The sequence below is a fragment of the Variovorax sp. E3 genome (assembly GCF_016082275.1).
Classification (GTDB): domain Bacteria; phylum Pseudomonadota; class Gammaproteobacteria; order Burkholderiales; family Burkholderiaceae_C; genus Variovorax.
In genome coordinates this window covers 1-56,109 of the sequence record NZ_MOWM01000017.1, presented here as the reverse complement: position 1 = coordinate 56,109, position 56,109 = coordinate 1, and the positions used below count along the sequence as shown (strand labels likewise).

Here is a 56,109-nt window from a genome sequence, read left to right as displayed (position 1 = left end):
GCCTGCACCTGCGTCGGATACGCCATGCCCGTGGTGTCGCACAGCGTCACGCCCTGCACGCCGAGCGCCGCGAAGCGCTCGATCCACCCCAGCACCGCCCCCAACTGCACCTCGCCCTCCATCGGGCAACCGAACACGCACGAGAGCGACACGTTCACCGGCACGCCCGCCTGCTTCGCCAGCGCGATCACCTCGGCCAGTTGCGCGAACGACTGTGCTCGCGTCATGCGCAGGTTGGCCAGGTTGTGCGTCTCGCTGGCCGACATGACGATGTTGAATTCGTCGATGCGGCTTTCCAGCGCGCGCTGCGCGCCGCGCACATTCGGCACCAGCGCGGTGTAGACCACGCCCGGCCGGCGCGCGATGCGGTGCATCACCTCCTCGCCGTCGCGCAGCGCCGGAATCGCCTTCGTCGACGTGAACGAAGTGACCTCGATCTTCGCGTAGCCCAGCCCGCTGAGCTGGTCGATCAGCGCGACCTTGTCGTCGGTGGGAATGAAGCGGCTTTCCATCTGGAAGCGTCGCGCGTGGCCACCTCGTTGATGTGCAGCCGTGCGGCGTTGCCGGTTTTCATGCGGCCTCGCTTTCGGTACGGCGCGAAGGCCAGCCGGCGCCTTGCAGATCGGCGGTGTGCTCGCCCAGCCGTGGCGCGGGATGCGCAATGCGCCCCGGCGTGGCACTGAGCTTGGGCACCACGCCCGGCACCTTCAGCGTGGTGCCGTCCGACGTGGTCGCATCGACGATCATCTGGCGCGCCAGGTACTGCGGGTCGCTCGCGATGTCGGCCACGTCGTAGATGCGCCCGACCGGCACGCCCACCGCGTCGAGCACGGCCAGCACCTCGTCGCGGCTGCGCAGCAGCGTCCACGCCTCGATGGCGGCGTCGATCTCTTCCACGCGCCGCACGCGGCCGTCGTTGTGCACCAGTTGCGCGTCGCTCTCCAGGTCGGCGCGGCCGATGGCGCGCATCAGCCGGCGGAAGATGCTGTCGCCGTTGCCCGCCACCAGCACGTAGTGCCCGTCGCTGCAGCGGTACGCATTGGTCGCGCGATGCCCGGCAGCGCACTGCCGGCGCGCTCGCGCACCGCGCCGAAGGCGCGTACTCCGGCAGCAGGCTTTCCATCACGTTGAACACCGACTCGTACAGCGCCACGTCGATGAACTGCCCTTCCCCGCCATGCGCCGTGCGGTGGTGCAGCGCGGTCAGCACGCCGATCACGCCGTGCAGCGCGGCCAGCGTGTCGCCCAGCGACACGCCCACGCGCACCGGCACCCGCCCCGGCTCGCCGCTCAGGTAGCGCAGCCCGCCCATCGATTCGCCGAGCACGCCGAAGCCGGGCTTGTCGCGGTAGGGCCCGGTCTGCCCGTAGCCCGAGATGCGCAGCATGATCAGCCGCGGGTTCAACGCGTGCAGTTGCTCCCACCCCAGGCCCCAGCCCTCGAGCGTGCCGGGCTTGAAGTTCTCGATCAGCACATCGGCCTCGCGCGCCAGTGCGCGCACCGCGTCCTGCCCCTCGACGCTGCGCAGGTCGAGGCACACCGAGCGCTTGTTGCGCGACTGCACCTCCCACCATGCCGAGCTGCCGTTGTCCCGCAGCAGCCGCCACTTGCGCAGCGGGTCGCCGACGCCTTCGGGCTCGACCTTGATCACGTCGCGCCGAACTCCGCCAGCGTCTTGCCGGCGAAGGGGCCGGCAATGAGCTGGCCGAGCTCCAGCACCTTCAGGCCTTCGAGTGCATTCATGTCCGCGTCTGTCTCCATGTGAGGGGTTGCCCCGACTCTAGGAACAGATCGCGCCGGGCGGAATTGCCGGTACGGCAGCAGCCCTTCGCAAAACGCGAAGGCCCTTGCGGGCCTTCGATGTTGTTGTTGGTGCTGCTCCTACTTCTTCTTGTTCGACAGCCCCGGCAGCGGTAAGGTCGCTGGCGCTTCGGGCGCCCGGACCCAGCCGCGCAACAGCACGCCCATGAAGAGCCCGGCGCCGAAGATCACCCAGTACACCCAGCCCGGCAGGTTCTCCACCCCGCTGTGCATGTTCATGCCGAAGGCCGCGCCGATGGCCATCAGCGGAAAGGTCAGCGCCGCGATGGTGTTGAGCTTGTGCTGCGCGCGGCTCACCTCCATGGCCGCGCGCGCCTGCTGCTCGGCCGCGTGCGCGAGCCGGTAGTCGAGCGACATGCGGGTGTCGGCCAGCAGCAGCTCGATGCCGCGCGAGACCTCGACCGCGCGGTCGCGCATGTCGGTGATCAGCACGTCCTCCGGCACCGCATCGCGCGCGGCCTGCAGCGTGACCTGCACGTTCGACGCGGCACGCGACAACGGGATCAGCGGCCCGAGGATCTGGAACAGCGCCTCGGACGTGTCGGCCGCCTCGTGCCGGATCTCGAAAGTGCTCAGCGCCGCCCGATAGCTTTCGATGAGCTTCGACAGCGCCTTCTCGCCCGGGTTGTTGCCCTTGTGCAGCCAGGCCCCGTCGGGCTTGCGCAGGAACACGGCCGCCTTGCGCTCCGCCCCCGTGCCGGCGGGCGGCTCGTGCAGGATCACCATCAGGTGGTCCTGCTCGTGAATGATGCGCTGCGCGCCGTAGCTGGAGCTGCCCAGCCGTTGCTGCAGCGCGGGCGGCAGCTCCCAGTCGTAGTCGATCCGTCTGCTCATCGCGAGGCCTGCAATTCTTTCCACAAGGTATCGAACTCGTCGGCGAAGCGCCGCACCAGCGTAGGGTCGTTGCTCAGCACCACGTTCTCTTCGTTGAACTCGCAGGCGCTGCGCGTCCAGTTGTAGCTGCCGTTGAGCAGCCGCGCACCGTCGAAGATCGCGAACTTGTGATGCATGTGCGCATCGGTCCGGTCCACCGCGACCGGAATGCCGGCCGCGCGCAGTTGGCCGATGTCGCTGCCACGGTCGAACTCCTTGTCGTTGTCGGAGATGAAGCGCAGCGACACGCCGCGCCGGTGCGCGGCCAGAATTTCCGCGGTGATGCGATCGTCGGACAGCGTGAACACGCACAGGTCGATCGAACGCCTGGCGGCCCGCAGTTGCTGGTTGATGGCCTGCAAGCAAGCGGTACCGGGGCTGAAGAAAGCCTGCGAGCGCACGGCCACGCTGTCGGGCGAGCGACCGGTGTCGATGGAGCGCACCACGCCTTCGAGCCACTTCAGCAAGGCCAACTGCTCGGGGTCGGCGGTACGCGCACGCACAAGGTCGAAGGCCCGGTTGCGCAGTTGACGCAAGCCGTCTTCTGGCGGGGACGCTTCGCGCAGCGTGTGAACCAGGACACGGCGCTCGTCGTCGCTCAGTCGGGAGTCGGCCAGGGTGGCGTCGAGTTGTGCAAGCAATTCCGGCAGTGCAGGCTGCGGTTCGTTTGTCACGGGCAGGGCGGACATTTCAGTTGTTCCTTGTCTCATCGGCACGCACGGTTGCGAGGTTGTTCGTGGTGTGTGCACAGGACACCGGGTACTCCCCTCCGCGAATGTCCCCCGGGGCTGCGCCCCTCCTCCTTTATTTCGCTGCGGGGAGCACCCGATGCCCTGTGCACTTGGGCACGCTGCTGGTGCTCGCCGATCAACGACCGCCTCTCACAACGCTCACGTCGGCGGTGTGCTCTGCGCAGCGAAATAAAGGAGGAGGCCGCAGGCCGGGGGACATTCGCGGAGCAGAGCACACCGTCGGCGTGAGCGCGCCCTGAACATCCCCTGCCTCGCCGGATCGAACGACAACGCTTCATCCCTGCTGCTCCTTGTCAGGTTTCGGCCCACGCTTCGGCACAACACGTGTGGCTTGCACATCGGCAGCCAACCGCTCCATGTCCTGCTTGATCGAACGGTCGAGTTCCAGCCTGCGTTCAGTGGCGGTCACCAGCGGCAGGATCAACTCGCGGTAGGTCACGGCGATCTGCAGCATGGCGTCGGCCAGGCGTTGGCTTTCACTGGGGCTTTCGGCGGCAAGCACGGGCTCGGGCTTGAGCGCATCGACCGCGCGCGCCACGTCGAGCATGCTGCTCGCTATGCGCTGGCTGCCGTCCACGTCGGCGCCGCCGAGCTTGCGCTGGCGCACGAACTCTTCGCAGATGCTCTTCCAGCGCGCGTCTTCTTCCGGCGTCGGGCTGCCCAGCAACTGGGCCAGCCGCAGCAGGTTTTCTTCTGCACCGGTGGTCAGCGTCTGGGCCTCACCGCGGTAGTGGTCGCGCAGCAGCGCATCGAGCTCGTCGTCGCGCATCAGCGCCGTGATCTTGCCCGCCAGCTTGGTCATGTTGCGGTAACTGCCCTGCAGCTTGAACGGCGGCGCCATGCGGTAGTTTTCCTGCTGCGCGGCCGACTCGATGTACGCCAGGTTCACCTTCAGCAGCAGGTCGCGGGCACGGAACAGGCGCTGCAGCAAGGCCTTGATCTCTTCCAGCTCGACCGCGCTGTACGCATGCGACAGCGCGCTGCTCGGCACCTCGTGGCCCTGCGCCATCTGCACCAGCAACTGCACGTCCTTCGGGTCGCGCGAGGCCAGCGGCATCAGCGTGGGGTTCGAGGTCAGGCTGTTCTCGATGTACGACAGCGCGAACGCCGCCTCGCGGCCCGACAGCACATCGCCCAGGTTGTAGATGTCGGCGCGGTTGGCCAGCATGTCCGGGATCTTGAACACGTCGCCCGACTCGGTGTACGGGTTGCCCGCCATCACGATCGCGAAGCGCTTGCCGCGCATGTCGTAGCTGCGCGGCTCGCCGTTCCACACGCCCTCGATGCGCCGCGTGCCGTCGGCCAGCGCAATGAACTTCTGCAGGAACTCCGGGCTCGTGTGCTGGATGTCGTCCAGGTACAGCATCACGTTGCTGCCCATGGCCAGGCCGAGGTTGAGCTTTTCCAGCTCCTGCCGCGCCGCGCTGTTGGGCGCGTTGGCCGGGTCGATGGCGGTCACGCCGTGGCCCAGCGCCGGGCAGTTGATGCGCACGAAGATCAGGCCCAGCCGGTCGGCCACGTACTCCATCAGCGTGGTCTTGCCGTAGCCGGGCGGCGAGATCAGCAGCAGCAGCCCCATGCGGTCGGTGCGGCTGCCCTCGCCCGCCGAACCGATCTGCTTGGCGAGGTTGTCGCCGATCAGCGGCAGGTACAGCTCGTCGATCAGCCGGTTGCGAACGAAGGTCGACAGCGGCTTGGCCTGGAACTGGCTGAGCTTCAGGCGCGCCTTCTCGCGTTCGAGCAGCTCGTGGCGCAGGCTCTGCAGCGCTTCGTAGCCCGGCACCGCGTGTGCGGTGTGGAACAGGAAGCGGCGCCAGAAGTCGTTGAGGTTCAGCGTCATGCGGCCCTCGGCCACGCGCGGGTGCTCGCCGCGCAGGCCGTCGACCGTGCGGTCGAGCGCCACGTTGACGCGCGTGCGCTGCAATGGCATGGCCAGCACACTGGCCGCGTCGTCCACCCAGTCGACCGACTGCGGCGCCTGGTGGACGGCGTAGGCGCCCACCCAATCGCGCGCCAGGCGCCAGCGCTCGGCGGGCGGCGCGGCGTCGAGGTCGGCCTGCCAGGCTTCGCGCCGGCCGCCGCGCTCCAGCTCGCGCAGCAGCGCGGCGGCCAGTCTTCGCCCGCGCCGGACACGGCCCAGGTCTCGCCATTGTGCGCCGCGAGTTCGCGCACCAGGTACGCGGCCGCCTGGTCGCACAGCGTGGCAATGCGGCCCTTGTGGGCGTCGCGCGCTTCTTCGTCGGCGGTGTCGGCCAGCGGCAGCAGGTCGGGCAGCACGTCGCGCGCGAAATGGTTCAGCGATCGCGCGGTGTCGGCTTCGAGCTGGTCGAGCGCGTCGCGCCGGCCGAACAGGTCGTGCATCTGCATCGCGGCACGCGCGCGCCGCAGCAGCGATTCGCGGTGCGCGATCAGGTGGCCGTGCTGCCAGTAGAGCAAGGCCAGCGCGCGCTCGGTCGGGCCCCAGGCCAGCAGGCCGGCCTGGTCCTGCATGGCGACCAGCGCGCCCAGCAGGCGCAGCGCGTCGTCGTCGTGAATGCCCTTCTGGTAGCCCTCCTGGTAGCGCGCGGCGGCAAAGCGGCGAACCATTTCCAGCAGTTGCGGATGTTGCGGGTCTTCGGCCAGCAGGGTGCGCACGTCGGCCCAACTGCGCTCGGCCTTGCCTTCGAGCAAGGCTTCGAGCAGGCGGCCGGCCAGGTACTCGGCGCGCGACAGCGCGGGCGCTTCAGACACCAGCGACTGGTTCCAGTAGCGCTGCAGGGGCTGCAGCCGCTCGTCGTCCACGGGGCTTTGGTAGTCGGTGCCCGTCACCTGGTAGGCCATGCCCTCTTCGCGCGCGACCAGCGTCAGGTCGACCGGCTGGCGGTGCACGGTGAAGGCGTGGCGGCCCAGGCGCAGCGTGTCGCCGCCCTCGCTCACCAGCTCGCGCTTGTCGCGCACGGCACGCAGGGCCTGGTCGCGCGCGGTCTTCAGGCGGGTGTCGAGTTCGTCGGCGGGCACGGCCGCGCCCAGCGTGCGCAAATCGGCGATCAGCGTGTGCAGCTTGCCGATCATCGGGTCGGCCGCGAAGTAGCTGTGTACCTGCGTCAGGTCGGCCAGTTGCGCGATGCGGCGCGGAATGCCGTCGAGGATGCGGCCGGCCGCATTCACCACGCCCTGCGCGCGGCGCTGGCGGGCTTCGACCAGGCTCTGGCGCCGTGCCGACAGCGCCTCGTACACGTTCTCTCGCTTTTCCGCGATGTCGGCCAGAAAGTCTTCCTGCTCGGCGAAGCGGCCTCGATTTCTTCCAGCTGGGCCAGCAGCCGCGTGAGCGCGTCGTCGCACTTCTCGGGCGTGTCGGCGAACTCCAGCGCGTTTTCCACCGCCTGGCTGAACAGCTTGAACTGCGCGCCGAACTCGGCCCGCGCCTCGGTCGCGCCCAGCGACTTGCGCCGCGTGCGCGCATCGGCGCGCATGCGGTTGATGTCGGCGTAGATGAGCGAGATGCGGTCGAGAATCGACGTGCGGATCACCGCGTCGCCGCCCGGCAGGCTGCCCAGTTGCTCGGTCAGCAGGTCGAGCCCCGCGGCCTGCTCGTCGAGCGTGGCCAGCAGTTGGCCCAGCGCCGGCGACGTGGCCAGGTTCGGCAGCTCCAGCGCCAGCTTGTCGAGCGACTGGCGCTGGCCCACGAACGCCGTGTCGGCGGCCAGGAACTGCATCGCGCGTTCGCCGATGCGCTGCTGCTCGGTCTCCAGCGCGGCGTCCATCGCGGCGATGCGCGGCAGGTCGGCGTAGCGCAGCTCCTTGAGCATCTGCAGCGCGCCGCGGCGCTCGCGCAGCCGCGCCAGCGCCTTCACGAAATCGTCGGGCGCGCGCCAGATGGTGCTGGCAATGTCGACCAGCAGCGCATGCTGCTCGTCTTCCGCGCGGGCCAATGCGCGCGCGGTTTCGCGGCGGATGGTGTCGACCTTCTCGAACTCGGCCAGCGTGCTGCGCGCCACCTCGGCAATGCTGCGCAGCTCGGCCATCAGGCCCGTGGCCTCCGGCGCGTCGAGCCAGAAGTAGGCATCGCTCACGCGGGTGCACTGGCGGATCAGGTCTTCGTAGGCGGCCTTGGTCGGCGCCTGTTCGCGCACCGCGCGGGCAATGCCCATGAGGTCGCTCACGCCGCGCACCAGCTCGGCATTGCCGATCTTGCCGAAGAAGCCGGTGGCGGGCGGCTGCGCGCTCACGTGCTCTTCGCTGGCGAACGGGGTCTGCCACAGCTGCATCGGATGCACGCGCGTCGGCTCGCCCTCGTTGTCGTGGAACACCAGGATGCGGCCGTCGGCAAAGCGTCCGTAGCCGTTGGCGATGATCGGCGTCGCGAGCTTCTTGTCGATCAGGTTGTAGTTGAAGAGCGCGTAGCGGCCCGGCTTCGGGTCGTAAAAAATGTAGGCCACGTCTTCGCCGTTGGGCGAGCGCAGCATGCGCTTGAAGCGCAGGTTCTCGACCATCTCGGCAGGCAGGTCGAAGCGCTTGTGCTCGCCCGACTGCAGGTAGTAGCCACCCGGAAAAATGATGCCGTGGTCTTCGGGCAGCTGCACGCACGAGCCGCCGATGGCGTCGATGCGCTCCACCTGCTGCGTGCGGATGTTGAACACCAGGTAGCGCGTGACCTGCTCGCGGTAGGGCTTCACGCGCAGCAATATGAGCATGCCGAGCTTGGCCCACGCAATCTCGGCGTCGGTCAGCGACTGGCTCTTGTCTTCCACCGGCTCGCTGTAGATGCCCAGGCCGGTCTCGGTGTTGTTCTCGATCTTGATCGTGAGGTCGCCGCCCAGCGTCTCGACGAACACCGTGTCGAGCACGTTCACGTGCGGGTGCTTGCCGCCCACGTGGTCTTCGCGGGTGGCCACGGTCCACTCGAAATCGTGGCTCGCGGGCAAGGCGATGTCGCGCTCGCCGCGGTTGTCGATGTAGGCAATGCGGCCATCGCGCTCGATGGCCCAGCGGAACACGCGCACGTCGGTGATCTGCTGGCCGATCTGGAAGGACGCGAGCAGCTTGTCCTGTGTCACCCGCAGCTGCAGCAGCGTGGCCTGCTTGTAGTAGGCGTACAGCTCGCGGAAGTCGGAGGCAAAGCGCGTGTCTTCGAGGAAGGTGCCGGCCAGCGGCACCGGCTGCAGCTCGTCGCTCTCCACGCCCGGGGCGGACTCGCCCGGCGACACCAGCCGGTACAGGCCGAACACGTCGCCGACCGCGGTCTCCTTGCGCAGGCCGATGAACACGTTGTAGCCGAACAGCAGCAGGTCGCCGATGCGCACGAGGTCGCGCGCCACGGCGTTGTTCTCGGTGCGCGCGCGCGTGCGCAGGATCAGCGTCTGGTCGGAGCGGCCGAATTCGGCCAGCCGCTGCTCGTTGAGCGCCTGCGTCTTCTTCAGCAGGCCCTCGCCCTGGGTTTCGAGCCGTTTCTTCAGCAGGTCGTAGCTGCCGCTGCCGGACACCAGGGCCTCGGTCTGGGCAGTCTGCGCGTCGGCGCCGGCCGGCGCTCCCGGTTCTTGCGTTGGTTGCATAGGTCGGCGCGGTCAGTCCGCGCGCAGCAGTGCGAGCAATTCGTCGCGGTGAGGCTGGGTGTCGAGCCAGGCGCGGATGCGGTCCAGCTCGTCGATGCAATCGTTGCCGTAGCGCCGGCGCAGCGCGGCCAGGCGCACTTCGCGCACCTCTTCGCTCTGCAGGCGACGCTGCCAGCCGTCGGACAGCAGCTCGTCGAGCCGGCCCGCCAGGCCCCGGCTCACGATGGCGCGCCACTCGCCCTTGTCGAACCACAGGTTCTGGCAGGCCACGCAACGGTCGATGCGAAAGTCGGGGCCCGCGCTCACGCGCAGGCGCTGCATGAGCCGGTCGCACGCGGGGCAGTGCCGCACCGACGCGGCGTCGAACACCTCGATGACCTCGTCGTCGACCGCGTGCGGCACGCGGTCTGCGTCGCCGCCCTTCCAGGCCCGCCAGTCGTCCATGGCCATGACCATGCCGCCGCAGTCGGCGCACTGCACCGCAAGAAGTGCCTCGGCCAACGCCACGGGTTGCATCGACGCATGCGCCGAGCAACTGCACTTCAGGTCAGGCCTCATCGCGCGTCTCCGTTCAGCGGGCGGAAGGTGGAGATCAGGTTCTGCAGGGCGTTCTTCTGGCTTTCGCTGCCGTCGCTGGCGATCTTGCTCATGAGCGAGGCCACGCTGAGGTTCTGGATCTCGCCCGACGAGCTGCCCAGCGCGCCGACGATGTCGCGCAGGTCTTTCACCACGTCGCGCTCGCCCGAGAGCTGGTCCTTGAACGCGACCTGCAGCGCATTGCTCTTGGAAATGACGCCGTCGATGCCCTTGCCCACCGACAGCGAGCGCACGAAGCTGTCGAAGTAGTCGCCCTGCCCGCCCACGATGTCGATCTTGGCGTTGGCCAGCGCGGTGCCCAGCACCTCGGCCTGTTCCTTGGCGATGGACGTCTGCGCATCGATGCCCTTGAGCGTCTCGATGTGCGACTTCTCCAGGCGCATGCGGAACTCTTCGTGGTCGCGGGTTTCGGGGCTCATCGACTTCATGGCCTCGAACTTCTCGTGCAGGCCCTTGGCCTCGGCGCCGAAGCGCGCTTCGATGACCTGCGCATCGGCCTGGCCCGACTTGAGCGTGGCCTCGGCATCGGCCGTGCGCACGTTCACTTCGGCAAGGCCGAGCTTTTCCTTGCCCGAGGCTTCGGCGTCGAACTTGGCGCGCATGCCGGCGGCTTCGGCCTGCGAGCGGGCCTCGATGACCTGCGCGTCGGCCTGGCCGGCCTTGAGGATGGCGTCGGCATCGGCGGAGCGGATGTGCACTTCGGCCAGGCCCAGCTTTTCCTTGCCCGTGCTTCGGCCTCGAAGCTCACGAGCTTGGCCTGCGCCGTGGCGATCTGCACCTTGGCGGCGGCCAGGCCCGGGGCGGCCGAGATGGCCTCGACGCCCTCGGCTTCGCGCTTCTTCGACTCGGCGTCGCGCTCGGCGACCTTGAGCTTGGCGTCGGCCAGCGTCAGCTCTTCGGCGGCCTTGTGGCGGGCGCGCTTTTCCTGCGTCTCGGCGGCCTTGACGTCGAGCACCATCTTCTCGTCGGCCTGGCCCTCAGCCATGATCACGACCGACTTCTTGGTGCGCTCGGCCTCGGCCACCACGCGCAGTTCCTTGATGGCTTCTTCCTGCTCGGCCACCGTGCGCTCGACCACGATGCGCTCGCGGATCACGTCGGCAATGGCCTTCTTCTGCACTTCGACGGCCTTGTCTTTTTCGATGCGCTGCAGCGTCACTTCCTTCTCGCGATCGACGATTTCCAGGTCGCGGGCACGCGTGACCTTTTCTTCCTCGATGGCCACCGCGCGCTTGCGGTTGTTCTCGGCCACTTCCTTTTCGCGCTGCACGTTTTCCTGCTGCACCGACACGGTCTGCTCCGACAGCAGGCGCGCGGTTTCGGACTTGGTGCGCTCCTCGGACTGGATCTTGGCGGTCTCGGCCTCTTCACGGGCGCGCACGCTGGCGATCTCGCGGTGCTGGCGCGAGGTGGCGTCGGCCTGCTGGCGCTCGAGCTCGAGCAGCGCTTCCTGCGTCTCGACGTTCTTCTTCTTGATCTGCATTTCCTCGTTGCGGCGCAGTTCGTTGGTGCGCACATGCTCGACCGCCGTCAGCTCGGTGATCTTCTTGATGCCTTGCGCATCGAGGATGTTGTTGGCGTCCAGCTCCGACAGCGGCGTCTGCTCGAGGAAGTCGATGGCCGCGTCCTCGAGCACGTAGCCCGAGAGGTCGTTGCCGATCTGGCTGATGATCTGGTCGCGAAAGCCGTCGCGCGCCTGGTAGAGGTCGACGAACTCCATCGACTTGCCCACGGTCTTCAGCGCCTCCGAGAACTTGGCCGAGAACAGCTCCTCGAGCGTCTCGTGGTTCGAGGCGCGCGCGCAGCCGATGCCCTGCGCCACCTTCAGCACGTCGTCGGCCGTCTTGTTGACGCGCACGAAGAACTTCACCTTGATGTCCGCGCGGATATTGTCGCGGCAGATCAGGCCCTCGTTGCCCGAGCGGTCGATCTCGATGGTCTTGACCGAGATGTCCATCAGCTCGGCCTTGTGGATGATGGGGTAGACCATGCGCCCGGTGAAGGTCACTTCGGGCTCGGCGCGCAGCGTGTTCACGATGAGGGCGTGGCCCTGTTCGATCTTGCGATAGAACTTGGCGAACATCGCGAACAGGCCGAGGATGACGACGGCCAGTATGACGATGGCGATGAGGATGGGCTCCATTTTTTCTCCAGAATTGCTTTGAGAGCGAAAGAAACAGGTGAAAGGCGTGACGCGACGCGATGTGGCGCAGTGTTGCGCCACAAAGACGATCAGACGGCGTTGTGGTCGTCGTGCGCGGCAACGAGGTAGCGGCCGGCCACCTCGTCGTATTCGAGGATCAGCGCCTGCGATCCGCGCTTGAGCGTGTTGGGCACGGCAGCCCATACGCGGATGTTCAGGCTGGCGCCGCGGCGCGCCACCTCGGCGCGGCCGTCTTTCTCGTTCACCACGCCGGTGACGACGCGGCAGACCTGGCCGACCAGCGCGGCGTTGCTCACGGCCGTGTGGCTCACGAACAGCCCGCGCAGCGGCCGGATGGCCACGGCGGTGATGGGAATGGCGATGACCGCGCTGGCCACCAGCAGCACCGTGCCGGCCAGCAATTTCAGCGGCATCGTCGGCACCAGCGGCAGCAGCCACTCGCCGCCCAGGCAGCACACCGTCCACGAGACCAGCACCAGCAGGCTCACGGCCACCGAGAACGGCACGCCGTTCAGCCCGAAGGCCACCACGTAGCTGGCGATGTGGCCGATGTCGCTGGAGTCGCCGTCGGCGTGCGTGTGGACGTGCGGCGCGTCGGCGTGCAGATGAAGGTCGATGCCGGCGTGTTCGATGTCGACCATGCCCAGCACGGCGAGTACCCAGTAGATCACCACGACGCCCAGCAGCACCGTGTAGATCGCGGTGGGGTACCCCGTCACCGCTCCCATGAAATCGCCCATTGATCCTCCCGCATGCGGGTTGTTGTTCGTTGTTCTATTTGCGGCCCGGCCTTCCCGTGCCGGTGCTCTTCCTGCCGGAAGCCGTCCCCGTGGCTCCACTGGCAAATTCAATCAGGTCCCGCGTGGCCTTCTCCTTGATGGCCAGGCGGTCGTCCACCGCGAGGCCGTAACGCTTCGCGAGGAACTCGTAGTCTGCCGCATTCAGCGACACGGTCAGCCGGGGCCGCTTGGGCTTGGACGTGGTGGCAAGGCCCAGCACCTGCCGGATCTGGTCCGACGTGGACACATGCTGCTCGAAGGCCGCGGTGCGCACGGCTTCGAGCACGGCCTCTTCCACGTCGAACGCCACCTGCACGGCGCGTATCGCCTCGTCGGAGCCCTGCCAGCGAACCGGCTTGGCGCGCATGCTTATTGCGCTCCGGTCCCCGACGGGTTGGCCTGGCGGGCGCGGATGCGTTCCATCACCTTGCCGGTGCGGTCGGCTTCGTTGCCGATGCCCGCGGCCGCGAGCTTCTTCTCGAGCGCGCCGTGGCCGAACTCGTTCTCGAGTTGCTGGCTGGCCGTCATGCGGTCGGACAGGTCTTCGTGGCGCGCGCGGATGCGCTCCAGCGACTCGCGCGCATTGGCCAGCCGCGAACCGCCGCTGCCGATGTTCTCGGAGATCGACTGCGTGGCGCGGTAGACGCTCTCGGTGGTCTTGGCGATGCCGATCTCGCGCTCGTGCTCGCGGATGCGCGCCTCGGCCGACTTGATGAGCTCCTTGAGCTTGGACACCTGCAGCGCATACGAGGCATGCGCCTTGGCCTGTTCCTCGAGCTCCTGCTCGAGCAGGCCGACCTTGGCCGCCACGTCGAGCGCCAGGCCTTCCTGCGTCTTGTTGAGGGCTTCGAGCGCCAGGCCTTCGTAGCGCGACGCCTCGTTCTTCAGCCGCACGATCTCGCGGGCCGACTGCATCTCCTTGGCCATCACGCCCGTGAGGTCGCCCTTGGCCTTTTCGATGCTGTGCTTGGCGTCGATGATTTCCTGCTCGTAGATGCGCGTGGCGTTGCTGTCGACCACGCTCTCGCCGATTTCGCGCGCGCTGCCGCGCAGCAGGGTGACGAGCTTCTTGATGACTGTCATGGAGACCTCCGCTTAGTTCAGGAATTCGGACAGGGCGTCCAGCGCATCGAGCGCGTTGTCGCTGAGCACGGCCACTTCGCGTGCGATGTCGTCCACGCTCGCATCGCGCCCCAGCGCGCCGGTGAGCACGTAGCGCCCGTCGACGCGCCCGAACGACGACAGCGGCACCGAAGGATTCAGGTCGAGCAGCGATTCGAGCAGCTCGGTGCGGCGCTCGGGCTTCACTTCTTCCTCGGTCCAGAGATAGCAGATGCAGATGATCTGCATGTCCGAACTGGTCACGAAGATCGGCAGCTCGTCGCGCCCCTCGATGCTCACCTGGACCACCGGCGTGCGCCCCGGAATGGGCTGCAACTGCACGGGCCGCCCGCCCATCGCGGCACCGGCCAGCGCGTCGAGCCCCTTGAGTTGATCGAGCAGTGATTGCATACCTCTCCTTGTGGTTGATACCGTTGGAAGCGAGCGGTGCTTCGATGGATTCACTATAGGTGCGCCGACATAACATGTCAAACGAGCCCTTTGGTTCTCATCGCGAATGGACGGTGACTTTCGGCACTTGCCTGCTCTCTAGAATTCGGCGATGCCCCACCCGATCAACCCCGCCCGCGTCGACTTCGTCACGCTGCGCCTGTTCTGCGCCGTGGCGCAGTCGGGCAGCATCACCAAGGGCGCGGAGGCGTGCCACCTCGCACTGTCGGCCGCGAGCCGGCGGCTGTCGGACTTCGAAGCGGCCACCGGCTCGAAGCTGCTCGAGCGCAGCGCGCAGGGCATTGCGCTCACGCCCGCGGGCCATGTCGCGATGCAGCATGCGATGCGGTTGTTCCAGGGCTTCGAGCAGTTCAGCAACGAGCTCAACGACTACTCCAGCGGCGTGCGCGGCCACGTACGGCTGTGGGCCAACATGTCGGCGCTGACGGAGTTCCTGCCGACCACGCTCGCCACCTTCCTGGCCCAACACCCGGACATCCGCGTCGAGGTGGAAGAACAACTGAGCGGCGACACCGTGCGCGCGCTGGTCGACGGCCTCGCCGACGTCGGCGTGTTCGCGGAGAACACGCCCGCCTACGGCCTGGACGTCGCGCCCTTCCAGACCGACGAGCTGGTGGTGCTGTGCGCCAGGCAGCATCCGCTGGCGCGCACGCGTGCCAAGCAGGTCGACTTCAAGACCTGCCTGGCGCACGAGTTCGTGGGCCTGAACCGCAGCAGCTCCCTGCTGGAGCTGACCTCGCGTGCCGCCGAGCAGGCCGGCATTCCGATGCGGCTGCGCGTGCAGGTGCGCAGCTTCGACGCGATGTGCCACATGATCGCGGCCAACCTCGGCATCGGCGTGGTGCCGCTCGCGGCCTGCAAGGCGCAGGTGGCGGCGCTCGACCTGAAGGTCGTGCGGCTCAAGGAAACGTGGGCCACGCGGCGGTTGCTGATGGCAACGAAGACGGGGACCGAACTCTCGCCGGCGGCGCAGTTGCTGGCTCGACATCTTCTTCAACAAGCCAACACATGACGACGTCGGAACTGCTTCTGCTTCTCGGTTCGTGCGCCCTCCTTCTCGCCACCAACCTGTACATGGCACGGCGCATCGGTGCGATCGACGATATTCCACTGCGCAAGAACATGCTGCACATCATGGTCTGGATCCTTCCTTTCATGGGCGCATTCCTCGCATGGACCCACCTGCCCAGGCAGCCCCGCGTATCGAACGCCGATGCCAGACCACGACCCGAAGGTTTCTCGACGGAAGACGCGCCAGGGGACCTCGTGTTCGATGAGGCGCACGTATTCCCACTCATCTCCAACACATGGATTCGCAACGGATTCCCTCTGCTGAATTGGCACGCACTGCATGCGTGGGCGGGTTCGATGAACGACGCACGCAGCCAGCGCCTTGCCATCGAACAGGGACAACGCGCATGGCTGCTCCATCTCAGGGATGCGCTCGGCCCACACTTCCACCTGCACGAATCAGAGCATGCCTTCGTGCTGTCTTCGCTAGAAGACATCGTCGTCGTGGCGACCGCCGACTACGTAGCGTCCACCCGCAAGCGCATCCAGCGCGTTCTTGCCGGCCTCGCGCATTTCGGGGAGCACGGCAAGAGCATCCTGCTCGTCCTTGACAACGAAGAGACGTACTACAACTACGTGTCGAACTACTATCCGGAGGAAGGCGAATTCGCCTTCAGCGGTGGCATGTTCATCGATGCGGGGTGCGCCCATTTTCTCGTCCAACGCGCCGACCTTTCGGCCATCGAGCCGGTCATCGCACATGAAATGACACACAGCGCACTCTCTCACCTCAAGCTGCCGAGGTGGCTGGATGAAGGCCTGGCCGTCAACACCGAAAGAAAGCTCACGGGCGTGGGAGTCATGCCGCTCGGCCAACTCCAGGAACTGCGGCGCAGCCACCTGACGTTCTGGGACGAAGCAAGAATCCAGGAGTTCTGGTTCGGCGCCTCCTTCTTCAGGACGGACGACGGCAACCGGCTCTCCTACGAACTCGCGCGCATCCTCGTGGAGCAGATGGGGCAGAACTGGGAGCTCTTCACTCGCTTCGCATCGAACGCGAAACGCGAGGATGGCGGCGCCGAGGCCGCCAAAGAGGTTTACGACATGGACCTCGGCGCCTATGCCTGCATCCTCATGGAGCATGAACCCGACCCCCGATGGACACCCGATCCAACGAGCTGGCCCGTGAAGGAGGAAGGGTAAGCGAGCCCGGCCCGAGGCGCGTGCTCAGTCCGTCCCCACCATCACGCTCGAAGCCTTGATCACCGCATAGGCATTCGCCCCTTCGGTAAGCTTCAGCGACTCGGCCGAGCTGCTCGTGATCGTCGAGACGATCTGCACCCCCGCCGCGATTTCGAGGGTGACTTCGGTCGTGACCGGGCCGCGGACGATGGAAATGACCTTGCCCGACAGGACGTTGCGTGCGCTGATCTTCATGGAGTGCTCCTTGGGTTGAATCGAGCACGCCAGTCTATCCAGACTATCGGACAAGGGCCGTTCGTTCTACTTCGCTTCCTCGGCCTCCAGCACGGCCCATTCCTCGTCCGTGAACAGCCGCGAGCGTGTCAGGAAGCGCAGGCCTTCCGGCCCCTCCAGCGAGAACATGCCGCCCCGCCCCGGCACCACGTCGATGATCAGCTGCGTGTGCTGCCAATACGCGAACTGCGGCCCGCTGATGTAGAACGGCATGCCGCCGATGTGCCCCAGCAGCCGGTCGTAGTCGCCCACGATGAACTCGCCCTGCCCATAGCACATGGGCGCGCTGCCGTCGCAGCAACCGCCCGACTGATGGAACATCAGCGGGCCGTGCTTGGCGGCGAGCCTGTCGATCAACGCGAGCGCGGCATCGGTCGCGGTGACGCGCAGCACCTCGCCTGTCATCAGAAGAAGCCCAGCTTGTTCTCGCTGTAGCTCACCAGGAGGTTCTTGGTCTGCTGGTAGTGGTCGAGCATCATCTTGTGGTTCTCGCGCCCGATGCCCGACTGCTTGTAGCCACCGAAGGCCGCGTGCGCCGGGTAGTGGTGGTAGCAGTTGGTCCACACGCGACCCGCCTGGATGCCCTTGCCCATGCGGAAGGCGCGGTTCATGTCGCGGCTCCACACGCCGGCGCCCAGGCCGTAGAGCGTGTCGTTGGCGATGGAGAGCGCCTCTTCCTCGTCCTTGAAGGTGGCGACCGACACCACGGGGCCGAAGATCTCTTCCTGGAAGATGCGCATCTTGTTGTGGCCCTTGAACACGGTGGGCTTGACGTAGTAGCCGTCCTTCAGGTCGCCCGACAGCAGGTTGCGCTCGCCGCCGATCAGCACCTGCGCGCCCTCCTGCTTGCCGATGTCCAGGTACGACAGGATCTTTTCGAGCTGCTCGCTCGAGGCCTGCGCGCCGATCATGGTGTCCATCTCCAGCGGGCTGCCCTGCTTGATGGCGGCCACGCGCTTGAGCGCGCGCTCCATGAAGCGGTCGTAGATCGATTCCTGGATCAGCGCGCGCGACGGGCAGGTGCACACCTCGCCCTGGTTCAGCGCGAACATGGCAAAGCCTTCGAGTGCCTTGTCGAAGAAGCCGTCGTCCTTGTCCATCACGTCCGCGAAGAAGATGTTGGGCGACTTGCCGCCCAGCTCCAGCGTGACCGGAATCAGGTTCTGGCTGGCGTACTGCGAGATCAGCCGGCCGGTGGTGGTCTCGCCCGTGAAGGCGATCTTGCCGATGCGGTTGCTGGACGCCAGCGGCTTGCCCGCCTCCACGCCGAAGCCGTTCACCACGTTCAGCACGCCCGGCGGCAGCAGGTCGCCGACGATCTCCAGCAGCACCAAGATCGACACCGGCGTCTGCTCGGCCGGCTTCAGCACCACGCAGTTGCCGGCCGCCAGCGCGGGCGCCAGCTTCCACACCGCCATCAGGATCGGGAAGTTCCATGGAATGATCTGGCCGACCACGCCCAAGGGTTCATGGAAGTGGTACGCGAAGGTCTCATGATCGATTTCGCTGATGCCGCCCTCTTGCGAGCGAATGCACGAGGCGAAGTAACGGAAATGGTCGATGGCCAGCGGCAGGTCGGCGGCCATGGTTTCGCGCAGCGGCTTGCCGTTGTCCCAGGTCTCGGCGGCGGCCAGCACGGCGATGTTCTCCTGCATGCGGTCGGCTATCTTGTTGAGGATGTTCGCGCGCTCGGTCGGCGAGGTGCGGCCCCAGGCCGCCTTGGCCTTGTGGGCGGCGTCCAGCGCGCGGTCGATGTCGGCGGCCGTGGAGCGCGGCACCTCGCAGAAGACCTTGCCGGTGACGGGCGTGATGTTCTCGAAGTACTGGTTGTCCACCGGCGCGACCCACTCGCCGCCGATGTAGTTGCCGTAGCGCTTTTTGAACGGCACCGCGGTGCCGAATTTGCCCGGTTCGAGCATGTCCATGACTTGTCTCCTGTTTGCTGGTGGCGGTAGCGCCGCGACATGCGGCGACCCGCACGGACAACCGCAAGGCACGTACCCGCCCGGATCGGGACATTCCCTGAGTACTTCCGCCGGGCAAGCCGGTTTCGCAGCGGGTTTTCATTCGCAATCTGCGACATGTCCGCGCGAACATAGCGACTACGATGTCGCACAAGGCGAAAACACCGTGAACGGCAGACAACCGGAGACACGCATGAGTGAAGCGCAGTGGCCATCGGTCAGGGTGGAACAGGCACGCGAGCTGTTCTTCGGGCAGGGGCGCGACCCGGCCCCGTGGATCGCGCCGCACATCTCGCGCTCGTGGCAGCGCTGCGCCCGGTCGACCACCAGTACATCGACCCCGAGCCCATGGCGCTGGCCCTGCTGCGCGAACGGCGCGAGCAGGCCGTGCGGCTGCTCAACTGCGCGCAGCCCGAACTCGACGGGCTGGCCGAGCACGCCATCGGCAACGGCTGCGTGGTGATCCTGTCGGACGCAAGCGGGCTGATCCTCGAGGAAATCGGCAGCCCCGACTTCCTGCCCAAGGCCCAGCGCATCGCGCTGCAGCCCGGCGTGCAATGGTCGGAGAACCACCGGGGCACCAACGCCATCGGCACCGCGCTGGCCGAGCGCGAGGCGCTGATGGTGCTGGGCGGCGAGCACTACCTCGCGCAGAACGGCGCACTCGGCTGCGCGGCGGCGCCCATCTTCACGGGGCGCGGCGAGCTGGCCGGCGCGCTCGACATCTCCGGCGAAACGGTGCGCGTGAACACGCATGCGCTGGGCCTGGTGCGCATGGCGGCGCAGCAGGTCGAGCACCGCATGATGCTGGCCGAGGCCGGCGGCCACGTGCTGCGCTTTCATGCGCGGCCGGCGCTGATCGGCACCGCGCGCGAGGGACTGATGGTGATCGAGGGCGGGCGCATCGTCGCGGCCAACCGCGTGGCGCTGGAGCTGTTCGGCCGCTCGTGGGACAGCCTGCTCGACCTGGAGGCCAAGGCTTTTCTGGGCGCGAACTGGCCGCGCATGGAACACCGGCGCAGCCTGCTGACCTTGCCGGGCGGCCGGCAGATCGCCACGGTGATGGAACGCTCGGGCACGCCCGGCGCCTCTCGCCCCACGGCGCGGCGCACGGACACGCCCGCGGCGCAGCCCGAGGCCGATGACCTGGCGCCGCTGCTCGACAAGGCCGTGCGCGTGCTGAACGAAGGCGTGCCGGTGCTGGTGAACGGCGAGACCGGCAGCGGCAAGGAGGTGTTCTCGCGCCGCCTGCATGCCGCGAGCCGCCGCGCCGCCGGCCCTTTCGTGGCGGTCGACTGCGCCTCGCTGCCCGAGACGCTGATCGAGTCGGAGCTGTTCGGCTACGACGAAGGCGCCTTCACCGGCGCCAGGCGCAAGGGCATGGCGGGCCGCATTCGCGAGGCGCACGGCGGCGTGCTGTTCCTCGACGAGATCGCCGAGATTCCGCTGGCGCTGCAGACGCGCCTGCTGCGCGTGCTGGAAGAGCGCGTGGTCACGCCGCTGGGCGGCGGCCAGGGCGTGGCGGTGGATTTCGACCTGGTGTGCGCCACGCACGGCGACCTGCCGGCGCTGGTGCAAGCGGGTCGTTTTCGCGCCGACCTGATGTACCGCGTGGCGGGCTTCACCGTCACGCTGCCGCCGCTGAGCCGGCGCGCCGACCGGCGCGCGCTGATCGCGCGGCTGTTCCTGGAGTCGGGCGGCGCGGCCAGGCACCTGCGGTTGGAAGACGATGCGCTCGACGCGCTGGCCGCCTACCGCTGGCCCGGCAATCTGCGCGAGCTGCGCAGCACGCTGCGCGCGGTGGTGGCGCTGGCCGACACGGGCGATTCGGTCACGGCCGCCGCGCTGCCCGCGCACCTGCGCGACGCGCACACCGCGCCCCCACCGCAAGACGACGCGCCCGCCCATGCACCCACGCCGCATGCCGAGCCGCTGACGGCCATCACGCGCCACGCGATCGACGAAGCCCTCAAGGCCAGCGAGCACGACGTGGCAAAGGCGGCGCGGCGCCTGGGCGTTCACCGCAGCACGGTCTACCGCCACCTCGCGCGCCAGCGCGGCACGACGGGCACCCCCTAGCGGCCGCCGGCTTCGCTGTATTTTCTAAAATATAGCGAGGCACTTGCTAGAGCGGTGCCGACGCCCTCGCCCCTTGCCCCACGACACTGGACCTTGCCGATGACAACACCCCAAGCCGGACGCACCGAAGCCACCGGCGCGAAGTTTTCGCTGCAGTCGATGCAGCACGCACGCACGCTCTCGCAGCGCGCCGTGCGCCAGATCGCCTCGGGCATGCGCCCCGGCATCACCCACGCGCAGGCGCACGACCTCGCCATGGCCACGCTGCACAAGCTGGAGATGGAGCGCAACTGGCACCCCATCGTGATCCGTTTCGGCCAGGACACGCTCAAGACCTTCAGGGAGCAGTCGGACCCCACCAGCGTGCTGGGCGCGCAAGACATCTACTTCATCGACATCGGCCCCGTCTGGGAGGGCCACGAAGGTGATGCCGGCGACACCTTCGTGACCGGAAACGACCCGCAGATGCACGCCTGCGCCGAAGCCGCGCGCACGCTGTGGCACGACGTGGCCGCGCGCTGGCGCGCCGACCGCCTGAGCGGCGAGGCGCTCTACGCCTACGCCGCCGAACGCGCCGAGGCCATGGGCTGGCGGCTCAACCTCGACATCAAGGGCCACCGCGTGTGCGACTTTCCGCATGCGATCTACCAGGCCGGCCGGCTCGGCGACTTCGGCCTGTGCCCGGGCACGGGCATCTGGATCCTGGAGATCCAGATCGCGCACCCCACGCGCCCCTTCGGCGCCTTCTACGAAGACCTGCTGATGGCCGACGATGAAGCGCACGCACCGGCCACAAACGCCCCGGCCACGCAAGCCGCCACCGAGCAACTCTTCTCCTACGGCACGCTGCAACTGCAGTCGGTGCAGGTCGCCACCTTCGGCCGCCGGCTGGACGGCCGGCTCGACAGCCTGCCCGGCTACCGTCTGGAACAGCTCGAGATCAAAGACCCGGCGGTCGTCGCGACCAGCGGCAAGACGCACCACCCGATCGTCGCCCCGAGCGGCAACACCGCCGACCGGGTCGACGGCGCCGTCTTCGCCGTCACCCCGGCCGAGCTGGCCCATGCGGACGCCTACGAGGTCGACGACTACCGGCGCGAACGCGTCACGCTGGCGTCGGGGCTGCAGGCCTGGGCCTACGTGGACGCGCGCTCCCATCCGGGCCGCTGAACGAAAGACTGACTTGCCCCCTGTCGCTGGAACGGCCAGACTTTGCGCATGGTCTCGCTCCAGCATTCATGACACGTCCCAAATCCGCACGAAGCCTGTCGGCCGTTCCCTCCACCTTGCGGATCCCCCTGGCCGCGCGGGCCTCCGGTGACGCGATGTTCCCGCAAGTGGCCGTGCGCGACGCCTATGCCGCCGGCATCCTCGAGCAGATCCGCGACGACGGCAGCGCGCTGCCCGAAGACCGCGCCACCATCTACGGCATCCTCTCGCGCACGCGCCGCTTTCGCAGCCTGGCGCAGGACTTCCTGAAGGCGCACCCCGCGCCCGCGTGGTCAACATGGGCTGCGGGCTCAGCCACTACTTCCAGTGGCTGGACGACGACAAGTCGCGCATGACCGACGCCGACCTGCCCGAAGTGCTCGAGCTGCGCCGCGAGCTGATCCCCGAGACCCACGAGCGCCATGACCTGCGCTCGCTCGACCTGACCGCGCCCGACTGGTGGGAGCAGCTGGGCCTGCCGCGCAAGCGCAATGCGAAGCCGGTCTTCCTGTTCACCGAAGGCGTGCTGATGTACCTGCAGCCCGGGCAGGTGCGGGCGGTGCTCGCCACCTTCGGCGAGCGCGCGCCGGCGGGCTCGGTGCTGGCCTTCGACGCCATGTGCTGGCTGGCCGTGGGCCGCGCGAAGCAGCATCCGTCGGTGCGCACCACCGGCGCCGAGTTTCACTGGGGCATCCGGCGCGAGGCCGAGCTGACGCAGCCGCACCCCCGGCTGCGGCTGGACGCCACCTACCGGGTGATGCAGGGCATCGGCTGGCCCTATGCGCTGTTCGCGCCGATGGTGATGCTGCTGCTCGGCGTGCCGCTGTACGCGGTGTACGCGCTGAAGACGGTCGACCCCGGTCCGGACGCCGAAACATAAACGCACAATTTTCCGGATTCCCGGCTTTGTCCGGCCCGGTTTGCGCGGAATGGCTGACGCCGCCCGGCCGCGCGCGGGGTCAATCTTGCGGTTGTTCCCGGTCGCGGAAAATGCCCTATCGTTTGCGCAGCCGCCTGTCCTCTTTTCCCAGAGTTTCCCCAAAGATTCGCAACCCTCAAGAACCACATGCTTGATCGCCGATCCTTCCTTGCCGCCGGTGCGCCGCCGCCGCGCTCGCCGCCCTGGGCCTGCCCACCGAGGCGCTGGCCGCCAACGGCCTGCAACTGAGCCAGCCCACGCCCTTCTCGTTCGACGCGCTGGTCGCGCAGGCCAAGGCGCTCGCCGCGCAGCCCTACGTCGCGGCCACGCCGCTGGCGCCCGAGGTGCTCGAGCGCATCGACTACGACGCGCACGGCAAGATCAAGTTCGACCCCGACAACGCCCTCTTCCGCGACGGGCCCGGCGCCTTTCCCGTCACCTTCTTTCACCTGGGCCGCTTCTTCCAGACACCGGTGCGCATGCACGTGCTGGAAAACGCCGACGGCGACGCCTTCGCGCGCGAAGTGCTCTACAGCCCGTCCTATTTCTCGATGCCGCCCGACAGCCCCGCGCGCGAGCTGCCGCCCGGCGCCGGCTTCGCGGGCTTTCGCCTGCAGGAAAGCCGCCTGGGCGACCAGAGCAAGCTCGACTGGCAGAAGAACGACTGGGTGGCCTTTCTGGGCGCCTCGTACTTCCGCGCCATCGGCGAGCTCTACCAGTACGGCCTGTCGGCGCGCGGCCTCGCGCTCGACGTGGCGGTGCCCGGCAAGCCGGAAGAATTCCCGACCTTCACGCGCTTTTATTTCGAGACCCCGGCGGCCGGCAACACCACCTCGATGACGGTCTACGCGCTGCTCGAAGGGCCGAGCGTGACGGGGGTCTTCAAGTTCGTCATGCAGCGCACGAAGGCCGTGATCATGGACATCGACGCGCGCCTGTTCATGCGCCGCGATGTGTCGCGCCTGGGCCTGGTGCCGCTCACGTCGATGTACTGGTACTCCGAGACCATCAAGCCCACCGCCATCGACTGGCGCCCCGAAGTGCACGACTCCGACGGCCTGGCCATCTGGAACGGCGCGGGCGAGCGCATCTGGCGGCCGCTGAACAACCCGACGCAGACGCGCGCCTCGGCCTTCGCCGACACCCGCCCGCGCGGCTTCGGCCTGCTGCAGCGCGACCGCGCGTTCGACCACTACCAGGACGGCGTGAACTACGAGAAGCGCCCGAGCCTGTGGATCGAGCCGCTGGGTGACTGGGGCGAAGGCTCGGTGCAGCTCATCGAAATCCCGACCGACGACGAGATCCACGACAACATCGTGGCCTTCTGGGTACCCAAGGCCGATGCCAAGGCCGGTTCGAGCTACAGCCTGCAGTACCGCCTGCACTGGACCGACCAGGAACCCTTTCCGTCGCCGCTCGCGCACTGCGTGGCCACGCGCATCGGACGCGGCGGCCAGCCGGGCCAGCCGAGGCCGCAGGGCGTGCGCAAGTTCATGGTGGAGTTCATCGGCCAGCCGCTGACCACGGTGCCCTTCGGCGTGAAGCCCGAGGTGGTGCTGACGGCGGCGCGCGGCAAGTTCTCGTACGTCTTCGCGGAGGCCGTGCCGAACGGCGTGGCGGGCCACTGGCGCGCGCAGTTCGACTTCACGCCCGAGGGCAACGAGCCGATCGACATGCGGCTCTACCTGAAGAACGGGGACCAGACGCTGACGGAGACCTGGCTGTACCAGTATCAGCCGGGCGTCTGAGCCGATCAGCGCTTGGTGACCGACACCAGCTCGACTTCGAAATTCAGCGTCGCGTTCGGCGGAATCACACCGCCGGCACCACGCGCGCCATAGGCGATCGACGGCGGGCAGGTCAGCTTGGCCTTGCCGCCGACCTTCATCTTCTGCACGCCTTCGGTCCAGCACGGGATCACGCCGTTGAGCGGGAACTCGGTGGGCTCGCCGCGCTTGTAGGAGCTGTCGAACTCCTTGCCGGTGTCGGGGAAGGTGCCGCGGTAGTGGACCTTGACCGTGTCGGTGGCGGCGGGCGATGCGCCGGTGCCGTCCTTCAGCGACTGGTAGACCAGGCCGCTGGGCGTGGTCACCGCGGCGGATTGCGCGAACGCGGCGGGCATGGCGAAGACGGACACGAGAGCGGCACAGAAAAGAGACTTCACGAAACACCTCGAAGTTGGAGAGGCCCCGATTATGGCCAGCGCCCATGTCGCGCCTGTAAGCCGATATTCCGGCGCGGCCTGTTCGTTGGAACAGCCCTTGCTTTGCTGAATGCGCACTGTCAACATTCACGCAGAGAGGAAGCCCCATGCATTCCACCGACGCCACGCCGGCGGCATCGTCCGCAACCGGCTCGGGCCACCTCAAGAAGGTGCTCGGCCCCCTCCAGCTCTGGGGCATTGCCGTGGGCCTCGTCATCTCGGGTGAATACTTTGGTTGGAGCTACGGCTGGAACACCGCCGGCACGCTCGGCTTCCTCGTCGCCACCGTGCTGGTGGCGACGATGTACACCACCTTCATCTTCAGCTTCACCGAACTCTCGACCGCCATTCCACATGCGGGCGGGCCCTTCGCCTATGCACGGCGCGCCTTCGGGCCGACCGGCGGTTTCGTCGCGGGCTTTGCGACGCTGATCGAATTCGTCTTTGCGCCGCCGGCCATTGCGCTGGCCATCGGCGCGTACCTCAACGTGCAGTTCCCGGGCATCAATCCGAAGTGGTTCGCGCTCGGTGCCTATGTGATCTTCATCGGGCTCAACTGGGTGGGCGTGGGCATCGCGGCGGCGTTCGAGTTGTTCGTCACCATTCTGGCCATCGTCGAGCTGCTGGTGTTCATGGGCGTGGTCACGCCGGGCTGGACCAGGGCCAATTTCGTGGCCAACGGCTGGGCCGGCGGCAGCGTGCTGAACGGCGCGGCCGTCTCGGGCATCTTCGCGTCGATTCCGTTCGCCATCTGGTTCTTCCTGGCCATCGAGGGCGCGGCCATGGCGGCCGAAGAAGCGCGCGACCCGCACCGCACCATTCCCATCGCGTACACCACGGGCATCGTCACGCTGGTGGTGCTGGCCTTCGGCGTGATGATCTTCGCGGGCGGCGTGGGCGACTGGCGCAAGCTCGCCAACATCAACGACCCGCTGCCGCAGGCCATGAAGACGGTTGTGGGCGACAACAGCGGCTGGCTGCACATGCTGGTGTGGATCGGCCTGTTCGGGCTGATCGCGTCTTTCCACGGAATCATCATGGGCTACTCGCGCCAGATCTTCGCGCTGGCGCGCGCGGGCTACCTGCCGCGCTACTTCGCCGGCCTGAGCCCGCGCTTCGACACGCCGCACCGCGCGCTGCTGGCCGGCGGCGTCATCGGCGTGGTCGCGATCTTCAGCGACGAGCTGGTGCAGTTCGGCGGGCAGACGCTCACCGCCAACATCGTGACCATGGCGGTGCTCGGCGCCATCGTGATGTACATGATCTCGATGGCCGCGCTGTTCAAGCTGCGCCGCAGCGAACCCGGCCTGCTGCGCACTTACCGCGCCCCCTTCTACCCCGTGTTCCCGGCCATTGCGCTCGGCCTGGGCGCGGTGTGCCTGGGTGCGATGGTGTGGTTCAACGGCATGCTCACGCTGCTGTTCATCGTGCTGATGGCCGCGGCGTACGGCTACTTTCTGCTGACCTCGGCGCAGCGCAAGGCGGCGGCGCCCGACGACATGCTTTCTTCGAGCACCACCGCCTGACAAGAAACAGGAACCGCAAAGACCGATGCGCTACAGCACCACCATCGCCGGCCAGGTCTTCAGCTTCGACGACCTCAAACAGGTCATGGCCTTCGCGAGCCCCGCGCGCTCGGGCGACTACCTGGCGGGCATCGGCGCGGCCACCGCGCAGCAGCGCATGGCCGCGCGCCACGTGCTGGCCGACACGCCGCTCAAGCAGTTCCTGACCGAGGCGCTGATTCCGTACGAGAGCGACAACATCACGCGCCTGATCATCGACAGCCACGACGCACAGGCCTTTGCGCCGGTGTCGCACCTCACGGTCGGCGACTTTCGCAACTGGCTGCTGTCCGACGCGGCCACCACCGACGTGCTCACCGCGCTGGCGCCCGGCCTCACGCCCGAAATGGTGGCAGCCGTGTCCAAGCTCATGCGCAACCAGGACCTGGTGTCGGTCGCCAGGAAGTGCTGCGTGGTCACGCGCTTTCGCGACACCATCGGCCTGCCCGGCCACCTCGCGGTGCGGCTGCAACCCAACCACCCGACCGACGACCTGCGCGGCGTGGCCGCCTCCACGCTCGACGGCCTGCTCTACGGCGCCGGCGACGCGGTGATCGGGCTCAACCCGGCGTCGGACAGCATGCCCGTGCTGGGCGACCTGCTGCGCATGCTCGACGAGGTGATCCAGCGCTTCGAGATTCCCACGCAAAGCTGCGTGCTCACGCACGTGACCAACACGCTGAAGCTCGCCGAAGCCGGCGCGCCGGTCGACCTGGTGTTCCAGTCGATCGCGGGCACCGAGAAGGCCAACCTCTCGTTCGGCGTCACACCCGAACTGCTCGACGAAGCCCATGCGGCCGCGCTGTCGCTCCAGCGCGGCACCGTGGGCGACAACGTCATGTACTTCGAGACCGGCCAGGGCAGCGCGCTGTCGGCCAATGCCAACTTCGGCGTCGACCAGCAGACCTGCGAGGTGCGCGCCTATGCGCTGGCGCGGCGCTACAGGCCGCTGCTCATCAACACGGTGGTCGGCTTCATCGGGCCTGAATACCTGTACGACGGCAAGCAGATCATTCGCGCGGGCCTGGAAGACCACTTCAGCGGCAAGCTGCTGGGCCTGCCGATCGGCTGCGACATCTGCTACACCAACCACGCCGAGGCCGACCAGGACGACATGGACACGCTGCTCGTGCTGCTGGGCACGGCGGGCATCAACTTCATCATGGGCATTCCGGGCGCCGACGACGTGATGCTCAACTACCAGAGCACGTCGTTCCACGACGCGCTGTTCCTGCGCCAGACGCTGGGCCTGAAACGCGCACCCGAGTTCGAGGCATGGCTGCAGCGCATGCAGATCACCGATGCTGCGGGCCGGCTCGCACCGCCCTCGTCCAACCGGCTGCTGGCCGACATGAGCGGGCTCGCCGCGCTGGCGCGATGAACGACTCGCCGCCACCGGTCACTCCCAACCCGTGGGCGCAATGGCGCTCGGCCACGCCCGCGCGGCTGGCGCTGGGCCGTGCCGGCGCCGGCATGCCGACCGACGAGACGCTGCGCTTCGGCTGGGCCCACGCGATGGCGCGCGACGCGATCCACGCCGCGCTCGATGTCGATGCGCTCGACGGCCTGCTGCGCGCCCAGCGCTGGGAGGTGGTGCATGCACGCAGCCGCGCCGCGGACCGCACCGCCTACCTGCGCCGCCCCGACCTGGGGCGGCAACTCGATGAAGACGACGCCACGCGCCTGCGCGGCGACCGGCGCTACGGCTGCGACGTGTGCATCGTGATCGGCGACGGGCTGTCTTCGCTCGCGGTCGCGCGCCATGCCGTGCCCCTGCTGGCGGCGCTGCGCTCGCGGCTGCCGCCGGACACGCGCTTCTCGCCCGTCGTCATCGCCACGCAGGCCCGCGTCGCGCTGGCCGACGAAGTGGGCGAGCTGTTCGGCGCGGCGCTGTCGGTCATGCTGATCGGCGAGCGGCCGGGCCTGAGTTCACCCGACAGCCTGGGCATCTACCTGACCCACACGCCCCGGCGCGGGCGGCACGACGCCGAGCGCAACTGCATCTCGAACGTGCGGCCCGAGGGCCTGCCTTACGAGGCCGCCGCCTTCAAGCTGGCATGGCTGATGCAAGAGTCCCTGCAACGGGGGCTGACGGGCGTGGCGCTCAAGGACGAGAGCGACCTCGCGGCGATCGCGCAGCAGCAGACACCACCTTCACCGCAGCTGCGCTGAGCGCCGGGTTGACCCCGAACTGTCACGCGCGTTTCGTACGCTCGTCATCTTTCGTTCATCGCTTGCAGCAAACACAGGAAACAACAATGCAACGTCGCCTCGTCCTTCTCACGCCGATCGCAGCCGCCCTTGTCACCGCCGGCTGCGCCAGCCTCTCGCCCGCCCAGGGCCTGACGCCCGGCCACTGGGACGCCTTCAACCGCGCGCAGATCGAAGGACTGATCGCCAGCCAGGGCAAGGGCAGCCCCGGCTACAACGCCGCCAAGCCGCCGTACGTGGTGTTCGACTGGGACAACACCAGCGTCTTCCTCGACATCGAAGAGGCCTCGCTGATCTACCAGCTCGAGAACCTCGTGTTCGGCGCCACGCCCGCGCAGCTCGAGACGGCGCTGCGCAAGAACATCCCGAAGAAAGACTTCCTGCCCGCGTACAACAACGCGGCGGGCCAGCCGGTCAACATCGACCTCGTGGTGCCCGACATCGTTGCCAGCTACACCTGGCTCTACCAGAACTACAAGGGCCTGAAGGGCGACCAGCCGCTGGCGGTGGTGGCCATGAGCCCGAACTACGGCGCCTTCATCACCAAGGTGCGCTATCTCTACGAAGCCATCGGCGACACCTTCGACCACGACACCGCCTACCCGTGGGTGACATACCTGTTCGCCGGCATGACCGAGGCGCAGGTGCGCAAGCTCACGGCCGACACGGTGGCGTGGCAGCTGAAGGAGCCGGTGGCCAAGGTCAAGTGGACCTCGCCGGCCGCGCTGCCGGGCCGTGCGGGCGTGGTGTCGGTGAGCTGGAAGAACGGCCTGCGCCTGCAGCCCGAAATGCAGGAGCTGTACGCGGCCTTTCGCAACGCGGGCTTCGACGTGTGGGTGTGCTCGGCGTCGTTCGTCGACGTGATCAGGGAAATCTCGTCGAACCCCGCCTTCGGCTACAACAACCCGGCCGATCGCGTGCTGGCCATGGAGCTGGAGCGCGACGCCAACGGCGTGATCCAGCCCGAGTTCCGCCGCGGCTACGACCAGACCCAGGGCCCCGGCAAGACCAAGAACATCCGCCGCTTCCTGGTGAGCAAGTACGGCTACGGCCCGAGCTTCGTGGCCGGCGACAGCGAAGGCGACCAGAACATGATGGCCGACTTCCCCGACACGAAGAAGGTGCTGATCGTCAACCGCCTGCGCGATCCGAAGACCGACATCGGCAAGTTCTCGGCCATGGCCGTGCAGAACCACGGCAAGGCCGACACGCGCTACCTGCTGCAGGGCCGCGACGACAACACCGGTTCGTGGGTGACGTCGCAGTTGCACACGCCGCTCGGCGCGACGCAGGGCAAGGCGCTGAAGTAGGCGCGCGGGGCGCGTTCAGGGCGCCTTCGCCGTCGCCACCGGCTTGAGCGAATCGCGCACCTTGGCCACCTCCGCCGCCGTCACGGCCCCGCCCTGGTTGCCCCAGCTCGAGCGCGCGAAGCTCAGCACGCTGGCCACGTCGGCATCGGTCAGGCGCCAGCCGAAGTCGGGCATGGTGATGGGCGACGGCGCCTTCGCGGTGCTCGGCATGGTGGCGCCGGCGAGCACCAGGCGGATCAGCGAGGTCGGGTCCTTGGCGTTCACCACGCTGTTGCCGGCGAGCGCCGGGAAGGTCTTGTTCGCCCCCGTGCCGTCGGAGCGGTGGCAGGCGTTGCAGTTGTTCAGGTAGACCATCGCTCCGCTGTTGCCCTCGACCGTGCCGTTGCGCAGCGCGAGCGCCGTTGGATGCTGCGGCGCGGCGGCGACCAGCGACGCCTGCGACGGCCCGGCCGGCTCGCCGGCCTTGGCGCCCAGCGATTGCAGATAGCTCGCCACCGCCTGCAGGTCTTGCGTCGACAGGTGCTGCGTGCTGTTCTGCACCACGTCGACCATCGCCCCGAAGGCGGCCGTGTGGCCGGTGCGCCCGGTCTGCAGGTACTGCACGATGTCTTCGGACGACCACTGCGCCATGGTCGGGCGGTCGGTGTGGCGCAAGGGCTGCGCATACCAGCCGTCGATGACCGCGCCCGACAGGAACACCTCGCCCTTGCGGTCGCTGGCCGCCTTGACGCCGCCGAGCATGCTGCGCGGCGTGTGGCAGTCGCCGCAATGGCCCAGCCCCTGCACGAGGTAGGCGCCGCGGTTCCACTCGGCGCTGCGCGCGGTCTCGCCCTGGTAGACGCCCTTGTCCAGGTAGAGCCAGTTCCAGCCGACCATCAGCCCGCGCATGCTGAAGGGCCACGGCAGGTCGGTGGCAGGCGGCTTCTGCGCGACAGGCTGCACGCCGTTGCGAAAGAAGATGAAGAGCGCGTGCATGTCCTCGTCGTTCACACGGGCGAACGACGGGTACGGCATGGCCGGGTAGAGGTGGTGGCCGTCCTTGGCGATGCCTTCGCGCAGCGCGCGCGCGAACTCGGCTTCGGTGTAGCCGCCGATGCCGGCCTCGGGGTCGGGCGTGATGTTGGTCGAGACGATGGTGCCGAACGGCGTCTTCATCGGGAGGCCGCCGCCGAAGGCCGGCTTGCCGGGCGCGGTGTGGCAGCTGACGCAGTCGCCCGCGCGCGCCAGGTAACGGCCGTGCTCCAGCACGGGGTCGGTGGATGCGGCGGGCGGCGTCGCATTCACCGCCGCGGGCGCTGAAGCAGCCGAGGGCGCATCCGCCTTCTGCGCCACGGCCCAGGCCCCGGCGCACAGCAGCACGACGGCCGCCGCCGCGCCGCCATAGACACGAGATGCACGGCGCGCGCTCATGCCAGCGCTCCCGGGTTCGCCAGGTAGCGCTCGCGGATCGCCTTGGCCGACCAGTACGCCAGCGCGCCCACCATGCCCGTCGGGTTGTAGCCGAAGTTCTGCGGGAAGGCGCTCGCACCCATCACGAACACATTGGGCACGTCCCACACCTGCAGGAAGCGGTTGACGGCGCTGGTGGTCGGGTCGGTGCCCATCGGGGCGCCGCCGGTGTTGTGGGTCGACTGGTAGTAGCGCACGTCGTAGTGCGCGCCGGCCTTCTGGAAGTTCATCTTCAGCTGCTTCGGCCCCATGGCCCGCGCGATCTGCTCGACCTTGGCGCCGATGAACTGCGTCATGGCCAGGTCGTTGGCCTTCCAGTCGAAGGTCATGCGCAACAGCGGCTGGCCGTGCACGTCCTTGTAGGTCGGGTCGAGGTCCAGGTAGTTGTCGCGGTAGGCCATCACCGAGCCTTGGCTGCCCACGCCGGCCTGGTAGAGGTAGTTTTCCTTCGCGGCCTTCTTCCAGCCCGCGCCCCAGCTCGGCGTGCCGGGCGCAGGCTCAGCTGCTGGATCGGCCGGCCACCGGTGTTGATGCAGTTGATGCTGGCGCCGCCCACGAAGCCGAGCGGGCCGTGGTCGAAGTTGTCGCCGTCGAAGTCGTCGATCACCGAGCCGCTGGCGCCCGCGCGACGAAGGGGTTCATCGGCTGGTCCTTGTCGAAGAACAGGCTGGCGCCGCCGTTGAGCTGGTAGGCGTAGTTGCGGCCGACCACGCCCTCGCCCGTGGCCGGGTCGTACTTCTTGCCGATGTTCGACAACAGCAGCAATCGCACGTTGTGGAATTGATAGGCGCACAGCACCACCAGGTCGGCCGGCTGCTCCACTTCGTTGCCCTGGGCGTCGATGTAGGTCACGCCGGTGGCGCGCTTGCCGTCGGGCGACATGTTCACGCGCAGCACGTGCGAGCGGGTGCGCAGCTCGAAGTTGGGCCGCTTCATCAGCACCGGCAGCAGCGTGGTCTGCGGCGAGGCCTTGGAGTACATGTAGCAGCCGTAGCGCTCGCAGAAGCCGCAGAAGTTGCACGGCCCGAGCTGCGCGCCATGCGGGTTGGTGTAGGCGCGCGAGGCGTTGGCGGCGGCCTGCGGAAACGGGTGGTAGCCGAGGTCGCGCGCGGCCTTCTCGAACAGCCTGGCGCTGTTGACCGAGGCCAGCGGCGGCAGCGGGAATTCGTTGGCGCGCGCGCCCTCGAAGGGGTTGCCGCCAGGCTGGATCTTGCCGCCGATGTTGCCGGCCTTGCCCGAGGTGCCGCAGATCTTTTCGAACTGGTCGAAGTGCGGTTCCAGCTCTTCGTAGCTCACGCCGAAGTCCTGGATGGTCATGCCCTCGGGAATGAACTTCTTGCCGTAGCGCTCTTCGTAGCTGCTGCGAATGCGCAGGTCGCTGGGCAGCGCGCGCCAGTGGTGGCCGTTCCAGTGCACGCCCGCGCCGCCCACGCCGTCGCCGGGCAAAAAGGACGCAAGCTGCCGGTACGGCACTGCAATTTCAGCCGGCGTGTGGCGGATGGTCACGGTCTCGCGCGAGAGGTTCTGGAACAGCTTGCCGCGAATGCCGTAGCTCAGTTCGTCGGTGATGCGCGGGTAGGCGAAGTCGGGTTGCGTGTCGCGGTTCTCGCCGCGCTCCAGCGCCAGCACCTTCAGGCCGGCGGCCGTGAGCTCGATGCCCATGATGGCGCCGGTCCAGCCGAAGCCGACCAGCACCGCGTCGACGCCGGGCTTCTTGATGTTTGCCATGTCGCCGCCCTCCTCAGCCCTGCGGGCCGGCGATGCTCACCGGCGGCAGGTTGTACTTGACGCCGGGGCGGTCGACCCAGTCGGCGTAGTCGGCACGCGCGCCGGGGAAGCCGATCATCTTCCAGGCGGCGGCGTTCTTGTTGCCGCCGTGGATGGGGTCGCTGAAGTAGCCCTCCTTGGTGTTCTGCAGCAGGAAGCCGAAGAAGTCGGTCGCGCCCACGCCGTCGAGCACGATGCCGCCGCCCTCCAGGCCCTTGAGCACCTCGTCCTGCTGCGCGGCCTCGAGCTGTGCGAAGACCTTGCCGGCAAACTGCTTGCGGCTGTAGGCGTCGACCGCCGCGATGCCCGCGCGGTACACCTCGCGCGGCGGCATCTTCTTCTGGTAGCCGAACAACGGCGACACCTCGACGAACGGCCCCTGCATGTACCAGGTGGCGGCGTGGCCGAAGGCGCCTTCCATCTGCCGGTCGATGAACTCGGGCACGCCGGCCTCGATGGCGCCGGGGCCGGTGTCGTCGGAAGGAATGAGCCGGGCCACCGCGGCCTGCACGAAGACCCACTCGGCGGCGTTGAAGTACACGGGTGTGTAGGGGGTGCCGGGCGGCGCCGCCGCGGCGGGGTTGGGTGCGGGAGCCGGTGGTGTGGCGGGCTGCGCCAGCGTCACGCCGGTGATGCCGCCGGCGCCGAAGGCCGTGGCGGCCGGCACGATGGCAATGGAGCGGCGCAGGAAGCCCCGCCGGTCGGGGTACGACTCGTCTTTCATCGCGTTGTGTGCGACGTGGGCGCCGCCTGTTGTTGTGCGAGCGTTCATCATGGCGGCGACGCGCGCCGGTCCATGTAGGAAAGCGGCTTGCCTATGATGGATGCGGCGCGGCGGCTTTCAGAATGCTTTCGAAGGCACCCGGCAACCCAACGACCACACAGGAGACGACATGACAACCCCTCGCTACCCGCTCGCCGAGCTCAAGGACCTGCCGGAGGACATCCGCACCCAGATTCTTGCGGTGCAGGAAAAGGCCGGCTTCGTGCCCAACGTGTTCCTCGGCCTGGCGCGCCGCCCGGCCGAGTGGCGCGCCTTCTTCGCGTACCACGACGCGCTGATGCTCAAGGAAGAAGGCTCGCTCACCAAGGGCGACCGCGAGATGATCGTCACCACCACCAGCGCGGCCAACCGGTGCCTGTACTGCGTGGTGGCGCACGGCGCGCTGCTGCGCATCTACGAGAAGAAGCCGCTGGTGGCCGACCAGGTGGCGGTGAACTACCGCAAGGCCGACATCACGCCGCGCCAGCGCGCGATGCTCGACTTTGCGATGAAGGTCTGCGACCGCTCGCACGAGATCGACGACAGCGACTTTCCACCGCTGCACGCCCACGGCTTCGACGACGAGGACATCTGGGACATCGCGGCCATCACCGCCTTCTTCGGCCTGAGCAACCGCCTGGCCAGCTTCAGCGGCATGCAGCCGAACAACGAGTTCTTCCTGATGGGGCGCCTGCCTCGCGAGAAGAAGTAGGCCCCGGGCACGGAGCGCGAGTGCGGGGCGTGGGCACGCCCCGTCACCGCGCCAGCAACGACCGAACTCAGCCCTTCGCGCGGCAGGACGCGAGCGCGTCCAGCGCGGGCTTGTAGGTCGGCGTGGTCACGTCCATCACGCCCAGCACCGTGTGGTACAGGTTGTCGTGCGTGAGCGGCGCGTCGAGCCCCGCCTCCATGCACGAACGCGAGAGCTTGCGCCGCTGGCTCATGCCGTCGCTGAACCACGTGACCATGGGCACGTGCTTCTGCGCCTCGGGCGCGAAGCTGTACGGCACGCCGTGCAGGAACAGGCCGTACTCGCCCAGCGATTCGCCGTGGTCGCTGACGTACAGCAGCGCCGGGTCGTACTGCTTCGACTGGGTCTTGAGCCAGTCGATGGTCTGGGCAAGGAAGCGGTCGGTCTGCACGATCGAGTTGTCGTAGACGTTCATCAGCTCGGCATGGCCGCACTCGGCCAGCGCGTTGGTCTTGCACTCGGGCAGGAAGCGCTTCACGTCGGGCGCCGAGCGCTTGTAATAGGCCGGGCCGTGGCTGCCCATCTGGTGCATGACCAGCACGATGCCCTTGGCGCGCCGCTCGGCCGGCAGCGCGGCGATGCGCTCGTCGAGGCCCTTGAGCATCACGTCATCGAGGCACTCGTCGCCGTCGCACAGCGCCTTCTTGGTGGCGGCGTCGAGCCCGACGAAGGCCGACGCATTCGGAATGCGCTCGCACACGCCCTTGCAGCCGGCCTGGTTGTCGAGCCAGAACACGGCCAGACCGGCGGCCTGCAGCACGTCGACCAGGGTTTCGTAGTCGTCCTTGCGCGACTCGTAGCCTTCCTTGCCCAGCGGCGAGAACATGCACGGCACCGAGGCCAGCGTGTTGGTGCCGCACGAGCGCACCTCGCGGTAGCTCAGCACGCCGCGCTTGGCCAGTTCGGGCGTGGTGTCGCGGGCATAGCCGTTGAGGGCGAAGTGGTCGGCGCGGGCCGTCTCGCCCACCACCACCACGAACAGCGGCGGCCGGGTCTGCGCGGCGTAGCTCGTGCCCAGCGCCGTGCCGGCGGTGATCGGAATCAGCTTGCCGCTGCGCTTGAACATCGGCTTGATGAACAGCGAGCCGGCCGAGTAGAGGCTCGCGATGGGGTTCATCATGTAGCGCAGGTGCACGTTGTTGCGCATCAGCGGCGCCAGCTCGCGGTTCATGGCCACGACCGTGCCCAGGGCCACCACCACCGACAGCACCAGCAGCAAGGCGTTGCGCCAGAGCTTGGAGAGAAAGCCCATCGGCAGAATGCGCACGCGCCACAGCACCAGGGCCGCGGGCAGCGTCACCACCAGCACGTTGAAGGCCATGCGCCAACTCATCAGGTCGCGCGCCTCGTTGGGGTCGGTCTGCAGCGCGTTGGCGATCATGGTCGGGTCCATCACCACGCGGTACGCGAGCATGTAGTGCTGGACCACCGCCGCCAGCACGACCACGGCCAGCCACACGGGCTTCATCCAGCGCGACCAGGCGGTGAACGACAGAATGGCCACCGAGCCGCACAGAGTGAGCAGGCTCATGGCCGCGATGGTGGACAGGTAGGTGCTGGGGCCGCCGCCGATGCGGGCCAGTTCGTTCCACAGCGGCCAGTTGGTGGTGAGCACGAGGTACAGGCTCAGCCACGCGACGACTGTCCCCGCGGAGCGGGGTCGCCCGAGCCACTGGTTGAAACGCGTCCACGGCGGCGCCGGTGGTGCGTTCAGCAGCGAGTCGGACTCGGAGAAATTCCCTTGTGAAGCAGGTACCGGATCAATGCGCAAAACAGACATCCAACTAATGTAGGAAGAGTGTCTGAAGATAGCCTGAATCACCCGTTCATGTCTGGTTCAGGCTCGCCGCACCCGCGATCTTGGCCGCGCAATCGGCACCGGCGCGACACGGAAACCCAGCGGCCGGCTGATGCCGCGCTCCACCACGATCGACACCAGCGCGCCGAGCATGGCCGCCGCGACCACGTCGGAAGGAAAGTGCAGCCCCAGGTACAGGCGGCTCCACGCCACCGTGGCGGCCAGCGCCAGCGCCGCCAGCATGGGCGCGCGCCAGGGCAGGCACCACAGCGAGAAGGCGGCGGCGAAGGTGCCGGCCGCGTGCAGGCTCGGGAAACCCGGCCGGGCGCCCTGCGGCACCCACTGGATGCCCAGGCCGTAGAAGGCGGGCCGGGGCATCGGGAACAGCCCGCGAATCGCGTTCACGATCAGCCAGACGGCCAGAACACTGATCATCGCGGTGAAGAAAGCGTGGCGCCAACGCCGGTCGACCAGCGCGCCGGCGCCCATGACCAGCGCCAGCAGCGCGGGCAGGAAGTCGGAGGCGAAGCTTGCGAAACTCAGGCTCCATGCGGGCACTGAGGGGCCCGCATTGACCAGCCCGAACAGGGCGGCGTCAAGACCCTGCATGGGCGGGCACTGCCGGCTTCAGCACATGCGATCGCAGGCGCGTGACCGCCACGTCGATGGCAAAGCCCACCGTCCAGCAGATCCAGCCGGTCCAGAGGGTGTGGCTCATGTAGTGGGCGCCGCGGATCTGCTGCGACACGCCCAGCACCACCCCCGCGACCACCGCCACGCCGAGCCAGATGGCCGCCGCGCGGGCCGAAGCCCGGCGCAGCACGAAATACGCGCCCACATAGGCGAAGGCGGCGGACGCATGGCCGGCCGGGAAGCACCCGCCCGGTCCGCCGTCGGCCACGCCCCACGACCAGTGCGACACGTACCGCGCCACGCCGCCGAACTCCTTCAGGTCCCAGGGGCAGCTGGTGTCGCTGGCGTGCTTGAGCACGCTGACCGCAATCACCGCGGCCAGCACCGTCAGCGCCAGTTGCGCCCGGTCGCCGGTATTCAAGCGCCGCAGGACGCCGACCGGCCAACGGATCGCCACGAACAGGGCCGTGACCAGCGCCCAGCTCAGGTCGCGGGCGCCCTCATGCATGACATGGACCATGAAGGGGTTCTCGCGCCACGCAAACCCGAAGGGCGAGCCCGACAGGCGCGCCAGCGCCAGGTCCCAGCCGGTTGCGTCCCAAGCCAGCAATGCGGCCAGCGCAAAGAGGGTCAGCACCCCCAGGCGAAAATTCGGCGAACGAGTCATGAACGAAGGCAGGACTGAAAAACAGCCGCAAGCCTACGTTTGCGGCATGAACCCAGCCTGAAGCGACATGAACGGAAGCTGACTGACCGCCGGGTCGCAATTCGGCGGCGCTAGACTTCTTTTTTTGTTGAAGGAACATGGCGTGCGCATATTGCTGGTCGAAGATGACACTGCGCTGGCAGATGCGGTCTGCAGCTACCTGCTGGCCAAGGCTTTCGTGGTCGACGTGGCCCCCAGCCTGGCCGACGCGCGCGCCGCCCTGCTTTCGGTGCAATACGCGGCGGTGCTGCTCGACCTGCATCTGGGCGACGGCGACGGGCTGTCGCTGCTCCCCCAGGTGCGCGCCCTGCCCGAGCGCCCCATCGTCATCGTGCTGACCGCGCGCGACCAGGTCACCGACCGCATCCGCGGGCTCGACGCCGGCGCCGACGACTACCTCATCAAGCCCTACGACCCGGCCGAGCTGCTGGCCCGCCTGCGCGCGGTCGAGCGGCGGCGCAGCGCCAGCAGCTCGCCCGTGCTGCAGCTGGGCACGCTGGAGATCGACCTGGCCCACGACATGGTGCGCAAGGACGGCACGCCCATCACGCTGACCCAGAAGGAATGGGCGCTGCTGCGCGTGATGGCCACCCGGCCCGAGCGCATCCACACGCGCGAGAACCTGGCCGACGCGCTCTACGGCTTCGGCGACGAGGCCGACAGCAACACGCTCGAAGTCTTCATCAGCCGCCTGCGGCGCAAGCTCGGGCGCAACCACATCCAGACGCTGCGCGGCCTGGGCTACCGCCTGTCGTTCTCGACGGCCGACGACGAATGAGATTCGGCGGCCCCTTCGCAGGAGGCCGCGACTCGCTGGCCGGCCGGTTGACCCGCACGCTGATCCTCTGGGTCGGCGGTGTGTGGCTGATGTGCGTGTTCGCGGTGGTCTGGTACGTAGACCGCGAGATCAACCACAACTTCGACAACGAGCTGGTCGAGGTGTCGCACCGCATGTTCGACATGGCCGTGCAGGAGCTCGACAAGCTGCAGCACGGCAGCGGCGACGGCACCGCCCCGAAGGAGCCGCTGGTCGCGCCCAAGCAGCTGTTCTCCGAAGACGCGGTGATGTACCAGGTGGTCGACATCCACGAGCATGTGCTGCTGCGCTCCGCCGAAGCCCCCGTCGACGCCTTCGACGTGCCGCTGGCCGGCGGTTTCGCCAACAACCAGACCTGGCGCATCTACACCGTGCGGCACCCGACGCTGGGGCTGTACTTCCGGGTGGCCGACCCGCTCGACGAGCGCCGCCACGCGCTGAACCGCACCCTGTTCGGCCTGATCATTCCGCTGGGCGCGGTGCTGCCGCTGCTGGCGCTGGTGCTGCGCAACGTGGCGCGCACCGAGCTGCGCGCGCTGCAGCAGCTGGCCGGCGAGATCGCCAAGCGCAACGGCGCCGACCTGCGCCCGATCACCCTGCCGGGCCTGCCGCTGGAGTTGCGTTCGGTCGGCGACCACGTGAACCGGCTGCTGGAGCGGCTGTCGCAATCGCTGGACGTGGAGCGCGCCCTGGCCGCCAACGCCGCGCACGAGCTGCGCACCCCGCTGGCCGCCGCGCGGCTGCGCCTGCAGACCGCGCTGGAGCACGACCTGCGGCGCAACGACGTGCAGGCCGCGCTCGACGCGCTGCAGATGTTGAGCCACCGCGCCGAAAAGCTGCTGCAGCTGTCGCGCGCCGAGTCGGGCGCCTCGCTGGCGCGCGCGCGGGTCGACCTGGTCCAGTTGGTGGGCACCGTCGCGCAGGACTTCTGGCAAGACCCGCTCACCAACGAGCGCCTGGCGCTCAAGGTGCCCGACACCGTGGCGCCGGTGGCGCTCGGCGATGTCGACGCGCTGGCCATCGCCTTGCGCAACCTGGTGGAAAACGCGCTGCGCTACGGCGGCGGACGCGTGGTGATCGAAGTGACGGCGCCCTGCACGCTGGTGGTGCGCGATTTCGGCGCCGGCGTGAGCGCCGACCTGCTGCACACGCTGCAACAGCGCCACGTGCGCCACGGCCCGGACCGCACGGGCTACGGGCTGGGGCTGTCGATCGTGGGCACCATCGTCGAGAAGCACAACGCGCGGCTGGAGCTGGAGTCGCCGCCGCCCGGCGCGGCGCACGGCTTCGAGGCGCGGATCGTGCTGCAGCCGGCCTGAGCTTCAGCGCGCGGCGGCTTCCTTCCTCGGCGCAAAGTCATACGAGTTGTCGAACCCGAACTGCCGCGCGCTGTACATCGCCGACATCTTCTTGACCAGGTGCTGGCGCACCGACTTCGGCAGCGCGAAGTAGTTGCCGTTGGCCGTGGTCTTGCGGTCGCCGTCGAGGTCGCCGGTGATCGCGTGGATCGTGGCCTTGCGGCCCTGGTGGAAGGTGATGATCTTGATGCGGCCCGTGAAGTCACCGGTGCTGATGCTGTCGGCGCCCTCGAGAACGAAGAAGCGATACACGAGCACGGGGTCGACGAGCCCGTCGCCGTCGATGTCCGTCAGCTCGATCAGCTGGGAGCGGAAGTTGACGCCGCCCTCGTCCTTGCCGGCGAAGTCGCGGATCGACCATTGCCGCGCGAGCGCCTTGCCGCCTTCCACCTTGTAGAGCGACGCCTGGATGACGGAGGACAGCTTTTCCCGGGAAACGGCAAGTCTTGCTTCTCGCCGAGCAGCAGCGCGTAGCTGCCCGACTTGTCGGTGTAGCAATAGCGCTTGAACACGGGGAGCTCGAGGCCGCCGGCCTTCTTCAGTGCCTCGGCGCTCAGGAACGGCGCGTCGGCGGGGCATTCGTTCTTGGCGGCCGGCGCCTGCTGCGCATGGCTCCAGGGGGCCAGCAGCGCGAGCGATGCCAGCGCGAGCAGCTTCGCCTTCGCAAGCATCGGCTACTCGCTCACCAGCGTGCGCAGCCAGTCGGGCAGAGGCAGCGCCTTCTGCTTCGGAAAGTCGACCCAGATGGTGGTCGCGCCGCCCGCCGCGCAGATCACGTCGGGTGCCTCTTCGCGGGCCATGGTGCCCCAGCTCTCGAAGGTGGTGCGGCCCGGGTCGCTCACGTACATCTTCAGCAGCACGTTGCCGGGGTACTCGAGCTGGCGGTAGAAATTGCAGAAGGCATTGACGATCACCATGCCCTCGCCGCCCGGCGTGGGCTCGATGCCGATGGAGCGGATCCAGTCGATGCGCGCGGTTTCCAGGTAGCGGAAATACGTGCCGTTGTTCAGGTGGCCCATGGCGTCCATGTCTCCCCAGCGGATGGGGATCAGGGTTTCGAACACGAGCTTCTTCTTTTCGGGAATTTCGATTCTCATCGGTGCGCCTTGATGGATGCGAGGATGCCCAGCACGAACAACAGCGCCGCGGCCCACTCGGTGGCCTGCGGCCAGCGGCCGTCCCAGACGAAGGAATAGAACAGCGCGAACAGCGTCTCGCTGACGATCAGCTGGCCGCACAGGCTGGCCGACAGCCGCTGGCTCGCGATGTTCCAGAGGATGGTGGCGAGCCACGACGAGCCGAAACCGCTGGCCAGCGCGATCCACACGAAGAGCGTGCCCTCGGGCCGCGCCCGCAGCGTGGCGACGTCGCTGCCCGCCGCCAGCCACAGCACCAGCGCGCCCAGCCCCGTGGCCACGCCGAGCCAGTTGGCCCAGTCGGTCGCGTTGAGTTCGGTGTGACGCTGCAGCCAGGCCGCGTTGAGCAGGCCGTACACCGTCCAGCTCACCATCGAGGCCACCGCCAGCGCAATGCCCCAGCCGAAGCGCGCACCGCCCTCGTCCGCACCCGCGCCGCCATGCTGCGCCGACCATGCGCCGTAGATCATCAGCGCAATGCCCGCGCCCGTGAGCGCCAGCCCCAGCAGCATCATCCAGACCGGGATCGTGCCGATGATGAGGCTGGGCACCTCGGTGCCCGCCGCCTGGATGCCGAAGGCCAGCAGCAGGTAGTAGCCGCTGAAGCCCAGCACGCTGAGCCCCAGGGCCGCCAGCGCCTGCCGGCCGCTGGGCCAGCGCACGGCGGCCGGCCGCGCGAACACCGCGAGCCCCGAGACGGCGCCGAACACCAGGAAGCGCGCGGCCGTGATGTCGACCATGCCGAAGTGCCCCACCATGCGCGGCGCCACGAACACCAGCCCCCAGAGCGCGCCCGCACCCAGGCCGGCGGCAATGCCGATCCAGGCCCGCGGGCTCAGAGCGCGAACCCGTCGTCGGCCGCGATGACGGCGCCGTTCACGAAATGGCTCTGTCCGCTGGCCAGCAGCACGATCAGCCCGTCCAGGTCTTCGGGCTTGCCCACGCGCTTGCGCGGCAGCATGTTGACCAGCTTGGCGCCGCCTTCGGTGGTCCAGTGTTCTTCGTTGAGTTCGGTCGTGATGTAGCCCGGGCACAGCGCGTTCACGTTGATGCCGAAGCGGCCCCACTCCAGCGCCATGGCCTTGGTCATCTGCACCACCGCGATCTTGCTCATGCAGTACGTGCCGATCTGCGGCATGACCTTGAGCGCCGCCGCCGACGCGATGTTGATGATGCGCCCGCCGATGTAGGTGCCCGGCGCCGTGCCGGTGGCGCGTGCCAGCATGCGCTTGCCCACCTCTTGCGCGACGAAGAACGAGCCCTTGACGTTGGTGTCGAAGATGTAGTCGTAGTCGTCGGGCGTCACGTCCTGCAGGCGCTGCGTGGTGCTCACGCCCGAGTTGTTGACCAGCACGTCGATGGGGCCGACCTCGGTCTCGGCGCGCGCCACGGCGGCCTTGATGCTGCCGATGTCGGTCACGTCGAGTTCGACCACATGGCGTCGCCGCCCTCGCCTTCGATGCGCGCGCGCAGTTCCTTGAGCTTCTCGACACGGCGGCTCGCCAGCACCACCGCGGCCCCCGCGCGGGCCAGCGTTTTGGCGAACTGGGCGCCCAGCCCGCTGGAGGCGCCGGTGACGAGGGCCACGCGGCCCGAGAGATCGATGCTGTAAGCCATGAACTTGAATCCTGTGGAGTCGCGCAGGTGACGCGGGGAGCCCTGTCCAAGAGCGACACGGATCGCCCGCGGACGCCGCATAAAATGCCCCGCAACCCGGGATGCCCCGCGCCTCGAAAAATCATTATCGATCCAACCCACATGACCCACGACGAAATCCTCGCCCAGTTCGGCCCTCGCGAAGCCATGGAATACGACGTGGTCGTGGTCGGCGGCGGCCCGGCCGGCCTCTCGACCGCGATCCGGCTCAAGCAGCTTGCCGCGCAGCATGAAAAAGAGATCTCGGTCGTGGTGCTCGAAAAGGGTTCCGAGCCCGGCGCGCACATCCTGTCGGGCGCCATCATGGACCCGCGCGCGCTCAACGAACTGCTGCCCGACTGGAAGGAACTGGGCGCCCCGCTGAACCAGCCCGTCACCGACGACGCATGGTATTCCTGGGCGAAAAGGGCAGCCTGCGCACGCCCAACGCGTTCCTGCCGGCGTGCTTCCAGAACCACGGCAACTACATCATCAGCCTGGGCGCGTTCACCAAGTGGCTGGCACAGCAGGCAGAGAACCTGGGCGTGGAAATCTTCCCCGGCTTCCCCGCCGCCGAGGTGCTCTACAACGAAGACGGCTCGGTGCGCGGCGTGGCCACGGGCAACATGGGCGTGGGCAAGGACGGCGAGCCGACCGAGAACTTCCAGCTCGGCATGGAACTGCTGGGCAAGTACACGGTGTTTGCCGAAGGCGCGCGCGGCCACCTGGGCCGCCAGCTCATCGCCAGGTACAAGCTCGACGCCGGCAAGGACCCGCAGACCTACGGCCTGGGCGTGAAGGAAGTCTGGGAAATCGACCCCAAGCGCCACCAGCCCGGCTTCGTGCTGCACACGGCCGGCTGGCCGATGAAGAGCGACACCTACGGCGGTGCGTTCCTGTACCACATGGAGGACAACAAGGTCACCATGGGCTTCATCACCGGCCTGGACTACAGCAACCCGTACCTGAGCCCGTTCGAGGAAATGCAGCGCTGGAAGCTGCACCCCAACATCCGCTGGTACCTCGAAGGCGACGAGGCCAAGGGCATCAAGCCGGCCAAGCGCATCGGCTACGGCGCGCGCGCCATCACGGCCGGCGGCCTGATGTCGCTGCCCAAGACGGTGTTCCCGGGCGGCGCGCTGGTCGGCTGCGAGGCCGGCTACCTGAACGTGAGCCGCATCAAGGGCAGCCACGCCGCCATCAAGACGGGCATGCTGTGCGCCGAGGCCGCGTTCGACGCGGTGCAGGCCGGCCGCCAGCACGACGAGCTCACGGCCTACCCGGCCGCGTTCGAGAAGAGCTGGCTGCACGCCGAGCTGAAGAAGGCGCGCAACTTCAAGGCCTGGTTCAAGAAGGGCCTGGGCATTGCCACGCTGATGAACGGCATCGAGCAATGGCTGCTGAAGGGCAACATTCCGTGGACGCTGCGCCGCACCAAGGCCGACCACCTGTACCTGAAGCCGGCGGCCGAGTGCAAGCCCATCGTCTATCCGAAGCCCGACGGCAAGCTCACCTTCGACCGGCTCTCCAGCGTGTTCATCAGCAACACGAACCATGAAGAGCAGCAACCGGCCCACCTGACGCTGAAGGATGCGACGGTGCCGGTGAACATCAACCTCGAGAAGTTCGCGGGACCCGAGAGCCGCTACTGCCCGGCCGGCGTGTACGAGTTCGTGGGCACCGACGACGGCAAGCAGCGCCTGCAGATCAACGCGCAGAACTGCGTGCACTGCAAGACCTGCGACATCAAGGATCCGACGCAGAACATCGTGTGGGTGACGCCTGAAGGTGGTGGCGGGCCGAACTACGTGGGCATGTAAGGCGCCCGCCGTGCGAACTTGAAAAGCCCTCTTCGGAGGGCTTTTTTGTTTCTGCCGCGGAGGCGTTCAGGGCGAGTGCGAAGGACACCGGGTGACTCCCTCCGCGAATGTCCCCCGGCCTGCGGCCTCCTCCTTTATTTCGCTGCGGGAGTCACCCGATGCCCTGCGCACAATGAGCGCTGACGGGGGGCATTCTTCGGGACGAAACCGGCAATGCCTCAGGCCAGGTACGCAGCCACCTCTTCGGGCGTCAGAAAGCGAACGAGCGACACGTGCGCTTTCTGCTCGGAGTGAAGCACGTGGTTGAACCCGGTCCAGCTGCGACCGGGCTTGTCTTCCGTCTCCAATGCGACGAGCACCAGCCGGCCCTGCCGACGGACGTTTTCGCGCAGCGTGCCTTCGCCCCAGGACCACGCCATGCGATCGACCAGTTCGCCCTTGGCGAAGGCGGTGGCCTGCAGCCAGAGGTATTCGGCGCAGTCGCTGGGTCGAGGCTCGTCGTCTTCATCCTCTCGGGCCTCGGCCACGGGCTGCCGGATGCCGAGCGCCTTGGCGTGTTCCCGCATCAAGTCCTGCAGGAGCGAGAACGCGTGGAAGTTGTTGTTGAGGCCATGGGCCTTCACGACCATGCCGGCGCGCGACGTGGGCAGCAACACGACGAGTTCGTCTTCGTAGGCCAGTTGCGCGGCGCCCCGCAAGAAATGCAGTTGCTCGAAAGGCAGCGTGTCGCTCGTGCTCATCGCGTCGATGCGCGTCACCAGCTCGCCGTCAGCCAACAGCGCGCGGTGGTTGCGCACGTCGCGCATGACCATCGCCATCAACGGCAGCACCAGCAGGTCGACCGAGGCCTGGCGGGCTCCGACCTCGAAGCGCTCCTGGGGCTTCAATGCATCGAGCGCGGCGTTGGCGGCTTCCCAGGCGGCCAGGTCGGGGTCTTCTTCGTCCTGTTCATCCTCGTCTTCCTCCTGCGGCTCCGTCGCGCAAAAGGGCTCGAGCGACGCGAGCAACTGCCCCATGAGCCGCTGCGCCGCATCGAACAACAGGTGCGGGTCGGCCCCGTTTTCCACGAGGGCGCCGCAGAACAACGCCAGCAACGCGGCGCGATGCGGGTGCAGGTCGGGCAGCAGCGTTGCGGCAATGCGCAGCACGTCGTCCTTCCCCGGGTCGTTCACCACCGAGAGATAGAAATCCCTGACGTCCTCGCGCGTGAAGAACGAAGGCTGCGTATCGAGGTCGGCATCGCGCAGCACCGGCTGGCGCAGCGTCGCCAGAAAGTCGGGGGGAAATGCCGTCGTCGTCATGGACGGAACCTCAACGGACCCCGACTCCCCCACGAAAGCGCGCCAAGCAGGCCGCCAACCATCGGCATGCAAAGCGCCATGACCGCATACCAGGTCGGCACCGAGCCCTGCGGCTGGCCGAACATCATGATCACGACGAAGGAAGTGACCAGCAACCCCGTCACGGTGGCATGCAGATACGGCTTGCTCGGCGCGAACGATGCGGCGACGCGGCCGGCCGCCATCTGCACGCAAAAGTCGATGATGAGGATCAGCGCGAAACGGGGCGTCAGCGCATAGCCGTAGATCTCGGCGTAGATTTCCTTCTGTGAATAGCCCTGCGCCTTCATGAGCCACATCGTCGCGTTGGAGAACAGGGTGTCCAGATAGGCTTGGCCCCCAACGCCCACCATCGCCGCCAACAAAGTCGCCTGCCAGCTGAAGCCGTCGCCCCCGACAAGGTCTGGGTCGATGCCCTTCACCGCATCCGTCGCTTCGAACCGTTTGTCCATATGTCCTCCTCTTGCCCCAGACTTTAGCGAGCGTTGGTGGACTCGGCCACAGGCGCGACACAGAAAAACTTGCGGGCCTTGGCCGAGAAGCCGAAGGCGTATGCCCAGCAGGCCAGGATGCAGAACAGCAGCACGATGCCCACGGCTTCCGCGGAGTCGTCGGTCGTTGGCGCAAGGCGCCAATACGAGGTGCTCGAGGACGAGACATGCCCCCCGAACTTGAGATAGCCAATCAGCACGACCACACCGGCGAGCAGCAGCAATCCCGACCATCGTCCATAGGCCGCTCGCCGCTGCGTACCAACCAAGGCGCCCACTGCACACGCGACGAAACCAAGCCGGAATGCGTATTCGAAGAACGCCGGTGCAACTGCCCACTCGAACTGCGGGTTCTGCACCAGGTGAACAGTTAGGCCCCACAAACCCGTCACCGACAACCCGCACACGACGACGGACAGCAGTTGCACGAGCCAGGCCGTGATCGGCCTCCTCGCGGGCAGCAACGCTGCGCGTGGCCTCTCGAGCGCAGCGGCGGGTGCGGCATAGGGATTGCGGTGCAGCTCGCTCATCTCCGCACCGTCGCTCGCAGCTTCATGGTGTTCCCTCTTTTTCTTTGTATGCCCCGCCGTGCGGCGGGTGACTCTCGAACGGGCCACACTATATCGGCGGTCCACGCGCACTTTGCTCGCTTTGCGTATTCTTCGGGCTCACCAAAGCCAGGAGACACCCCCCATGCACATCGTCATCACCGGCGGCGCCGGCTTCCTGGGCGCGCGCCTTGCCCGCACCCTGCTCAAGCAAGGCCGGCTCTCGCTGGCCGGCGCGCCGGCGCGAGCCATCGAACGCATCACGCTCGTCGACCGCGCCGCGCCCCCCGCCGACCTCGCGGCCGACGCACGCATCACCGCCGTCACCGGCGACCTGAACGCCCAGCTCGCGGCCGATGCAGACGCCCCCTTCTGGCGCGAGGCCGACGCCGTCTTCCACCTGGCCGCCGCCGTCAGCGGCGAGTGCGAGGCCGACTTCGACCTGGGCATGCGCAGCAACTTCGCGGCCACGCACGCGCTGCTCGAGCGGCTGCGGGCACTCGGCACGAAGCCGGTGCTCGTCTTCGCCAGCTCGCTCGCGGTGTTCGGCGACTCGCCCGAGCAGCCGCTGCCCCCGATGATCGAAGACCACACGCTGCCCACGCCGCAGACCAGCTACGGCATCCAGAAATTCATCGGTGAACAGCTGGTGGCCGATTTCACGCGCAAGGGCTTCGTGCGCGGGCGCAGCGTGCGGCTCATGACGGTGAGCGTGCGGCCGGGCAAGCCCAACGGCGCGGCCTCGGGTTTCTTCAGCGGCATGATCCGCGAGCCGCTGGCCGGCCTGCGCGCCGCCTGCCCCGTGCCCGACGCAACGCCTGTCGCCATTGCGTCACCCGCGCGCACCATCGAAGGCATCGTGCGCGCCGCCGAGGCGACCGACGCCCAATGGGGGCCGCGCACCGCGCTCAACCTGCCGTCGCTGGCCACCACCGTGGGCGACATGGCCGCGGCGCTGGAGCGCGTGGCGGGCAAGGCCGCCACCGCCCTGCTCGACCGCACGCCCGACGCAACCATCCAGCGCATCGTGAAGACCTGGCCCGGCCACTTCGAGACGGCGCGCGCACGGGCGCTGGGGCTTGCGGCCGACGAGAGCTTCGAGGCGGTGATTCGCGAGTACGTCCGTGAAAATCCCGACGCGGTGACGCTCCCCGGTGTTGCATAGTCAGGCAAGCGCGCCTGACGCGTTCCTGACCACAACTCCCCGGAGACACCATGAAATTCGGCCCCATCGCCGCCGCTTGCCTTTCGCTCGCCCTCAGCTCGGTCGCCTTCGCGCAGACGACGATGAAGATCAGCATCTCGACCGCGCAGAACTCCCACCAGGGCGTGGCCATCGACACCTTCGCCAAGGAAGTCGAGAAGCGCACGGGGGGCCGCTACAAGGTCCAGACCTTCTACAACGGCTCGCTCGGCGGCGAGCGCGAGTCGATCGAGGCGGTGCAGCTGGGCACGCAGGAGCTGGCGTTCTCCTCGACCGGCCCGGTGCCGAACTTCGTGCCCGAGACCAAGATCCTCGACGTGCCTTTCCTGTTCCGCGACAAGGCCCACGCGCGCGCCGTGCTCGACGGCCCGATCGGCCAGGAAATGCTGACCAAGTTCGACGCCAAGGGCTTCAAGGCGCTGGCCTGGGCCGAGAACGGCTTTCGCCACATGACCAACAGCAAGCGTGACGTGAAGGCCCCCGAAGACCTGAAGGGCCTGAAGATGCGCACGATGGAAAACCCGGTGCACATCGCGGCCTACAAGGGCTTCGGCATCATCACCACGCCGATGGCCTTCCCCGAAGTGTTCACCGCGCTGCAGCAAGGCACGGTCGACGGCCAGGAGAACCCGCTGCCGGTCATCATCTCGGCCAAGTTCGACCAGGTGCAAAAGCACCTGTCGCTCACGGGCCACGTCTACTCGCCCTGCATCTTCCTGATGAACAAGGCGAGCTTCGACAAGCTCAGCGCTGCCGACAAGACGGCGTTCCTCGAAGCCGCCAAGGAAGGCACCAAGGCCAACCGCGCGCGTGTCGACGAAGACGACGCCAAGGGCGTGGCCGACCTGCGCGCCAAGGGCATGACCGTGATCGACAACGTCGACAAGGCCAAGTTCGTCGCCGCGCTCGCGCCGGTCAATGCCCAGTTCGAGAAGGAATTCGGCAAGGCGAATCTCGACAAGATCCGCGACTACAAGTGAAAGACCGATTCCTCGGCATCGAGCGCTGGACCACCGGCGTCTCGATGGCATTGGCCTGCGTGATGCTGGTCGTGGCATCGGCCCTGGGCGTGTTCCAGATCGTCACCCGTTTCGTGCTGGAGCAACCGGCCGAATGGAGCGAGATCCTGATCCGCGTGAGCCTCATCTGGATGGTGTTCCTCGGCATCCCGATGGCATTTCGCCAGGGCGCGATGGTGAGCGTGGACGTGCTCTACCGCTGGAGCCCGCCGCGCATCCGCCGCGTGCTCGACGCGGTGGTGAGCATCACCGCGCTGGCGCTGATGCTGGTCATCCTCTGGTGGGGCTGGGACTATGCGATGCGCGGGCGCGTGCAATCGATGGCCGGGCTCGAAAGCCTCTCGATGATGTGGTCGTACCTGGCAATGCCGGTCGGCTCGCTGTTCTGCCTGTTTGGCATCGTCGGTAATTTTCTCGACCCGAAGCGGCTCGAACTGGAGACCGCGCAATGAGTGTCGTGATGGTTGCAACGATGGTGCTGTGTTTTGCACTGTCGGTCTCGGTGGCGGTGTCCATCGGCTTGGCGTCGATCCTGGGGATCCAGGTGACGAACGCCAACATGCTGATCTCCGTGAAGGAGATGTTCAACGCGATCAACAAGTTTCCGCTGGCGGCCATTCCGTTCTTCATCCTGGCGGGCAACCTGATGGAAACGGGCGGCATCTCGCGCCGGCTGGTGGAGTTCGCCAAGAGCATCGTGGGCGGCGTGCAGGGCGGCCTGCCGATGACCTGCGTGCTCACCTGCATGATCTTCGCGGCGGTGTCGGGCTCGTCGGTGGCCACCACCTTCGCGATCGGCGCCATCCTGATCCCGGCGCTCATCAAGCACGGCTACCCGACCTCGTACGCGGCGGCCCTGCAGGCCACCAGCGCGGAGCTGGGCGTGATCATTCCGCCGTCGATTCCGATGATTCTCTACGGCGTGAGCGCCGAAGTGTCCATCGGCGAGCTGTTCATCGCGGGCTTCGGCCCCGGCATCCTGATCAGCCTGGCGCTCATGCTGTTCGTGTGGGTCTACTGCAAGTGGAAGGGCTGGGGCAAGACCGACGGCGAAGGCCGCATGCCCTTCGGCCGCGCGCTGTGGCAGGCCGGCTGGGCGCTGCTGATGCCCGTGATCATCCTCGGGGGCATCTACGGCGGGATCTTCACGCCGACCGAAGCCTCGGCGGTGGCGGTGTTCTATGCGCTGGTGGTGGGCGTGGGGATCTACCGCGAGATCAAGCTGAAGGACCTGTACGTCATCTTGCGCAAGTCGGTGCTGTCGTCGGCGGTGATCATGTTCATCATCGCCAACGCCGGGCTGTTCGCGTTCCTGATCACCCGCGCGGGCGTGCCCGACGCCATCGGCCACTGGCTGCAGGAAGTGCTGAAGTCGCCGGCGATGTTCCTGCTGGGCGTGAACGCGGCGCTGTTCGTGATCGGCATGTTCATCGAGACGAGCGCGGCCATCATCGTGCTGGCGCCGATCCTGGCGCCGGTGGCGGTGCACTTCGGCATCGACCCGGTGCACTTCGGCCTGATCATGGTGGTGAACCTGGCGCTGGGCATGATCACGCCGCCCTTCGGCGTGAACCTGTTCGCGGCCTGCACGGTGGCGCGAATATCGCTGGACCGCATCGTGCGGCACCTGGTGCCTTTCGTGCTCGTGATCCTGGCCTGCCTGATGGTGATCACCTACGTGCCGTGGGTGTCGCTGGCGCTGCGCGACCTGGTCTACGCCAGGTAGTTTCTACGGCACGCGGCGCAGGTACACGCTGGGCGGCACGCCCAGCGTGCGCCGGAACATGGCTGTGAAGGCGCTCGGGCTCTCGTAGCCGTGCGCCAGCGCCACCTCCAGAATCGACGCACCCGCCGCCAGCCGGGGCAGGCTCAGCAGCAGCCGCGCCTGCCGGCACCACGCCCCGAAGTTCATGCCCGTCTCGCGCTGGAACAGGCGCGCGAGCGTGCGCGTGTTCATGTGCAGGCGCAGCGCCCAGTCGTCCAGCGTGGCGGGCAGCGAGGGGTCGCGCACCAGTTCCTCGCACAGCACGGCCAGGCGCGCATGGCGCGGCATCGGCACATGCAGCGACAGCGCGGGCGCGGCCTCGATCTCGTCGAGGATCAGCTCCATCACGCGCTCGTCGCGGCCACCCGGCGCGTAGTCCAGCGGCAGCGCCACGGCGGTGACGATCAGCTCGCGCAGCAGCGCGCCCACATGGATCACGCGGCACTCGGCACCCAAATGCGCGCGCGTGCCCGGCTCGACGAACACGGTGCGCATCTGCACCTCGCCCGCCATGCGGATCTGGTGCGCCATGCCCCCCGGCACCCACACGCCGCGCCCGGTCGGCACCACCCAGCTGCCGGCCGCGGCGCTCACCAGCATCACGCCCGAGATCGCGTGGATCAGCTGGTCGCGCCGGTGCGCGTGCGACGGAATGAAGGCGTCGCCGGCAGGGTCGGTCGCCAGCACCGCGACGGCGCGCGGGGTCGACTCGCCCTCTTCGGGACGCAGGTTGATGGCTTTGTCCATTTCTCGACGATGCTTGTTGATTCGTAGCAAGAACATCTTCGCACGGCTTCCTACGATGCTTTTTTCTCCAGGAAATGAAAGAAGCGATCGAATGAACAAGCGCCGACTCGGGCTGCTCACGGGCACCCATGCCGTCAATGACCTTTATCAGGGCCTCGTGCCCGCCCTGCTGCCGTTCATGGTGCTGGAGCGCGGCTACAGCTACACGGCCGTGGCCGGGCTGATGCTGGCGGCCACGGGCCTGTCGAGCGTGGTGCAGCCGCTGTTCGGCCTGTATGCCGACCGGCATCCGCGCAGCTGGCTGGTGCCCACGGGCTTCCTGGTGGCCGCGCTGGGCGTGGTGCTGGCGGGCATCAGCCAGAGCTACCTGCTGACCTGGATCGCCACCGCGCTGTGCGGGCTGGGCATCGCGGCCTACCACCCGCCCGCCACCGTGGCGCGCGCGCGGCCGGCGGCGCGTCGCAGAAGGCGATGAGCGTGTTCTCGGTGGGCGGCACCATCGGCGCGTCGTTCGCGCCGGTGCTGGCGGCCACCGTGGTCGGCGGCGGAAGCTTGTCGCGCAGCTACCTGCTGGCCGTGCCGGCGCTGGCGATGGGCGTCGTGTGGGTGGTCGCGAACACCGGGCGCAACGCAGCGGCCGCCGCCACGGCCGCCGCCGCCGCGCGCAAGGCGGCCGGCCATGTGCTGAAGCCGCACAACGACTGGCGCGCCTTCAGCCTGCTGGTGCTGACCATCGTGGGCTGGTCGATCCCGTACGTCACGGTGCTGTCGATGCTGTCGCTGCGCATCACGCGCGACCTGCACGGCACGGCCTTCCAGGGCGCGGCGGCGCTGACCTCGTTCACCGCCGCGGGCGCCGTGGGTACGCTGCTCGGCGGCTGGCTGGGCGACCGCATCGGCCGCATGGGCACCATCCGCGCCGGCTACCTGCTCGCGCTGCCTTCGCTCGCGGGCCTGGTGCTTGCGCCGAGCGCCGGCTGGGCGCTGGCCTGCACGGCGCTGCTCGGCATGTGCATGTTCCTGCCCTTTGCCGCGCAGGTGACGCTGGCGCAAGACTACCTGCCGCGCAACCCGGCCACGGCCAGCGGCATCACGCTGGGGCTGGCGCTGTCGGTGGGCGGGCTGGTGTCGCCGCTGTTCGGCATGCTGTCCGATGCGCGCGGGCTCGGCGTCACGCTCACGGCCGTGCTGTGCGTGCTGTGCGTGGCGACGGTGCTGGCGCTGCGGCTGCGCAACCGGTCGATGCAAGTGGTGCCGGCCGAGGCGGAAGGCGCGGCGGCCTGAACGCTGGAAGCCGGTGCGGCGCGCGTTCTTTCGCTGCCAGAATCTGCGTCGGGCTCGACGCCGATCACTGACAAAGAGGGAACCGCGCCATGAACCGATCCTTGACCTGCCTCGTGGCTGGCGGCCTGCTGGCCACGGCCGCATTCGCGGCCACGCCGACGGCCCCCGCCGCAGCGGCAACGCCGGCCGCCACGCAGGCGCCGGCACCGGCCCCACGGCCAGCATCGCCGAAGTCGAGGCCGCCGTGCGCGCCTGGGCCGCCGCCTGGTCGGCCCGCGACACAGACCGCTACCTCGCCGCCTACGCGCCCGACTTCACGCCGCCGCGCAACCAGGACCGCAAGCGCTGGGAGACCGACCGGCGCGCGCGCATCACGGAAAAGTCGAGCATCAGCGTGGGCATCGAAGACCTCGTGATCAGCGTCAACGGGCAGGCCGCGAGCGCGAAATTCAAGCAGCTCTACCGCGCCGACAAGGTGAAGGAAACGGGCCGCAAGACGCTGGAGCTGCAGCGCGTGGGCAGCCAGTGGCTGATCAGGAAGGAAAGCGCGGGCGGCTGATCGATGCGCATGCGGGGGCTGGCTCACAGCCCCAGCTTGGTCAAGGCCCAGGCCACGGTGCCCAGTTGCACCACGTTGAGCGCCATCCCCGCGATGTGAAGCTGGCGGAACTGCCGGGCCGACAGATCGACCGCCGGGATCGTGCCGCGCAGCAGGTCCATGCGCGGAATGACGAGCCAGCGGCGCAGCGAGAACGCCAGGCCCGCAATGAACGCCATGCCCACGGCAAAGACCGGTTTGCCCGACCACGCATAGCAGAGCGCCGCCGCGCTGGCCGTCAGCGTCACCGCCATGTAGTAGACGTTGAACAGGCCCCGGATGAAGCGCGAGTCCAGCGGCGTGTCGTGCTTGAGGATGAGCAGCGGCAGCGAGCCCATCATGAAAAAGCCCATCCACACCAGCAGCAGGACGGTGGCCGTGAGCGCAAAGACGATGGGAAGCATCTGGTGAACCCCTCCGCGGAGCCGGAGCATACCTCCGGGCAGGGCCGTTGCGGTATCGGAAATCGCTCGCGACCGCCGCCTTTTCCTTAAGCGAAAAGGGTTCATGAAGATGTCACTGCTTGCAACGATGCTTCAGCCCTCGATCTCCGAAAGCTGTGGCTGCCATGTTCCCTACCAAGACCGACAAGGCGCGCGACGAACTCCAGGGCGGACAGCGCACGCTCAGCCAGCGCGAGCGCGCGCTGCTGCTCATGGCCGATGGCCGACGCTCGCTGACCGATTTCAGTCCGCTGTTCAGCACCAAGGACGAAGCCGCGCAAGCGATCCAGGCGCTGGTGCAGCGCGGCTATCTGCAGACCCCGAAGGCCGCGGTCGCGCCCCCTGTTGCGCCGGCGCCGGCCCAACCCGAGCCGATCGCCGCGGCCGAGCCGATCCAGATCGCCACTTCGGCCGACACCTTCGACGGCAAGCGCTCGCTGGCCACCACGCGCATGTTCCTGTTCGACATCTGCGAGCGCATGTTCGTGCGCCGCGACCCGAAGTTCGCGCTGCAGATGCGCGACGCCCTGCGCGAAGCGCGCGACCGCGAGGCGATGCTGACCATCGCGGCGCTGATGCTCACGGAAATCGAGAAGTCGGCCGGCCCCGAGCGCGCCGAGTCGCTGCGCGAGCGGATCGACAAGCTCTTGCCGCCGGCCGAGATCGTTCACTGAGCCGAATCCGCCCGCGCATCAACTACACTCCCCGATGTCAGGAGAGAGCCCCGCCAGCCGGGGCCGCCGAAGGCGCAGGGGTTTCCCGAACGCTCAGGCAAAAGGACTGACAAGGCGCCGGTGAACACCGGCGTTTCCTTGCTGGAGAGAGGCCGTTGCCCACGCGCAGCGGCCCACCGAAGGAGCAAACCCCGATCGTGGGGCGAATCTCTCAGGTAAAGCGGACAGCAGGGGTGGCCCATGGCTTGCGTCATGGAATTCGTCTGCCCCTTTTGCCCCCTGGAGCGCCCCATGGCTTCCTCTTCCGCCGATTCCGCAGCCTCCGCTCCCCTCCTCAAGACGCCGCTGTACGACCTCCACGTGGCGCTCGGCGCCCGCATGGTGCCCTTTGCCGGCTACTCGATGCCGGTGCAGTACCCCGCCGGCCTCATGGCCGAGCACAAGCACACGCGCGATGCGGCCGGCCTGTTCGACATCTCCCACATGGGCCAGTTGCGCCTTGTCGGCCCCGACGCCGCCGCCGCCTTCGAGACCCTGATGCCTGTCGACGTGATCGACCTGCCCGCCGGCAAGCAGCGCTACGGCCTGCTGCTGAACGACGAGGGCGGCATCCTGGACGACCTGATGTTCTTCAACGAAGGCAATGGCTCGCTCTTCGTGATCGTCAACGGCGCCTGCAAGGTGGCCGACATCGCCCACATCCAGCAGAAGATCGGCGCCCGCTGCAGCGTGCAGCCCCTGCCCGACCACGCCCTGCTCGCGCTGCAGGGCCCGCAGGCCGCCGCCACGCTGGCGCGGCTGTCGCCCGGCATCGAGCGCTTCGTGTTCATGACCGGCGGCGCGGTGCGGATCGGCGGCATTCCGGCCTTCGTCACGCGCAGCGGCTACACCGGTGAAGACGGCTTCGAAATCTCGGTGGCCGCCAGCGACGCCGACGCCCTCGCCCGCCTGCTGCTGGCCCAGCCCGAGGTCAAGCCCGTCGGCCTGGGCGCGCGCAATTCGCTGCGGCTCGAAGCCGGCCTGTGCCTGTACGGCAACGACATCGACACCACCACCACGCCGGTCGAGGCGTCGCTCAACTGGGCGATGCAGAAGGTGCGCCGCGCCGCGGCGCGCGCGAAGGCGGCTTTCCGGGCGCGGCAAGAATCCTCGCCCAACTCGCCGCCGCGACGGCAGGCGCCGCCGGCCACACCGACCACGACACGCTGAAGCGCAAGCGCGTGGGCCTCGTCGCGCTCGAGCGCATTCCGGTGCGCGACGGCACGCTGCTGCAGTCCTTCGAAGGCCACGACATCGGCATCGTCACCAGCGGCCTGCTCGGCCCCAC

The 56,109-nt window shown here is 68.0% G+C and carries 46 protein-coding genes, 10 pseudogenes and 2 riboswitches (1 of these 58 only partly in view); of the genes and pseudogenes, 22 read left to right on the top strand and 34 right to left on the bottom strand.

The features are described from left to right. The 14 genes and pseudogenes from BMG07_RS09150 to BMG07_RS09100 form a co-directional block, all read right to left on the bottom strand. A pseudogene (locus BMG07_RS09150) lies at positions 1-574 on the bottom strand (hydroxymethylglutaryl-CoA lyase) (it extends 409 nt beyond the left edge of the window). After that, positions 571-1,050, bottom strand: a pseudogene (locus BMG07_RS41820) (CoA transferase); the annotation flags it as partial. The pseudogenes BMG07_RS41820 and BMG07_RS09150, both read right to left, overlap by 4 nt. Before the next feature lie 100 nt (positions 1,051-1,150). After that, positions 1,151-1,743: pseudogene (locus tag BMG07_RS41815) on the bottom strand (CaiB/BaiF CoA transferase family protein); the annotation flags it as partial. Positions 1,744-1,881: 138 nt separating this feature from the next. Then, positions 1,882-2,655: a hypothetical protein gene (locus tag BMG07_RS09140; RefSeq protein ID WP_198084279.1), complete on the bottom strand. Its 774-nt coding sequence runs from the start codon at positions 2,653-2,655 to the stop codon at positions 1,882-1,884. Beyond that, positions 2,652-3,383 (bottom strand): phospholipase D-like domain-containing protein, encoded by a 732-nt coding sequence (locus BMG07_RS09135; protein WP_198084278.1) that lies wholly within the window; start codon positions 3,381-3,383, stop codon positions 2,652-2,654. The genes BMG07_RS09140 and BMG07_RS09135 overlap by 4 nt, the downstream gene beginning before the upstream one ends. Before the next feature lie 337 nt (positions 3,384-3,720). Then, on the bottom strand, positions 3,721-4,974 hold the full coding sequence (locus BMG07_RS41810; protein ID WP_269758799.1) for a hypothetical protein: 1,254 nt from the start codon (positions 4,972-4,974) through the stop codon (positions 3,721-3,723). A 308-nt stretch (positions 4,975-5,282) separates the two neighbouring features. Then, positions 5,283-6,662: a hypothetical protein gene (locus BMG07_RS41805; protein ID WP_269758792.1), complete on the bottom strand. Its 1,380-nt coding sequence runs from the start codon at positions 6,660-6,662 to the stop codon at positions 5,283-5,285. Continuing rightward, positions 6,590-8,977 carry a DNA repair ATPase gene (locus tag BMG07_RS41800; protein ID WP_269758791.1) on the bottom strand — a complete coding sequence of 796 codons (2,388 nt, stop codon included), beginning with the start codon at positions 8,975-8,977 and terminating at the stop codon, positions 6,590-6,592. Before BMG07_RS41800 ends, BMG07_RS41805 begins: the two co-directional genes overlap by 73 nt. A gap of 12 nt (positions 8,978-8,989) precedes the next feature. Then, a complete protein-coding gene (locus tag BMG07_RS09125; RefSeq protein ID WP_198084277.1) occupies positions 8,990-9,535 on the bottom strand; it encodes a zf-TFIIB domain-containing protein in 546 nt (181 codons plus the stop codon). 580 nt (positions 9,536-10,115) lie between these two features. After that, entirely contained in the window at positions 10,116-11,717 is a 1,602-nt protein-coding gene (locus BMG07_RS09120) for a flotillin family protein (protein ID WP_269758790.1), read from the bottom strand. Between the two features lie 89 nt (positions 11,718-11,806). Continuing rightward, positions 11,807-12,478: a ubiquinone biosynthesis protein gene (locus tag BMG07_RS09115; RefSeq protein WP_198084276.1), complete on the bottom strand. Its 672-nt coding sequence runs from the start codon at positions 12,476-12,478 to the stop codon at positions 11,807-11,809. Positions 12,479-12,512: 34 nt separating this feature from the next. Further along, on the bottom strand, positions 12,513-12,884 hold the full coding sequence (locus BMG07_RS09110; protein WP_198084275.1) for a hypothetical protein: 372 nt from the start codon (positions 12,882-12,884) through the stop codon (positions 12,513-12,515). 2 nt (positions 12,885-12,886) lie between these two features. Beyond that, a complete protein-coding gene (locus tag BMG07_RS09105) occupies positions 12,887-13,600 on the bottom strand; it encodes a PspA/IM30 family protein (protein ID WP_198084274.1) in 714 nt (237 codons plus the stop codon). A gap of 12 nt (positions 13,601-13,612) precedes the next feature. Next, complete coding sequence (locus BMG07_RS09100; RefSeq protein ID WP_198084273.1) at positions 13,613-14,029, bottom strand: YjfI family protein; 417 nt, start codon at positions 14,027-14,029, stop codon at positions 13,613-13,615. A gap of 151 nt (positions 14,030-14,180) precedes the next feature. Between BMG07_RS09100 and BMG07_RS09095 the strand changes: the two genes are divergently transcribed. After that, positions 14,181-15,101 (top strand): LysR substrate-binding domain-containing protein, encoded by a 921-nt coding sequence (locus BMG07_RS09095; protein ID WP_198084272.1) that lies wholly within the window; start codon positions 14,181-14,183, stop codon positions 15,099-15,101. After that, positions 15,098-16,303 carry a hypothetical protein gene (locus BMG07_RS09090; protein ID WP_198084271.1) on the top strand — a complete coding sequence of 402 codons (1,206 nt, stop codon included), beginning with the start codon at positions 15,098-15,100 and terminating at the stop codon, positions 16,301-16,303. The genes BMG07_RS09095 and BMG07_RS09090 overlap by 4 nt, the downstream gene beginning before the upstream one ends. Before the next feature lie 24 nt (positions 16,304-16,327). Here BMG07_RS09090 and BMG07_RS09085 read toward each other — a convergent pair whose 3' ends face one another. The 3 genes from BMG07_RS09085 to adh all read right to left on the bottom strand — a co-directional run bounded on the left by BMG07_RS09085 (position 16,328) and on the right by adh (position 18,501). Beyond that, a complete protein-coding gene (locus tag BMG07_RS09085) occupies positions 16,328-16,537 on the bottom strand; it encodes a molybdopterin-binding protein (protein ID WP_198084270.1) in 210 nt (69 codons plus the stop codon). 66 nt (positions 16,538-16,603) lie between these two features. Further along, entirely contained in the window at positions 16,604-16,981 is a 378-nt protein-coding gene (locus BMG07_RS09080; protein ID WP_198084269.1) for a DUF779 domain-containing protein, read from the bottom strand. Next, positions 16,981-18,501: an aldehyde dehydrogenase gene (gene adh / locus BMG07_RS09075; RefSeq protein WP_198084268.1), complete on the bottom strand. Its 1,521-nt coding sequence runs from the start codon at positions 18,499-18,501 to the stop codon at positions 16,981-16,983. The genes BMG07_RS09080 and adh overlap by 1 nt, the downstream gene beginning before the upstream one ends. Before the next feature lie 339 nt (positions 18,502-18,840). Here adh and BMG07_RS09070 point away from each other — a divergent pair, with 339 nt between their 5' ends. The 4 genes and pseudogenes from BMG07_RS09070 (at position 18,841) to BMG07_RS09050 (ending at position 24,495) form a co-directional block, all read left to right on the top strand. After that, positions 18,841-20,619, top strand: a complete 1,779-nt coding sequence (locus BMG07_RS09070; RefSeq protein ID WP_307866910.1) for a sigma-54-dependent Fis family transcriptional regulator — start codon at positions 18,841-18,843, stop codon at positions 20,617-20,619. Between the two features lie 99 nt (positions 20,620-20,718). Then, a complete protein-coding gene (locus tag BMG07_RS44770) occupies positions 20,719-21,789 on the top strand; it encodes a M24 family metallopeptidase (protein ID WP_374221251.1) in 1,071 nt (356 codons plus the stop codon). Between the two features lie 68 nt (positions 21,790-21,857). Beyond that, positions 21,858-22,708 (top strand): annotated as a pseudogene (locus BMG07_RS09055) (class I SAM-dependent methyltransferase). A 186-nt stretch (positions 22,709-22,894) separates the two neighbouring features. After that, positions 22,895-24,495, top strand: a pseudogene (locus BMG07_RS09050) (glucan biosynthesis protein). A gap of 5 nt (positions 24,496-24,500) precedes the next feature. Here BMG07_RS09050 and BMG07_RS09045 read toward each other — a convergent pair. Continuing rightward, entirely contained in the window at positions 24,501-24,869 is a 369-nt protein-coding gene (locus BMG07_RS09045; RefSeq protein ID WP_198084300.1) for an FKBP-type peptidyl-prolyl cis-trans isomerase, read from the bottom strand. Positions 24,870-25,057: 188 nt separating this feature from the next. On the opposite strand from BMG07_RS09045, the gene eat reads away from it, so the two are divergent. From eat to BMG07_RS09025, 4 genes are all read left to right on the top strand, one after another. Beyond that, on the top strand, positions 25,058-26,476 hold the full coding sequence (gene eat, locus BMG07_RS09040) for an ethanolamine permease (RefSeq protein WP_198084267.1): 1,419 nt from the start codon (positions 25,058-25,060) through the stop codon (positions 26,474-26,476). Positions 26,477-26,501: 25 nt separating this feature from the next. Next, positions 26,502-27,896 carry an ethanolamine ammonia-lyase subunit EutB gene (locus BMG07_RS09035; protein WP_198084266.1) on the top strand — a complete coding sequence of 465 codons (1,395 nt, stop codon included), beginning with the start codon at positions 26,502-26,504 and terminating at the stop codon, positions 27,894-27,896. Continuing rightward, on the top strand, positions 27,893-28,687 hold the full coding sequence (gene eutC, locus BMG07_RS09030) for an ethanolamine ammonia-lyase subunit EutC (RefSeq protein ID WP_198084265.1): 795 nt from the start codon (positions 27,893-27,895) through the stop codon (positions 28,685-28,687). The genes BMG07_RS09035 and eutC overlap by 4 nt, the downstream gene beginning before the upstream one ends. Before the next feature lie 86 nt (positions 28,688-28,773). Beyond that, positions 28,774-30,036: an HAD family hydrolase gene (locus tag BMG07_RS09025; protein WP_198084264.1), complete on the top strand. Its 1,263-nt coding sequence runs from the start codon at positions 28,774-28,776 to the stop codon at positions 30,034-30,036. A 15-nt stretch (positions 30,037-30,051) separates the two neighbouring features. Here the strand turns inward: BMG07_RS09025 and BMG07_RS09020 are convergent, their stop codons facing one another. The 3 genes and pseudogenes from BMG07_RS09020 to BMG07_RS09010 form a co-directional block, all read right to left on the bottom strand. Further along, positions 30,052-31,446 (bottom strand): cytochrome c, encoded by a 1,395-nt coding sequence (locus tag BMG07_RS09020; RefSeq protein WP_198084263.1) that lies wholly within the window; start codon positions 31,444-31,446, stop codon positions 30,052-30,054. Next, positions 31,443-33,213: pseudogene (locus tag BMG07_RS09015) on the bottom strand (GMC family oxidoreductase). Before BMG07_RS09015 ends, BMG07_RS09020 begins: the two are co-directional and overlap by 4 nt. A 13-nt stretch (positions 33,214-33,226) precedes the next feature. Beyond that, positions 33,227-33,976 (bottom strand): gluconate 2-dehydrogenase subunit 3 family protein, encoded by a 750-nt coding sequence (locus BMG07_RS09010; protein ID WP_198084262.1) that lies wholly within the window; start codon positions 33,974-33,976, stop codon positions 33,227-33,229. 169 nt (positions 33,977-34,145) lie between these two features. Between BMG07_RS09010 and BMG07_RS09005 the strand changes: the two genes are divergently transcribed. Beyond that, positions 34,146-34,727: a peroxidase-related enzyme gene (locus BMG07_RS09005; RefSeq protein ID WP_198084261.1), complete on the top strand. Its 582-nt coding sequence runs from the start codon at positions 34,146-34,148 to the stop codon at positions 34,725-34,727. 67 nt (positions 34,728-34,794) lie between these two features. Here BMG07_RS09005 and BMG07_RS09000 read toward each other — a convergent pair whose 3' ends face one another. From BMG07_RS09000 to BMG07_RS08990, 3 genes are read right to left on the bottom strand one after another with little or no spacing between them, the layout of a single operon-like run. After that, positions 34,795-36,546 carry a phosphoethanolamine transferase gene (locus tag BMG07_RS09000; protein WP_198084260.1) on the bottom strand — a complete coding sequence of 584 codons (1,752 nt, stop codon included), beginning with the start codon at positions 36,544-36,546 and terminating at the stop codon, positions 34,795-34,797. A gap of 57 nt (positions 36,547-36,603) precedes the next feature. Further along, entirely contained in the window at positions 36,604-37,173 is a 570-nt protein-coding gene (locus BMG07_RS08995; RefSeq protein ID WP_198084259.1) for a phosphatase PAP2 family protein, read from the bottom strand. Continuing rightward, positions 37,160-37,864, bottom strand: a complete 705-nt coding sequence (locus BMG07_RS08990; protein WP_198084258.1) for a phosphatase PAP2 family protein — start codon at positions 37,862-37,864, stop codon at positions 37,160-37,162. Before BMG07_RS08990 ends, BMG07_RS08995 begins: the two co-directional genes overlap by 14 nt. 142 nt (positions 37,865-38,006) lie before the next feature. Here BMG07_RS08990 and BMG07_RS08985 point away from each other — a divergent pair, with 142 nt between their 5' ends. Together BMG07_RS08985 and BMG07_RS08980 are read left to right on the top strand one after the other, a co-directional pair. Beyond that, positions 38,007-38,681 (top strand): response regulator transcription factor, encoded by a 675-nt coding sequence (locus BMG07_RS08985; protein ID WP_198084257.1) that lies wholly within the window; start codon positions 38,007-38,009, stop codon positions 38,679-38,681. Further along, positions 38,678-40,039 carry a HAMP domain-containing sensor histidine kinase gene (locus BMG07_RS08980; protein ID WP_198084256.1) on the top strand — a complete coding sequence of 454 codons (1,362 nt, stop codon included), beginning with the start codon at positions 38,678-38,680 and terminating at the stop codon, positions 40,037-40,039. Before BMG07_RS08985 ends, BMG07_RS08980 begins: the two co-directional genes overlap by 4 nt. 3 nt (positions 40,040-40,042) lie before the next feature. Here BMG07_RS08980 and BMG07_RS08975 read toward each other — a convergent pair whose 3' ends face one another. The 5 genes and pseudogenes from BMG07_RS08975 to BMG07_RS08955 form a co-directional block, all read right to left on the bottom strand. Beyond that, complete coding sequence (locus BMG07_RS08975; protein WP_198084255.1) at positions 40,043-40,468, bottom strand: hypothetical protein; 426 nt, start codon at positions 40,466-40,468, stop codon at positions 40,043-40,045. Continuing rightward, on the bottom strand, positions 40,378-40,749 hold the full coding sequence (locus BMG07_RS08970; RefSeq protein ID WP_198084254.1) for a hypothetical protein: 372 nt from the start codon (positions 40,747-40,749) through the stop codon (positions 40,378-40,380). The genes BMG07_RS08975 and BMG07_RS08970 overlap by 91 nt, the downstream gene beginning before the upstream one ends. Before the next feature lie 3 nt (positions 40,750-40,752). After that, a complete protein-coding gene (locus BMG07_RS08965) occupies positions 40,753-41,175 on the bottom strand; it encodes a thioesterase family protein (RefSeq protein ID WP_198084253.1) in 423 nt (140 codons plus the stop codon). Beyond that, positions 41,172-42,029: a DMT family transporter gene (locus tag BMG07_RS08960; protein WP_307866913.1), complete on the bottom strand. Its 858-nt coding sequence runs from the start codon at positions 42,027-42,029 to the stop codon at positions 41,172-41,174. Before BMG07_RS08960 ends, BMG07_RS08965 begins: the two co-directional genes overlap by 4 nt. Positions 42,030-42,049: 20 nt before the next feature. Then, a pseudogene (locus BMG07_RS08955) lies at positions 42,050-42,831 on the bottom strand (SDR family oxidoreductase). A 141-nt stretch (positions 42,832-42,972) separates the two neighbouring features. Here BMG07_RS08955 and BMG07_RS08950 point away from each other — a divergent pair. Further along, positions 42,973-44,669, top strand: a pseudogene (locus BMG07_RS08950) (electron transfer flavoprotein-ubiquinone oxidoreductase). Positions 44,670-44,887: 218 nt separating this feature from the next. Here the strand turns inward: BMG07_RS08950 and BMG07_RS08945 are convergent. From BMG07_RS08945 to BMG07_RS08935, 3 genes are read right to left on the bottom strand one after another with little or no spacing between them, the layout of a single operon-like run. After that, positions 44,888-45,970 (bottom strand): hypothetical protein, encoded by a 1,083-nt coding sequence (locus BMG07_RS08945; protein ID WP_269758788.1) that lies wholly within the window; start codon positions 45,968-45,970, stop codon positions 44,888-44,890. After that, complete coding sequence (locus BMG07_RS08940; protein ID WP_198084252.1) at positions 45,967-46,461, bottom strand: hypothetical protein; 495 nt, start codon at positions 46,459-46,461, stop codon at positions 45,967-45,969. The genes BMG07_RS08945 and BMG07_RS08940 overlap by 4 nt, the downstream gene beginning before the upstream one ends. 23 nt (positions 46,462-46,484) lie before the next feature. Next, positions 46,485-47,030: a hypothetical protein gene (locus BMG07_RS08935; RefSeq protein ID WP_198084251.1), complete on the bottom strand. Its 546-nt coding sequence runs from the start codon at positions 47,028-47,030 to the stop codon at positions 46,485-46,487. A 163-nt stretch (positions 47,031-47,193) separates the two neighbouring features. Here BMG07_RS08935 and denD point away from each other — a divergent pair, with 163 nt between their 5' ends. Genes denD through BMG07_RS08915 form a run of 4 tightly spaced genes read left to right on the top strand, consistent with a single transcriptional unit; the run spans position 47,194 to position 50,997 of the window. Further along, positions 47,194-48,213, top strand: coding sequence for a D-erythronate dehydrogenase (denD, locus tag BMG07_RS08930; protein WP_198084250.1), 1,020 nt, complete (start codon positions 47,194-47,196; stop codon positions 48,211-48,213). 50 nt (positions 48,214-48,263) lie between these two features. Beyond that, positions 48,264-49,232 (top strand): TRAP transporter substrate-binding protein, encoded by a 969-nt coding sequence (locus tag BMG07_RS08925; RefSeq protein WP_198084249.1) that lies wholly within the window; start codon positions 48,264-48,266, stop codon positions 49,230-49,232. Next, positions 49,229-49,723, top strand: a complete 495-nt coding sequence (locus BMG07_RS08920; protein ID WP_198084248.1) for a TRAP transporter small permease — start codon at positions 49,229-49,231, stop codon at positions 49,721-49,723. The genes BMG07_RS08925 and BMG07_RS08920 overlap by 4 nt, the downstream gene beginning before the upstream one ends. Then, positions 49,720-50,997 (top strand): TRAP transporter large permease, encoded by a 1,278-nt coding sequence (locus BMG07_RS08915; RefSeq protein WP_198084247.1) that lies wholly within the window; start codon positions 49,720-49,722, stop codon positions 50,995-50,997. The genes BMG07_RS08920 and BMG07_RS08915 overlap by 4 nt, the downstream gene beginning before the upstream one ends. Before the next feature lie 3 nt (positions 50,998-51,000). Here the strand turns inward: BMG07_RS08915 and BMG07_RS08910 are convergent, their stop codons facing one another. After that, complete coding sequence (locus tag BMG07_RS08910) at positions 51,001-51,783, bottom strand: helix-turn-helix domain-containing protein (protein ID WP_198084246.1); 783 nt, start codon at positions 51,781-51,783, stop codon at positions 51,001-51,003. On the opposite strand from BMG07_RS08910, the pseudogene BMG07_RS44765 reads away from it, so the two are divergent. Together BMG07_RS44765 and BMG07_RS08900 are read left to right on the top strand one after the other, a co-directional pair. Next, positions 51,689-53,067, top strand: a pseudogene (locus BMG07_RS44765) (MFS transporter). The gene BMG07_RS08910 and the pseudogene BMG07_RS44765 overlap by 95 nt on opposite strands. Positions 53,068-53,311: 244 nt before the next feature. Further along, on the top strand, positions 53,312-53,626 hold the full coding sequence (locus BMG07_RS08900) for a hypothetical protein (protein ID WP_198084245.1): 315 nt from the start codon (positions 53,312-53,314) through the stop codon (positions 53,624-53,626). Between the two features lie 23 nt (positions 53,627-53,649). Here the strand turns inward: BMG07_RS08900 and BMG07_RS08895 are convergent, their stop codons facing one another. Further along, positions 53,650-54,069, bottom strand: a complete 420-nt coding sequence (locus tag BMG07_RS08895; protein ID WP_198084244.1) for a hypothetical protein — start codon at positions 54,067-54,069, stop codon at positions 53,650-53,652. 164 nt (positions 54,070-54,233) lie between these two features. On the opposite strand from BMG07_RS08895, the gene BMG07_RS08890 reads away from it, so the two are divergent. Together BMG07_RS08890 and gcvT are read left to right on the top strand one after the other, a co-directional pair. Further along, a complete protein-coding gene (locus tag BMG07_RS08890) occupies positions 54,234-54,782 on the top strand; it encodes a hypothetical protein (RefSeq protein ID WP_198084243.1) in 549 nt (182 codons plus the stop codon). A 28-nt stretch (positions 54,783-54,810) separates the two neighbouring features. Next, positions 54,811-54,901: riboswitch (glycine riboswitch) on the top strand. A 12-nt stretch (positions 54,902-54,913) separates the two neighbouring features. Further along, a riboswitch (glycine riboswitch) is annotated at positions 54,914-55,020 on the top strand. 53 nt (positions 55,021-55,073) lie between these two features. Beyond that, positions 55,074-56,109: pseudogene (gene gcvT, locus BMG07_RS08885) on the top strand (glycine cleavage system aminomethyltransferase GcvT); the annotation flags it as partial.

Bases quoted from the DNA above. Each gene is read 5' to 3' on its own strand.
- BMG07_RS09140 (WP_198084279.1), bottom strand. From the start codon at position 2,655: ATGAGCAGACGGATCGACTACGACTGGGAGCTGCCGCCCGCGCTGCAG.
- BMG07_RS09135 (WP_198084278.1), bottom strand. From the start codon at position 3,383: ATGTCCGCCCTGCCCGTGACAAACGAACCGCAGCCTGCACTGCCGGAA.
- BMG07_RS41810 (WP_269758799.1), bottom strand. From the start codon at position 4,974: ATGGAGTACGTGGCCGACCGGCTGGGCCTGATCTTCGTGCGCATCAAC.
- BMG07_RS41800 (WP_269758791.1), bottom strand. From the start codon at position 8,977: ATGCAACCAACGCAAGAACCGGGAGCGCCGGCCGGCGCCGACGCGCAG.
- BMG07_RS09125 (WP_198084277.1), bottom strand. From the start codon at position 9,535: ATGAGGCCTGACCTGAAGTGCAGTTGCTCGGCGCATGCGTCGATGCAA.
- BMG07_RS09120 (WP_269758790.1), bottom strand. From the start codon at position 11,717: ATGGAGCCCATCCTCATCGCCATCGTCATACTGGCCGTCGTCATCCTC.
- BMG07_RS09115 (WP_198084276.1), bottom strand. From the start codon at position 12,478: ATGGGCGATTTCATGGGAGCGGTGACGGGGTACCCCACCGCGATCTAC.
- BMG07_RS09110 (WP_198084275.1), bottom strand. From the start codon at position 12,884: ATGCGCGCCAAGCCGGTTCGCTGGCAGGGCTCCGACGAGGCGATACGC.
- BMG07_RS09105 (WP_198084274.1), bottom strand. From the start codon at position 13,600: ATGACAGTCATCAAGAAGCTCGTCACCCTGCTGCGCGGCAGCGCGCGC.
- BMG07_RS09100 (WP_198084273.1), bottom strand. From the start codon at position 14,029: ATGCAATCACTGCTCGATCAACTCAAGGGGCTCGACGCGCTGGCCGGT.
- BMG07_RS09095 (WP_198084272.1), top strand. From the start codon at position 14,181: ATGCCCCACCCGATCAACCCCGCCCGCGTCGACTTCGTCACGCTGCGC.
- BMG07_RS09090 (WP_198084271.1), top strand. From the start codon at position 15,098: ATGACGACGTCGGAACTGCTTCTGCTTCTCGGTTCGTGCGCCCTCCTT.
- BMG07_RS09085 (WP_198084270.1), bottom strand. From the start codon at position 16,537: ATGAAGATCAGCGCACGCAACGTCCTGTCGGGCAAGGTCATTTCCATC.
- BMG07_RS09080 (WP_198084269.1), bottom strand. From the start codon at position 16,981: ATGACAGGCGAGGTGCTGCGCGTCACCGCGACCGATGCCGCGCTCGCG.
- adh (WP_198084268.1), bottom strand. From the start codon at position 18,501: ATGGACATGCTCGAACCGGGCAAATTCGGCACCGCGGTGCCGTTCAAA.
- BMG07_RS44770 (WP_374221251.1), top strand. From the start codon at position 20,719: ATGACAACACCCCAAGCCGGACGCACCGAAGCCACCGGCGCGAAGTTT.
- BMG07_RS09045 (WP_198084300.1), bottom strand. From the start codon at position 24,869: ATGCCCGCCGCGTTCGCGCAATCCGCCGCGGTGACCACGCCCAGCGGC.
- eat (WP_198084267.1), top strand. From the start codon at position 25,058: ATGCATTCCACCGACGCCACGCCGGCGGCATCGTCCGCAACCGGCTCG.
- BMG07_RS09035 (WP_198084266.1), top strand. From the start codon at position 26,502: ATGCGCTACAGCACCACCATCGCCGGCCAGGTCTTCAGCTTCGACGAC.
- eutC (WP_198084265.1), top strand. From the start codon at position 27,893: ATGAACGACTCGCCGCCACCGGTCACTCCCAACCCGTGGGCGCAATGG.
- BMG07_RS09025 (WP_198084264.1), top strand. From the start codon at position 28,774: ATGCAACGTCGCCTCGTCCTTCTCACGCCGATCGCAGCCGCCCTTGTC.
- BMG07_RS09020 (WP_198084263.1), bottom strand. From the start codon at position 31,446: ATGAGCGCGCGCCGTGCATCTCGTGTCTATGGCGGCGCGGCGGCGGCC.
- BMG07_RS09010 (WP_198084262.1), bottom strand. From the start codon at position 33,976: ATGAAAGACGAGTCGTACCCCGACCGGCGGGGCTTCCTGCGCCGCTCC.
- BMG07_RS09005 (WP_198084261.1), top strand. From the start codon at position 34,146: ATGACAACCCCTCGCTACCCGCTCGCCGAGCTCAAGGACCTGCCGGAG.
- BMG07_RS09000 (WP_198084260.1), bottom strand. From the start codon at position 36,546: ATGTCTGTTTTGCGCATTGATCCGGTACCTGCTTCACAAGGGAATTTC.
- BMG07_RS08995 (WP_198084259.1), bottom strand. From the start codon at position 37,173: ATGCAGGGTCTTGACGCCGCCCTGTTCGGGCTGGTCAATGCGGGCCCC.
- BMG07_RS08990 (WP_198084258.1), bottom strand. From the start codon at position 37,864: ATGACTCGTTCGCCGAATTTTCGCCTGGGGGTGCTGACCCTCTTTGCG.
- BMG07_RS08980 (WP_198084256.1), top strand. From the start codon at position 38,678: ATGAGATTCGGCGGCCCCTTCGCAGGAGGCCGCGACTCGCTGGCCGGC.
- BMG07_RS08970 (WP_198084254.1), bottom strand. From the start codon at position 40,749: ATGCTTGCGAAGGCGAAGCTGCTCGCGCTGGCATCGCTCGCGCTGCTG.
- BMG07_RS08965 (WP_198084253.1), bottom strand. From the start codon at position 41,175: ATGAGAATCGAAATTCCCGAAAAGAAGAAGCTCGTGTTCGAAACCCTG.
- BMG07_RS08945 (WP_269758788.1), bottom strand. From the start codon at position 45,970: ATGACGACGACGGCATTTCCCCCCGACTTTCTGGCGACGCTGCGCCAG.
- BMG07_RS08940 (WP_198084252.1), bottom strand. From the start codon at position 46,461: ATGGACAAACGGTTCGAAGCGACGGATGCGGTGAAGGGCATCGACCCA.
- BMG07_RS08935 (WP_198084251.1), bottom strand. From the start codon at position 47,030: ATGAGCGAGCTGCACCGCAATCCCTATGCCGCACCCGCCGCTGCGCTC.
- denD (WP_198084250.1), top strand. From the start codon at position 47,194: ATGCACATCGTCATCACCGGCGGCGCCGGCTTCCTGGGCGCGCGCCTT.
- BMG07_RS08925 (WP_198084249.1), top strand. From the start codon at position 48,264: ATGAAATTCGGCCCCATCGCCGCCGCTTGCCTTTCGCTCGCCCTCAGC.
- BMG07_RS08915 (WP_198084247.1), top strand. From the start codon at position 49,720: ATGAGTGTCGTGATGGTTGCAACGATGGTGCTGTGTTTTGCACTGTCG.
- BMG07_RS08910 (WP_198084246.1), bottom strand. From the start codon at position 51,783: ATGGACAAAGCCATCAACCTGCGTCCCGAAGAGGGCGAGTCGACCCCG.
- BMG07_RS08895 (WP_198084244.1), bottom strand. From the start codon at position 54,069: ATGCTTCCCATCGTCTTTGCGCTCACGGCCACCGTCCTGCTGCTGGTG.
- BMG07_RS08890 (WP_198084243.1), top strand. From the start codon at position 54,234: ATGTTCCCTACCAAGACCGACAAGGCGCGCGACGAACTCCAGGGCGGA.